Source organism: Phaeobacter sp. JH20_08, from assembly GCF_048056635.1.
Lineage (GTDB): Bacteria > Pseudomonadota > Alphaproteobacteria > Rhodobacterales > Rhodobacteraceae > Phaeobacter > Phaeobacter bryozoorum.
Window position 1 is genome coordinate 1 of sequence record NZ_JAYMVV010000014.1, and the last position, 56521, is coordinate 56521.

The window sequence follows — 56521 nt, forward strand, 5'->3', positions numbered from 1 at the left end:
CTCCAAGTCCATGCGGAGCTGATTCAATTCGCGATCCCGCTCGGTCAGCTGCCGCTCGAGGGCACGCTGAGCCTCGGCGGATGCTTCCTGTAAGGTGGCAATTTGTGCCGTCAGGTCCGCAATCGCCTGCTCCGCCCCGCTATCCGCGACCTCGGCTGGCCGTGCGCGTAGGTCCTCGAGTTCCGCTCTCAATGTCGCAAGGCTTTCCATCAGCGCGAGTTCCGACTCGCTCGGACCTGTGTCCGCAGGCGGGGCTTGGCTAGGCTCCGGGGCAGAAATCGGCGCCAGATCTCCGAATCCGGGGCCGCTGCTCTGGAACTCTTCCGGCGCGGCGGTCGCCATTGGTGCTTCTGCCGACGGCTGTAGGGCAGCCCACGCCAGACCACCTGCTGCCGCGATGCCGACGACTCCAAGGATCGCGGCAAGTGGTGCAGGCCGCTTGTTTGCCTTCGCTTTGCCTGTCGAACCTTCGAGAGCCGCGAGGCGCGCGGCGAGGTCTTCCGTACCTTCGGTCATGATGTGGCCTGCCCTGCGTCCTGGACGCAAACCACATCTTCGCCAAGGCGAAGGACCCATTGTCGGTTGACGCCAGACACGCGGATGACGCCGTCACTCAAGGCCTGGCTGTTCACCGCGCGTTCCCTTCCGTTCGAATATCGGAAGATGGCAGGCACCGGCGCGTTCCGTGCAAACCGGAAATACGTGAAGGTACCATCATCCCAGATGGCCGTCGGCGTGAACTCTTCTCGGGCACTGACCGCATAGTTCGCGTTCGGCGCATCGGCCGCAACCGCCCTGGTGGGTTGTACGCGGTTTTCAGGATAGCGGAACTGCACGACATAATGCGGCGTCTCCCGGGCTTCGACGACATGGAAGTAGTAGGAGCGGCGGTTGGTGTAGACGGTGATGTTGGTGGCGACGCCAGATGCTGTCGGCTTGATGGCGAAGGCACGGCCACCCGGGACACCGTCGAATTGAAACCCGACCGTATCGCCGGCGATGATCGAGCGGATGGTTTCACCCTCACCGAATTCGACTGTGGTGACGCGGGTCAGAGTCGTGACGACACGGTAAACCTGGCCTTCAGTCCAGGTCGCGACGCGCACGCGATTGTCATGAGAACCTGGGCGGGGCGTAGTTTCGGCCAAGGCAGTCGTTCCCGCGAACGCGAGAATACTGGCGGCCAGCAGCGCAGAGATTGGAGTGCGGGTCATTCGGAACGGTCCGATCGGATGGCATATTGGGTGACGGTGAATCCGAAAGGGTTTTGCCAGACATCGTCGATCGCGCGGGTCCGCTCTGGCCGGAATTCGAACATCAACGTGGCAGTGAACGATCCATCCTGTACCCCCTGCGGGCTTGTCAGGCGCTTTCTGAGCCGCACCTGGGCGCGGTTATCGCCAATAAGGGTGATCGATGCGATCTCAACGGCCATCTCGGCCGCAGCCCCGTAACGCGTCGGCGGATAGCTCTCCTGCCCCGATGTCCACATCGCGCGCATGTTGGCCTCGGCCGATCCGGAAGACTGTGCGAGGACACGGCGGACACGAAGATCGTTGTCGAGCTGGTTGTAGGTCTCGCGGTCGAGAATGTAGCGGTAGATTTGCGCTTCGATCACGGCAGGCCGTTCGGCGAGCGATACGGTTTCAACCGTGGCATTGGGGAGCGCCATCCCGGTCGCGGGATCGTAGGGCACAACCACGGGAGGCGGCGTCTCGACCATCAGCGCGACAGCCGCGGCCGTCAAACAGCCGAATACGCCAAAGCCTGCCCCGGAAATGCCGATCATCCGCCAAAGCTGTTCCCGGCGCAGGGCACCGTAGACAAGTTCCTCTTCCACGAGCTCGCGCGCAGTCATCACTCCTACCCCACTCACGGCTCAAGATCCGGCAAGGTGAAGTCCATGTAGCGGCGTTCTTCAGCAACGGTGGCGGCGTCAACCACGCCTGCATTGCCAGCGCCTAGGGTTTGGATCGCTTCCAGCTCCCACATCCGGGTCATGGCGATGGCGAGTTCCGCCGTGACGCGTGTGTTATGATCCATTGAGGCTTTGAGATCTTCCATGTCCGGGATCATCTCGACCAGACGTTCCACCCGTTCGAGAGACTGTTCCGCCTCTGCGTGGCTGTTCTGCGCCGCCGCCGACATCACAGCACCTGTGGTTGCCCGCGTGGCCACGCCTTCGGCGCCCGGATTGCCGCTGGTGGCGATCTCGCGGAGTGAATCCTCGTCGAACCCCGCACTTGCCAGCGCCTGTTCCATCTGCGTGCGCATGGGCCCGGCATTGGGCCCGATCAGAGCGCTCCAATCGCCCGCCTGGATGCCTCGGACCAGGCCGGGGATGTCTTCGAAGTTGGCCTCAAGCAAGGTGTCGAGGTCCCCGCCCATGGCAAGTCCAAGGATGCTGCGCGGCCCGGTGAGCGAGGCATACATCTCGTTCAGCTGATCGAGTTGGCTTTGCAGCATGTCCAGTTGCTCCAACGCATTGTCCAGAAGATCCGTCTGGATCCCGAAATCCTGCAGCATCTGTTGAAGCTGGCGGATTTCCTGAGCAATGTTCTGAGTGTCCACCGTGGGCACACCCTGTGCCGCGACAGGTCCGGTGACATTGAGGGCAAGCGCGAGAGCGATGCTACCGGCGAAAAGGGAGCGGGGCAGGCGCAGGTTCAACGCAAATCCTCCTGACTGAAATCCATGAATTGCCGCTCGGCAGCCTGGGCCGCCGCCAAGGCGATCTGCTCGGCGCTGAGTGGCTCGGTTCGGGCGGCCTTGATCCGGGTTCGGATTGCGACCAGTCGGGCAAGTTCTGCCCGGGCATAGGTGTTGAGCGCGATGGCCTCGTAGAGATCCTCGGTCTCACCAATGCGGGTGATGATGTCCTGAACCCGCAGGGCGGCGGCGCGGACCGAGACCAGCGAATAGTCGCCATAGACCCCTGCGCCGTGGGCCGAGAGGCTGAAACTCGCGTTGGCGAGCAGCACAGGGTCGATGGTGCCGAGCGCGTCGATGCCCCCTACGGCCGCGAGGTAGCTGTTGTACTGCTGCGGGATCACCACGACATAATGCTGGGTTTCCGCGAAGGGTGGCACACCGCCATAATCCTGCACATTGCCCGGCCCGGCGTTATAGGCGGCGAGCGCATGGATAATGTTGCCATCGAACATGTTCAGCATTTGTGCGAGGTATCGCGCACCGCCGGTGACCTGCAGATAGGGATCGTCGTAATAGGCCGGGTAGATCCCGAGATCGCCCGCGGTACCGGGCATGATCTGGGTAAGTCCGAAGGCCCCCACGGGTGAGCGTGCCCCAATCTGGAAACGGCTTTCCTGCCAGATCAGCGCCTGTAAGAGACAGCGCCATTGCACGAGCGAAAGACCCGCGCGGCCGACCCCGGACAGACTATGGGTGTCGCGTGCTGCGCGGATGATCAGCTCCTCGATCCCCTCCCGGGCATCGCCGAACATCCGTGCAGCCGCTGGATTGGTGTCCTCGGGCGCATAAAGACTGGCGGACGCGCTTTCGACGTCGTCAACCGCCCCCTGCCCCGCCTCGAGCCCCGCCACGGTTCCGGCCACGTCTCCAGCGCCAAGCGACATGGCATCCATCAGCCCTTCGAGGGAGGCGAGTTGCTGGCGCTCGATTTCGGCCAGTTCCTCCTCGCGGCTTAGCCGGTCCTGCTGTAGTGCCAGGTCCCGATTGGTCTGCTCAAGGATGGCCTGCCGCTCTGCGAAGAGGCGCAGATCGAAGGTCGGCACGCCTTGGGCGACCGCTGGCCCCGCCGTGGGACCTGCCAGTGCAAAGCCGATCATCGAGAGAGGAAGCCAGGTCCGCATTGGCTCAGCCGCCTGCCCCCAAGAGGACGAAATCGCAGGCCGTGTCGCGGCGCGTGACCTCCGCCCCCATGGTCGAGATCGTGGCGGTGGCGGTTCCTGCCTGCGCAGGAGCCTCGCGAAAATTGAAGCAGTTGGCTTGCGGGGGGTTATGCTGTGCACAGGCTGTCAGGGTCAGGCCAAGGCCAAGCAGCACGACGCTGCGACTGATGGTACGGGTCATGTCACTCTCCAGAAATCAGGACGGTCGCGATAATCGGCGCCGACAAGCGCTTCGCCCTTCTCCATTCCGCCAAGGATGGTCACGAGCGGGCCGAGCGCGCTGAGATCGGCATCGATCACGGCGGAACCACGGTCGTCGCGTACAAGCGCGAGCCGCGAGGCCGAGCCGACGCCCAGAAGCACGTCGAGCTCTTTCTCGGTCAGGCCGAGCATCGCGTAGTCAGCGGCGGAAGCACGAATGTTGGGCAAGAGCACCTGCGTCGGCACCGCTTCCACGATGGTCTTGCCGGTGCGCGTGCGCTCGAGCTGGCTGGCATATTGCGTCATCATCACGACGACGGCGTTCTGCTTGCGGGCGGTCACCAGCCAGTTGCTGAGTCGCTCCGCAAAGTAGGCGTTGTCGAGGGCTTTCCATGCTTCGTCAATGACGATGATGGTGGGCTTGCGGTCCTCGATCACCCGCTCGACCCGGCGGAAGAGGTAGGACAGGACCGCCATGCGTTCCCGCTCGCTCTCGGAATCGAGGATGCCGGTGAGGTCAAAGCCCGCGACGTCTCCATCGATGCTGAAACTGTCCTCGGCATTCGCCCCGAAGATCCAGCCGTAGCGGCCCTCGGCGGTCCATTCCTGCATCCGCTCGAAGAGATCGCCCTCGTCATCGGTCGAGACCAGCAGCGAGGCGAAATCCGACCAGTTCCGTAGGCCCGCATGTCCTGCGCTCGCGTTCTGGCGCACGACTTCCTGCAGTCGGTTGGTCTGAACCGGGGTTAGCGGTCGATCGCGCCGCTCCAAGAGGCTCGCGAGCCAATCAGCAAGCCATGCCTGGCCCCGCACGTCGATTTCGGTCTGGAGCGGATTGAGGCCCGTTGGGCGCCCCGCCCGCACGGTCGAATAGCTGCCGCCGAGCGCGCGGACGGCCATCTCCATGCCCGCGCGATAGTCGAATACGAAGACCCGCGCACCTGCCCGCCGTGCCATGGTCATCAGGAAAGCCGCCAGGACGGATTTGCCGGAGCCGGGACGGCCCAGGATCAGCGTGTGGCCTCCTGTGGGTTCGCGATCCGGCGCGCCCTGTTCGTGGAAGTTGAAGCGAAAACCGCTGCGCTCGGGCGTCGGGAAGAGTGTGATCGGCACGCCCCACGGCACTTCCCTACCAGTCTTTCCGAGCGGGGTGCGGTGGAAGGTAGCGAGATCGGCGAAGTTGTGGTTCGTGATCGCAGCCTTGCGGCTGCGCGCCCCAGTGTTCCCGGGATGCTGCGCCATAAAATGCGCCCGCGCCCCGAAGGCTTCGGAGATCAGGTTGATGCCGGAAGTCGCGGAGATGTTGCGGATCTCGGCCGCGATATCGTCGAGCGCGGCTTGGCTGCGCGCATAGACCGCCACCGTCATGTGGTGCTCGCCGAAGATCAGGCGTTTCGATTCCAGATCGTCCTGGGCGAGTTCCAGTTCCTGAGCGAGGCTGACGGCCCCGTCATTGGCGGCTTGCATCAGGCGCAGCTGCCGTTTGATCCGGCCCGCCATGATGTTGGCGTTGATCGGCACAAAGGAGTGGGTGACCACCATGTCGACGGGCAGGTTCAGCTCGTCGAGCATCAGACTGTCAGTTTTGGCGGGATAGTTCTTCACCGCAAAGATCGCGCCGAGCTTGTTGCCGACAGCGCCGTCAGAGAGGGCGATGGTCGTGCCGCGGAAGGTGACGCGGGTATTGGCTACGTCCTCGGCGATCACACCGAGGCGCGACCGGGGGAAGAGCGGGTGCTCCTCGCCTGTGTTGAGTGAACCGAGGAAGCCCAGAAGCTCGCCGGTGCTTGCGGCCAGCAGGCGGGGCTTCAGCTCATCGAAGGACGACAGCAGAAACCCCACAACCTCGTCGAGCTTGCGCAAGCGGCGGGTCGTGTCCGCCGCATGTCGCGAGCGAGACGCCCCCAGACCGAAGGGCAGACGGCTGGTCGCCTCGGGGCGCTTCAGCACGGTCAGGGTCAGCGTCTTGTCGCGCAAGCCCGCGCGGCCGAGATGCGCGTGCCATCGTTTGTCGACGGCGGCAGCAAACCCCTCGCCCGGTATGGGCGGCAGGGTCACATCGACCGCTTTCGAGACCTTGTGCAGGTAGAATGAGAACTCGGTCCCGACCTGCGCCACGATGCCAGCCAGCAACCCTCCGATCCGGTCGAGATGCCCGTCCTCGCTCGTGGTGCTGTTCACCCCCTCGAGCCTGATGCACTGCATCAGTTCGTTGCCGCGTGTCCGGATCGTCCGGTCGGTCACGAGGCTCACGTAGGGCAGCATCGACGAGAGCCGCTTCTCGCCCTTGACCCATGCGGGCAGCGCAGTCAGCGGATCGAGCGCCTCTGCGACGTCATTGGCAAGTCCATCACGGGGCATAGCTGTCGCCTCCGTGCAGCTTGCGGTTCGTGGTCGGCGGGGTTTCCTGCAGGGTGATCACCAGGACGTCGAGGAAGTTCGGATCCCAGTCTGCGGCTTTCCAAAGCGCCGGCCAGGCCAGCCCCGCGAACACGGTCACCACCCAGCTCTGCACCCAGAGGAACAGGAGCGTCGAGCCGAAGAGCCAGACCATGGCGTACATGATCGGCAAGCCCATCAGCTTGGGTGGCCTGAGAAGGCCGATGAACACGCGGGACTGGTCAGCCATGGACGGAGCTCAGGTGGTCCAGATGGCGGCGACGATGGTGGGTGCTGCGGCGATGCCCGCGATTGCAACCACGACCCAGAGCGCCTGACGGAAGTCGAGGATGCCAAAGAGCCAGGAAAGGAACACCCCGATCAGTGCGAGCGTGCCAATCACGATCCCCAAGGGACCGGTGATCGCATCGACAATGCCTTGAAGCAGGGTCTGTACCGGCGAGAGGTCGATGCTCTGTGCAAGCGCTGGACCCGCCAGCACGATAAGGGTCATCGCGCCGAGCGCGGCGATCGCCCGCGTGCGGAGCACGCTTTGACGTTTTCTCGATGTCATGAAAGATCTCCTCTGAGCCGCTCAAACACGGCAGTCACACGGGCCACATGCCCTTGGGTTTCTCGAAAAGGGGGGATGCCGCCGTGGCGTGTGACCGCCTCAGGGCCAGCGTTGTACGCCGCAAGGGCCAGAGAGCCCTCGCCGAACTGGTCGAGCATCATCAGCAAGTAGCGGGCTGATCCGTCGAGGTTCTGCGCAATGTCATGTGGGTCCACGCCGAGGTCGCGGGCGGTATCCGGCATAAGCTGGCCAAGGCCTATGGCACCGACAGGGCTACGTGCAGCCGGATTGTATGCGCTCTCGACTTCGATATTGGCCCGGTAAAGGAGCGCCCAATCAGTGACTGAAAGCCCTGCGCGACGCAGCGCACCATGCCCGGCATACCGCAGAGCCGTGGTCTCGATCGCATGGAGGATTTCTGGGGTGGCGCGGGCGGCGGATCGAGCCGGGATCGCTGTCTCGCTCGTTGCGTCAGGAACGCGAGGTTCTGCGAAGAGAAAAAGGCGCCCGTTTGCCTCTTGAGAAGTGGAAATCAATTGGCCGTCTGGGCCAACCGAAAAGATGAAACCGTCGGCCAGGGCCGGGGGCGCGGAACAAACGCCTGTACCCAAAGCAACGACGAGCGCAGTCGCGCGGTCAGCTGCCTTTGACCGGAGGCGCGGCGTGGCGCTCGCGGCCACCTTCTTCAAGTGGGATGCTAGCGGTCGTACAGCCCATGTCGGCCAGGAAGCTGACAAGACCAACGATGGTTTTGAAGTCGCGGAGTTTGAGGACGCTTCGGCTGGTGACGAGCATTTTGTCATCACGCCCATCAGTGGCGACGGCGCGGATGACCCACGAGCCGTACCAGCTGTTATGGCGCTTCTCCGCTCTCTCCTTGCAGACCACCTCAATGAGGTAGCCCTCGGCGAGCAAGCCGCGCAGTCCGTCTTCGGTGACCACATTCGGTGCTTCTTCTATCATGACCTCCCCTGGGCCCTCCTCATCATGAGTATCGGCCCGCGGGGACACTTCCACACGGGCGATACAAGACAACATAATTGACTGCAAGACGATTTATTTGAGTTGGCGAACCGTCTTTGGCTGCAATAGGTAGCTACCGCACGAAACCATAAATTTGAAGTGGCAAAGGAGTTTTGCCCTGCGCATGTTTTGTGCATTTCGATACGGTGTGCTTGGTCTTGTTGTGCCACTCGCGTCGATTGGCCAAATCGCCATTGCATGTACCGCACCGGAACGGCCATTCCTGCCTGAGCGGTCCGAAGACATTCGAGAATATGCCGATCTGCTCCGCTCTGATTTCGAGGGCTACATCGCCGACATACAAGAATACTTCCGCTGCTTGGACGCCGAGCGCCAACGCGCGTTTCACGAGGCACAGGAGGTTAGCCGGGACTATGGAAGGCTGGTCGAGATATTGGAATGACTCTTCAAAGTCTCCATGTTGGAGACTTTGAAAGCAGACACTATATGCATTTAATGTCTGCATAAGCATACATTAAAGCGCCAAAGCCTTCTCCAGATCGTCGTGCTCGAAAGCACTTTCCAGATAGTCGAGCTCGCGTGCCGGAGCCCCGACCTGATGCGCAATTTCGCGCCACGTCGCTGTCGCTTTTGCCACTTCAGCGACGATTTCCCGGGCGTGTTGAGTGCGGAGGCCGAATTCAGGTGCCACAGCCAACACAAGGTCAATGTCACAGGTCCCGTCGTCGAAATCGATCCGTGTCTGCAGGACACGCGGTTTTTCCAACTGAGACGTCGGGTTGATGTCGAACGCCGGCGACAGCCGCCATCCAGCTGGCCCATCCCAAAGAAACCCGTGATTGCGCATATGGTCGTCCGTATTCGACACCAGAACAGTGAAGACAAGGCGGCGATAGAGTTCTTCACGATCCCTGGCAGCCTGGCTGCCAGTCCTGGTGATCGCGTCTACGATCTCGAGATAGCTGCCAGATACGCCATCCCGGTTCTGGGTCATGGTCATGGCTGACATATACGGGATGCGTTCGCCTGCTGCGCGTCGGTCAAACCGGGCGCTCAGATAGACCGGCCGATCGCCGATTTTTGCCAGAGAGTGGTCAGCCATAGTCAGGCCGGCCCGATCTGCCAATCGCGCGGCGACTTCCTCCCAGCGTTCCTTGCTGTAATCGTCGTCAGCCTTGGGAAACTTGGCGATCGAGAGCTTGCCCTGCACATCATAGACCGAGCATTTTGGGCGTGCACCGCCAAGCGATGCCCCGGGCGCAAAAATGAGATCGAGGTCCTCGTCTCGTTCCTCGCCAGCTTCGAAACGCCCGACTGCGTCGAGAAGACGCTGGAGCGCGATGTACCCTGGAACGCCATCTTGGATGGGTGCTGCATAGTCGGCATCGCCACGCCATCGCAGCCGCAAGGCTCCGATGCGGCTGACATCGGAGACACCCATAAGATAATCCGTCTCGAACAAGGTTCGAACCGGACGTTCCTCCCGCACAGAGCGGCGCCGTTCCCGACGCTGCATCAAGGCACGACCCCAGTTGTCTGGGGCACTGTCGCCAAGGGCTGGAAACATCTCTCCGTTGCCTGAAGGCACAAACGGTCCGGGCGAGAGAGGCACGCCCTGATCAATAGCAAACCGCTCTGGCCGGTTCAGCCAGTCGTCCGAGTATTCGAAAACGACGGTTTCGCGCGCCCGGGATGGCACACAACGCATGGTGCCGACAGGCACCATCGCTCCATCGAGCTCAATGTCGATTTCGACGACCCGTTCTGCCATGGCCTAGCTGCTCTCCTTGGAGCCAGGCTTCTTGCGCGCAAGAACCGCGCGTTTCGGCAAGCGCTCAAGAGCTGCATGTGCACCTTGGGGATCGTTCCTGGCATCAGCGAGATCTTCAAATCCATCCATCAGGTTCAATGCTTGCAGCACAGCCGCATAGATGCCGATGGACACGCCAGCATCACCTTTTTCGATCTTGTGGTAGGTTGATCGCGCAATACCCGCCCGCTCGGCGACAACAGACGCCGGCAAGCCGCGGCGCAAACGTGCGTCACGGATATCGGATCCGAGCTTGCGGATCGCCCGCTTGGCTGCGGGGGGCGGAAGGTATGACGCAGGCAATGCTTCTATCCTCGGTCTTGTTATTACCTTTATGTATGTATAAGAAGACATAAGGCAAGTGCTTTGACCTCAAGCTGTCATTGCTGCATTCCGTCTGATGCGCAAATGCTCACTCACCTTTTTCGGGAAATAGCCCAGGCATCCACCGACCTGCATACTTGGCCGGGAACGCCAGCTTGAGCGGCGCGCGGGTCGAGGTCGATGACAAAGCCCCCGCTTCAAGTAGCGCAGATGTCACCCGCCGCGCGGTGCGATCACTCGTGCCAAGGATGGACTCGACCTCTCCACGTTCAATCTGTCCCTGATAGAGGACGGCTTTCAGCACGGTATCGGATTTTGGAGGCAACCCCCCGGCGCGGATTTCTTCTTCAGCCCAGATCAGGATACGGTCACGCAGCCGATCAGGCCGCATAAGACTTTCCATGAACTCTACCTGGTCAATGCAGGTGCGCAGGAAGAAGCCGGCGAAGGAAGCAAGCGCGGCTTCGCTGAGCGTCCCACGCCCGTCGCGATCTCCACGGCGAGGACCGTCGCAGGAGGCCAGGTGCTCCTTGTAGGCGGCCTCTTCACGTGCAAGCCCGCGCGCCACAGACCAGAGGCCGCGTGTATCGAGCGTTCTGCGCAGCATGGCGTAAGACATGAGGCGGGCAACACGCCCGTTACCGTCGAGGAAAGGGTGCACCCAGAGAAGCCGGTGATGCGCGCAAGCCGCAGCTAGGATTGGTTCGATCCTGCCTTGGAGGTTGTAAGCCTTGTGCATACGTTCGAGAAATCGCGGTACCGCTCCAGGGCTGATGGCAACGTGCCGCCCAACTTCAACGTAGCGCGTCCGCAGCTCGCCAGGCACAACGGGTATTTTTTCGCCCGTCTTCGGGTTTTCGACGAAGAGAAGCTCAGGCGGCAGCAGTTCGCAGAAGCGGCGATGCAGCTCGATAATGGACGCGGGCGCGGTTGGCTGTTCCACCATACCGTCCTCGTCGATCCATTTCTGGACCGCCACATGTGCTTTGGCTTCGAGCTGAAGGTTCCGCTTCTTGGGGTCGGCGCTGTAGTTGCCCTGCATCGCGCGTTCGATGTCGATGGGATGGGTGTCGTGCCCTTCGATGAGGTTACTGTAGTAGCAGTTCATCGCCCGCACGAGATCTGACAACGCCTCCGAGACGGAAGAAGGCAACCCGCTCCGGAACGCGGCAGACTTCTCTGCCAGCTCGAGCGCGAGATCGTTTAGACGTGCGCGCGCGGGAGCGCCTTCAGAAACCATGAGTGGCTCGAAAAGTCCTACCGTTTCTCCATCATCCGGGGTCGTCACTTGTCCTACTTTCTGGCCGCTTTGGTGGCCATGAATCATCTCTCCTAAAACCAAAAGCTATCATGAGGTTGCCGACTCATAAAGTGGCATCCCGTCCGCCAATTTGGCCGGTTCTTTGGCCGCAACTTCTCTGCGGCCCGCTGCCAGGCTCGAGAATATGATGAGCGACAAAGGCAAGACTTGCGCGCAACCATCAATCAAATCTCCTTGCTATCATTAATGTTGTTTCGTATCGATGCACCATTATAGATGGAGTCGGCATCATGAAGCACGTGATCCACAGCGTGGCAACAGCCACGGCACTAAGCATATCCGGACTAATGGCCTCGTCAGGTCCGGCTCAGGCCTATCAGGTCGACTGTGCGATCCTCCTCTGCCTTGCGGGCGGCTGGCCTGCCTCCGCGCCCTGCGCGTATGCCAGAGCGGTCTTCATTCGGCGGATCACGCCATGGCCGATCGAGCCGCCCTTACAAATCTGGCGGTGTCCGATGGGTGTGTCGCTCAACGATCCCAGTCCGATGTCGCCTATGGAACGCCTTTATGACATCACGTTCCGCGATCCGCCCGAACCGCAGGAATCGACTCCGATCCCCCTTGTTCACGTCCAAGCAGATGAGCAAGCCGACATCGACATCTCAGGCGACGCCTTTGATTTCGTGCGTAGCATTCGCGTTTATCACATCCAGTACCGCCAGCATGAAAACCGAGATGGCGACTGCAATCGCAGCGACTCGACGCGATTGGGGTCCTACGGCGTGCAGGGCGACTACCGATGGACAAGATCCACCGTGGGCCAGGTGCCAGCCGCATCCGGCCTGAGCATCCCGAATGGATGTGGCAGCTACTTCTACCGTTCTGTCTTCGTCGACTGGCGCGATCACGCCGGGAACTATGGCTCTGAAGAGGTTCGCTACTGACAAAATCTACGCGCGGTTTTGCTGTGCGCGTCCTCACAACCCCGCACGGAAGGCTTTGCAAAACCCCCAAAAAGGAGACGACGCCAGACCGTGAAGCCTGACGCCGTGCTAGAAAACTCCGTGAACAAGAGTTTCCTAGCGCACCGCTAAAACACCTGCAACCAGCAAAGTTGTTTTGCTGGCAAGAATGTTGTTGTCTCACGACATGGCGTCGGATCTCCAAGGAGACCTCGACCATGGAACCTACGACCGGCCTGATCCTGAGACGGATCACGCAGACAAATCTCTCTGTTGCTACGCACAAGCTTGCTAACCTCATCCTCGATGCCATCGCCTGGAAGGATGGCTACAACGGTTTGTCGCGCGGAACGGCAGCCTTCACCCTCTCTGCCCTAGCGGAGAAGATGGGTGTCTCAAGACAATATCTTTCGGTTCTTTTGAGCGAACTTGAGACGTCGGAGTTGCAGCTCGAGCGGGCGAAGCCGAATGGCAAGTTCGCGCCCTGGATCTTTCGGTTTTCCGCATTCGACGAAGAGAGTGAAACCCATGATCTCGTGTCAGGTGAAGGCGACACATCACTATCTAGAGATAATAATAACAAAACTATCTTCTCAGGGCTGATCGATATCACCGCGAGTTCGAACGTTTTCCAGACCAGTTGGGCAGAGCTCATCAAAGCGGCGAAGGCCACGTTGCCCTGCTGGAACATCGACACCCAGGTCATCTGGGATCGCTTCCTCGCCTTCAACCGATCCCGAGGCAACGGCAGGGTGCCGGCCGACTTCCTGCTTGGCTTCATGCGCCGGTGGCGAAATTCGTCGGGAACTCCATCTCGTCCCGCAGTCAAGCCGCCCGCGAGACCAATAACGGACCCCAAAGAGCGCGAATTGCTGAGACAGATGCAAGCCGCACCTACTGCGAACCGCCAGTTCCATGCGTCCGACCTGTGTCGCTTGATCGGACACGCTGCCTACGAAGCGCGGGTACTCGATGTGATCCGCAGGTTTGGGTGCCAGAGGTTTTCAGCAACCTTGGCGGTGCACGGACGAGCGGTGCTGGCAGGCTAGATTCAGCGGTGACTTGAATGAGATTGGGGCTGCGACTTCAAAACAGACAGAGATCTGAAGAGATTAGACGGGTTCTCGGATAGCACTCCCGCATGCCGCTTCAAATCGGAAACGTCACGCAACCATGGCAATACACAACGCTGGGTGCAGCACCAGGCCGCGACCGCCTAAACTCAAACAGAAACCGAACCAGCGCCTCCGCTACAAGACAGCCCGAGAAGTCCGAAAAATCCTGACGACGGACAGAGCCTGACGACCGAAATCGGTGGACCGTATTCTACACGATCGAAGCCATCTGTCCAAATTTGACGTATGGCCGTGACATCTCTGTTGAAACGACGGAGATGAACAATGACGCACGAACAACACCTCGCCCTTGATCTGATCGTCCGATTGGCCAACCGTTTCGGTCCCGCCAGCCGTATCGCAAAGGAACTGCCCGGCTGGCTGGAGTGCCTGACCGAAGTCGAATGTCCCGAACGGCCCCGTAGCCGACCAAGCTCGCAATGGTGGAACAAGATCAGGACCATCGCGCACGACCTTGCGCCGAGCGCCGGGGGCGGTGAGGGCGAGATCGTTCAGCGCAATGCAACCCGTCTTGGCGAGCATTTCGGGCTATCCCCTGCCGAAACATCCATGCTGACCTTCGTCGCGTTCTACAAGTTGTTCGATGGCTTCGAGCATGTCGTCGATGGCGCGCTGGAAACCAGAGAAGTCACGGTGCGGCTGCTGTTGTCGTGGTTCTGCGCGGCGCCCGAGCCTGAAATCCGCACAGCCATGCGGGCATCCGGTCGCCTCACTTGCTCGGGATTGGTGCAGCGCAACAGCGGCGGGCGTCACCGCCGGATGCCGTTCGATCTGTCTGATCGCCTGACCCTCGCGCTACTTGCCGAAGTGGATAGCATTTCCGACCTGATCGCCCTGATGTTCCCGCGTGCGGCTGCGCCGCAGGCTCAATGGCAAGACTTCGAAGGTCTAAGCCGGGTGTCGCGTTGCCTTTAAATCTGAGACACGATGCTTTCGGCAACAAATTTTGCCCTTAATTGCGAGATTCGGCTGTCATGGGGCCTTTGCTTCTCGCGCGCCTCTGCGCGATATGATCAACCGCAGCAAGCAAACGTGGCTGCTTCTCGAAGGCGCGAAGTAGAGCAACTTTTGCATAGTCGTCGATGCCGGAACTGACGATGGCTGCTTTAGCCAAGGGGCGAGATCGAGCGGCGGCGATTGCGGCGAGACAGAATAGCCTCACTTCCGACTTGGGGTTTTGGAGAGCGAACGCCGGATCCCCGCGGAAGGTCTTTAGTGACATGGCAAAGGCGACTGCGCGCATTGCGCGCCGAAGTTGCTTGGGGCTGCGTGATCGCGCGGCGCACTCAAGCATCCCTGCCCCGCGTCGCGCTCGGTAGATCAGTTTGTCGGGTATTTGTTCGTCACCGGTTTTGCCAAGGGTTTGCACAAGTCTCGTCCCGCAAACCTGACAGTCAAATGCCCAGGCCCGCCTCCAATGCCTGAGTGAAAGGCCCTCCCTATAGCATCGCAGGCAATGCTGGAATGGCATCTGGGCCGTCAGCGAGGCTTCTCGTGGCGTCATTGCCGGAAAGGTCAAAGACCGCACAACATCTGGGTCGACACGCGCGGCGTTTGCGATTTTCTCCGCCGCAGCCGCTTCGACGTTGAAATCCAAGGCGGTGCCATGCGCGGTATCGATTTTGATATGAGCCAGCAGTTCCGCGTCATCACAGTAGTTGGCCGCAGCCAGCCGAGACAACCAACCTGACAACAACTCGTCTGGCAGCGGTGCGACAGTCTTCGGCAGCCGGCGCGGCTTCACACTCCGGACTTCTCGAGCCGCCGATGGGCGTTCGCATGGCGCGACCAAACCGGCGTCCATTTTGCGATTGCGTCATCGGTGATGCATTCATCACCTGTGACAATGGCGTCGATGGAAAGATCCTTGATCAGGGCGAAGATGCGCGAGGTCACCCCACCGGTCAGCGCAAGAATCTGCTTGAGCGACTTGACCTTCAGATTGGATTTCTTTTCGAGGGGCATTGCCGCGATGAGTGTCTGGATCATGTCCGAGAACTCGGCATCGTCGCGCCAGTTTGGCAGGTGATGTTCGTCCAGCCGCCTGGCAAGCTGGATATCACCACGGATGGCATCAACGGCCTCGCTGACCCCCAGGCAGACCAGCGACACTTCGAGTTCATTGCTGAGATACCGCAGAACATTGAGAAAGCGGCGCTGTTCGCGGTGTGTCCCGGCCAAGAGGTTGTGAACCTCGTCGATCATGATCATCCGCAGGCCAAGGTCGCGCAAGAGCGCGATGACGCGAACTTCGAGGGAAGCCACATTTTGAGCGCGGGCGCTCAGCGCCGTCGCCGGGGCGCCGACGGCGGCCAAGATGTGCAGGTAGAACCGCCGTTCGTCTGGTGCGGGCGGCGCTTGCAACAGCAGCAGGGGCGTGCGGGTGATGCCTGACGCCGGATCGTATTCTGGTGCGTATTTGCGCGACAGGTTTCGGGCGATCATCGTTTTGCCGATCCCGGAGGCACCATGCACAAGAAGCCCAGGCATACGGGTTTGCCGTGGCGCTTCGATCATACCATGCAAGCGGTCCAACACCTGTTCGGCCCGCGGAAAGCCGATCCAGATATCCGATTGAATGAGGGCGATCCGACCGTCTGCCTCAGTTATCCCTGCCCTCAATTCACCATCTCTCCACCTTGAACAATGGGCGCGATGTATCACCCGTATCGATCGGGCGCAGCCCTTCGATTGTCGCGATAGCCGAGGCGGGGCCCTCCAATGGCCCTTTTCTTTCACGGGTTCTACGTTCGGCCTTCGTCAGGCCCCGGCTTTCAGCTTCGATCTGGCGTTGCTGGCGGATCAGCTCAGCCAGAACCAGCTCATTTGACCCGGACTTGCCAAGGGCCCGAGCCTTCCTCATGGCTTCGCGGTATTCCCAGAGGGACACTGGCGGAATTTCCAGGTTTCTGTACCGCGCTTCAACATACCGGCCATCGTCTAGTTCGACCCAGATCATTGAGATATCACGAGGATCGTAGCGAACGACCACCTTTCCATCCCCGCGCCCGATGTGGCCTGCAAGGGCATCGGACCAGTACCTTATCTGGAACAGATGGATGCCGTCACGCCTGATCTTGCGCAGTTCGCCCGGCAGGAAACTTACCTGAAAGGCTTCGATATCAAATGGGATGTCGCCCGTCATTTGCTCTGAGAGCGCCTCCCATTTGGCGACGGGCGTGCAGCCAAGACTTGAATGTATTCTGTTGTTGTAACGGCAGATTTCCAGAGCAAACCAACGATCGAATTCGCTCAAGGTCATCGTGGCCCTGCCTTCGGCATCATAGTCGCCCTTGGTCGCGACCGACGATTGCGTTGTGCCCGGCAGGAGGTGAACGGCCCCCATCATCGTCCCGATCAAACGTTCGATGTGACCTCCGAAGTGAGGACTTCCCAAAGGCCGATAGACCAGATCGATCCCCCATTCCGCACATGAGGACCGAAAGGCCCGCGAACGGAAATCGCGGCCATTGTCGACATGGAGGCTGAGCGGTTTGCCCTGTGCGGGCCAAGGAATATTGCACGCCAATTCCGTCAGAAGTTCCGCCTTGGGGGCAACCGCCTGTGTCAGGCAAAGCGCCACTGACAGTCGCGAAGGGGCCTCGAGAGAAGTGTAGTATCCAGTTACCATCCGCGTTGCGATGTCGATCGCCAGCGTGACCCAAGGCCGCCCAATTGGTTGGCGTTCAAAGCTGTCGACAAGAATGATGTCCGCCGGCGTATGATCAATTTGGACGATCTCCAGTGGCACACTGGCCTTGTTCTCACCTGTGACCGGCGTAAATTTCTGGCGGGCCGCCTTTGCGCCCTCGCGTGCCTTCGCAACTTCGCGGGCATCCATCGCATCCAGACGACGCTGAACCGTCCGTCGTGTCGGCGGCTGCAAGCCCTGTTGCCAGCACGCGCTGCGGATTTCTGTCACGACGCGCGAGAGGCTCGGACGCTCCCGGCGCAAGAAATAGCGGCGAAGGTGCTCTTCGATCACCGCTTCGACCTTGCTGGATATCAAGGCCGTACCGGCTGGACGACCCCGTTTCCGCGGAGCAAGGGCACTGGTGCGTCCACCATCTTCGACCAGCCGCTTTATCCAACGCCAGACCGTCGCCCTGCTGACACCAAGCTCCCAAACGGCGTCATTGATGCCACGTTCCAGACTGCCAGTACCTTTCAGATATGCCTGAACAAGCGGACGCAGCACAACGGCCCTGCGCGCCTCTTCAGCACCAACGGCAACGGAGCCCTCGCCATCATCATCCATAGATATTTGCCGCTCAAGTCTGTGAACCCTGTCTCAGCTTTAAGGGCAAAAATATCGGAATTAAAGGCAAAATCTCATATTTAAGGGCAAAGCATAGCCGTTGATTTCGTTGGATTTCTAATCTCACAATTAATTAAGGGCTACGCGACAATCAGCGACAAAATGCGATTGCAAAATTTCGCCAATGAGTGTAACTCGGGTTGACCTGTCTACTGACCTTCCAAGGCATCTGATGCGAGCCTAAGAAACGCTGACCGTATCAAAGGCAGAAAAGCCCGTTCGTCCTCCAGATCGGCATCGTGAGATCTATCAGGAATTTCAAACAGAACTTAACCGCCAGCAGGAATCCACCAGTCAAACCCTCGTGGCGTTGTGACATACTCCGGCCAGCGGAAATTGAGCGGCGGCTCATAATCGCAAAGCGGTGGAATCCAGTTTGACCCGCCAATCCCACCGCCGGTGCGTTCGGTGAATTCTGCCATTGCAGTAGCACGGGCGTCTTCATCCTCGAGCAGGCGCAGTGCGGAAGCCGCAGATATTTTGGCAGCTGTCTCAACCATCGGATCAATTGTTGCGGGCATCCCGCCAAGCGCGTTCATTGCCCAGGCGGGTATCGCAGAACCAGATGGTGCGCGCAGAGCCGGGCGGGCCACGTAGAACCGGGCGGTCGGCGTATGCCAGCACATATCGGTGTAGTCGTCCGAGGTTGAATGCAGTTGTTCGGGGGGGAGCGACCTGCGCAGGATTGCTTCGGCCTCATGCGGGTCCTGCAGCCGTGTCAGTGCATCAATGAAGGGGTCCGGGGTGGGGGGAAACCCCAAGTTTCGCTGTACTTCGCGCCCCAATTCAAGGCCGTTTTCCGGCCACACTGGCGGGCCAACCTCCTGCATGACATCCCAAACCAGATTTGCCATCGCGTGATTGGCTAGGCCGGGGCGGGATTTGGCGACCCAATGCCGCTCATAGCGGCAACCGGTCATCTCAGCAGCGGCGCGGGCATTGCGGTCAAGTCCAGCGATCACCTGCTCGGCCATCGCGATTTTGGGCACGCGCATCATGTAATTGATGTCGGCCAAAGCGGCAGGCAGGTTGTCGGCGGTGGCCTGCCCGGCAGTCAGGATCGCTTCGGAAATCGACCAGCCGCCCGAATGAGGCAGCATTGAATCGCGCAAGGCTTTGGAACTGGTGTACATCAGGTTCAGCGCGTCATTGGCCCCGGGCGCCCGGACTGCATTGTGCGCCTGCGGAATGGGCGCGCCATCGCGCATGCCCCAATTTTCCGGCTGATCGCAGATGAAACGGTAGATGACCGAATAGGCGGCACCGCAATGGGTATCCCAGCGCACCGTATTGCACATGGGCAGCATATAGAACGGGTGAAAGGACAGCATGCCCGCTAGCCCGTCATAATAGCCCTTGGCCGCGTGAATGGGTTTGGAGCCGCGCACTTTCTCAGCCGGCTCTCCGGTAAAGCGCAGTCCACCCTTGATCCCGTGTTTCTCCATCGCGGCCTTGGTCGCCAACAGCCCGCCAAGCGCGCCAATTCCCAGCCCGGAATGCGGATCCGTATGGCCGCCTGCATGGACATTCAGCCCCTCGCGCGGTGCCTGATAGGGGACCGCCGCCTGGCAGTTGCCAGGAATACCGTCATATTCGGCGTACATCCCAACCACCGGCCCCGCACCATTGTGCCACTCGGCACAAAAGGCCGTCGGCATGCCGCCGGATCCTTCCTCCACCGTAAACCCTTCGGCCCGCAAACGTTCAACATACCAGACCGCCGAGCGGTACTCGCGCCAAGCGGTTTCACCATGGTCAAATATGGTGGCGCACCAGTCCGACAATTCGGGCATGCGCTGATCCACATAGGCCTGCGAGGTTTGTTGAGCGGCGGAAAAAGGCATGATGTCACAGGATCAGGATTTGAGATCGATGATTACCGGCGGAACTGGCCCGCCGGAAGAACATGTTTAATGCGTGTGCCGGATCAGAACAGCAGGCTTGGCAGCCATAGGGCGATCTGCGGAAACGCCACGACCAGCGCCAAACCCAGAATCTGCAGGATCACAAACGGAATAGCCGACCAGTAGATGTCACCGATGGTGATCTCTTTGGGCGCAACAGAGCGCATGTAGAACAGATTGTAGCCAAAGGGCGGCGTCAGATAGGCCGACTGCATCGACAGCACGAACAGAACCGCAAACCATGTTGTGTCATACCCCAGATCCTTCACGATCGGGACAAACAGGGGAATGGTGATGAACAGGATCGCGAAATCATCCAGGAACATGCCCAGAATGAAATAGGTGGCAAGCATGGTGATAATCACCCAGATCGGCGCCAGATCGTTGTCTTCGACCAGCTCGGTTACGATCTGCCCGGCACCCAAGCCGACATAGATCTTGGAAAAGAAGACCGCAGCCAGGGCAATCCACATCAGCATGCCCATTATCTTGGTGGTGGACAGCATGACATACTTCAGCATGTCCAGGCTGAGACGTCGCTGAAGCGCCGCAATCACCAGCGAGCCGAACGCACCGATGGCAGAGGCCTCAGACGGTGAGGTCACACCGCCGATGATACAGCCCAGAACGGTGGCAATCAAAAGACCCGGGGCGATGAGAAACCGCAGCGATGCGAGCTTTTCCATCGTGGTGTAGGTCTCGGTTGCCGGCGGGCCCATGCGCGGGTTAATCCGGCAGCGTATCAGGATGTAGGCAATATAGATCGTTGCCAGCATCAGTCCCGGCACGAGACCGGCGGCAAACAGCTTGCCCACGGAATCGCGCGACAGGAAGGCATAGATGATCATCAAAACCGAGGGCGGGATCAGAAAGCCAAGCGCGCCGCCTGCCATGATCGTGCCCGTCACCATCCGCTTGTCATAGCCGTGTTTCAGCATCGACGGCAGCGCGATAATGCCAAGCGACACGGTTGCGGCACCGGACACACCCGCCATGGCCGCAATCAGCGCACAGATGATCACTGTGCCAATGCCCAAGCCGCCGGGCCAGCGGCCCATTAGCTTGTGCATCATCGCAAACAGGTCATCAGTGATGCCGGACCGCTGCAGCACAAGCCCCATGAAGATGAACATCGGCAGCGCTACCAGCAGGAAATTGTCCATCGAGCTGAAGGTAGAGGTGATCAGCAGGTCCAGCCCGCCGTCACCATAAACCATGTAAGCCATGACCGCCCCGCAGGACAGCAATGCAAATGACAATGGTGATCCAATCGCCATCAGCACCAGCATCGATGTGAACATGATCAGCGTAATTACAAGCGGGTCGAGGTCAAGCATTGCCGTTTCCAGTTGGTTTTGATGCTGTTTGCGGTTGGTCCGGCAGTGCTTCGGCCGCCAGCACCGGATCGGCGGGTTCGTCCTCGGCGCGGCGAGGATCTTCGTATTCAACACCCAGCGCAGTCAGCATTGCACGCACCAGTTCCGCCAAAACCTGCAACAGTAGCAGGCCCACGGCGACCGGGATCACTGTTTTGATCGGGTAAAGCGGCGGCTGCCAAATGCTTTTGTTGGAAAACTCGCGCACTGCCCAGCTGTCGGCTGCAAAGGCGATGGCCAGTTTCAGAAAGACAGCAAGCACCACCAGCGCAAAGGAAAACGTGACGACATCCAGCGCAGCCCTGACACGTTCGGGCAAGGCGCCCCAGATCACTTCGCTGCGCACATGGCCCTGATGGCGCAGGGTATAGACCCCGGCCAGAATGCAGAAACCGCCATACAGCATGGTGCTGGTTTCATGAGCCCAGATGGTCGGGCTATTGAAGAAATACCTGGCAACGATTTCAAACATCAGCACGGCGATCATCGCCAAGGTCAGCCAGGAAATGGCCCGCCCGAGAAACTCGGACAGGCCGTCCTGAATGACAAGATATCTTGTCACAATCTCCATCAAAGCCGGCCTTTGGCCTTGGCGTTGGCCGCAATCAGGTCGATCAGCTTCTGGTTCCGCTCGGACCGGCCGGCTTCTTCTTCCCAGACGCTTTGAGCGGCTTCGGTCAGTGCCTTGGTGTCATCTGCCGGCAGGGTGCTGAACTCAAAGATATCATCCGGGAAGGATTTGTTGCCGTCGTTCAGCCAGGCTTCGACCTTGGCGGCGAAATTGGTGACTTCCTCTTCCACGATGGTCCGTTGTTCGTCGCTCAGCTTGCCCCAGGTGTCCGGGTTGGCCAGATAGGTTTCGGTCCAGCCCGGTGTCAGCATGTTAAGGCGCGTGTAGTATTTTGCGCTCTCGTTCAGTTTCAGTTGGTGGTAATCCACCGCACTGCCATAGATCACCCCGTCAATGACGCCGGTCGACAGGCCGACATACAGTTCCTGACCAGGCAGGGACACGGTGGGGATTTCGAACTGCTGCAAAACCTTGGCAACATTCGACGTCGCGCGGATCTTGAAGGTCTTCAGGTCGTCCAGGCTGCTGACCGGTTCTTTGGTCAGGAGATCATAATCCGAGCCATAGGACTTGCCCAAGAACACTGCGCCGGCTTCGGCATAGGCTTCGGTAAGCAAGGCCTGTGCTTCGGGAGTGCCCAGAACTTCCTTGGCTTCTTCGATGGTGGTCCAGGCGCCCGGCAGGCCGGTTTCGATGTTGCCGATGTCCACCTGGCCAGACCAGTAGCTGCCAACGCCATGAGCGATATCAATGGTGCCTTTGGCCACCGCGTCCACCAGCTGGTCGGACGGAACCAGCTCGCCGCCGCGAAAATACTGAATGCGCACGCTGCCATCGGTGCGGTCTTTTACGGCATTCCGGAATTCCTTGGCGATATCGTCGATTTCGGTGCCGAAGTAGGTATGGAACCGCAGGCGTAGAGTGTCGGCCGAAGCGGCTGTTCCAAGACAAGCAGCCGCGACTGCGCCTGCAATAGCACCGAATGCCGTCCGGCGGGAGATAAGTTTGAAGTTCATGATATCCTCCTTATCGTAACTTCGTCTGTAGGATCGTGAGTACAGGGCTGCGGGGATGCGGGCCTTTGATGCCGCGGCCAGCACGTTCAACCGAGGGGCTGGCTAACCTCCAGTTCCTGTTTGATTTGTTCGGCGGTGATAGCCTTGGCATAGCCGATGCCGACGATGGCTGTTCGCGGCGCGCCACCCCAAGTGCCTGATTTTGCAAACTCGGTTCGGGCGCCGACTTTGTTGAAAACGATGCGTTCTTCCGGAAACTCCGAGCAGAAAATAATGCCTTTGGCGCGGTACAGCGCTCCGGACATACGTCTCAAGCTGGCTTGCAACAACTTGTAGGACACAGGCTCTGCACTGGACCAATGAGCTGACACAAACTGATTGGGCAATACGGCTTCGGGCACGGCGGCCTCCATGGCACTGGCGCTGCGGCGCTGGTCCAGTAAGACCTCGACCGGAACCTTGCCGTCGATTGCTTCAAGAACCGGAAGATCGGCAAACAGCCAGCGATCGTAGACCTTGCGCCGCTCCTCTTCGGCTGCCAGGTCCGTCTTGGTAGCGACAATCAGGTCGGCGGCCTCAATCTGGCTGCGTACCAGCTGATGCGCCTCGTCGGACAGGATGTCGACATTAGCCACATCGATTAGTGTGACCACGCTATCCAGCCGTGCAAAGCGGCTGAGCTGCGGATAACCGAAGACCGAAGCAATGCGGCCGGGCTGTGCGACGCCGCTGGTCTCGATCAGCAGGTATTCCGGCGGGGCCTCCGCGGTGAACATAGCGTGCAGCTGGGCGACCATATCGCTTTGAATTGAGCAGCACACGCAGCCGTTTGACAGCTCCATCACCTCGCGCTCGCGCTTGATAATCAGATCGGTGTCGATATTCACCGCGCCGAAATCATTCACCAGAACGGTGATGTTGCGTGCTTGGTCGGACTGCAGCAACTGATTGATCAGCGTGGTTTTGCCTGCCCCCAGAAAGCCCGAAATAATCGTTACAGGAATACGGCTGTCCATCAGATCACCACCGGGTAGAAATCGGGAACGTCCGAGGTGATCTTGCATTCATGCAGACTGTCTTTGGTCCAGCCATCCGGATCATGCACAACCGCGCCATCAAGCATGGTCATCTGCACCTTGGTCCTGTGAAGCTGCCCCTTGGGGCTGATCTCCAGCAGGTTCTGATCCAGCACGATCATATCGGCTGTCTTGCCTGCAGTTATGGACCCCGCCTGATCCTCCATGCCCATGGAATAGGCGCCGTTGATCGTGAGCATACGGATGGCTTCGGCCACAGAGACAGGATCGCCAAGCTGGCCTTCCATCTCGCCCCATGGGTTCTGCCTGGTTACCAGAGCTTCGAAGCCGATCCATGGATCAATGCTGCTGACCGGCCAGTCTGTGCCCATCACGGCAACACCGCCATGATCCAGAACGCCGCGCACATTGTAGGCTTTTTGCAGCTTGTCGCCATAGGCTGATCGGGCGCCAATGGTGAAATTGGACGGGTACCAGCCGACCGGAGAGAATTCAGCGATCACATCCAGTTCCTTGAACCGCTGCAGGTTGCCTTCGTGCAGGATGGTGCTGTGGGCGCATTGATGGCGCATGCCAGGCCCGTTTCGGCGGCGGCATTCCTCAACCGCGTCAAGGAAGATGTCCGAGGCGCCGTCGCCGGTGCAATGGGCCACCACGCGGATGCGCTTGCGGTCCATCTCGGCCACCATGTCATAGATATGCTCAGGCGTCAGGTTGAGCGAGCCGCGCCAGTCCTTCTCGTTGGGCCAGGGCGACAGGAAATAAGATGTCCTGGGTTCTGCTGTACCGTCGAAGTGGAATTTGACAGCATTGGCATTAAGCCGCTTTGACCGGTAGTAATGGCGCTCGCCGGACAATAGTTCCCAGCGGCGCGCCACTGGGAATATGTCATCCTGCCAGCTGATCGCCGCCTCCACCCGCACGGGAAGCTCACCGCTCAGGTCGATTGCGCGCAGAGCGTCCAGACGGTTTTCGCAGACATGCACATATTTCGTGGCCACCACGCCACGCGCGGATTGGAACCGTGCCCCTTCGCTGTAGGCGCGAACAAGGGCGTGCTGCGGCGGAGGCGGCATCGCTGCCATAATCATAGCATAAGCGCCGTCGACCAGAATGCCGTCCGGTTCACCTGTCAGCGGGTCCCGGACGATATAGCCGTTGTTCGGATCCTGTGTCCCGGCGGTTACGCCGGCCAGTTCCAATGCCTTGGAATTGGCCATGCAACTGCCCCACATCCGATCCATGATGGCAACCGGCCGGTCGGGAATGAAGCTGTCGAGCCATTCTTTGCCAGGTGCGATGCCTGCTTTGCGGAAATTGTAGTGCACAAAATGCTTGCCGAAAATCCAGCCGCCGTTGGCGTCAGTGGCGGGATGATCCGCGGCATAGGCCAGAATAGCGTCCCGGACATGGTCCGGTCCGGGGGTTTCGAGGCCGACATCCAGGTAGTCCGAGTATTTTGGTCCCAAGGCCAGGTCGGGGTGCGTGTGCATGTCGTAAAGACCGGGCATGGCAAAGGCCCCGTCCAGATCCTTGACAAACGTGTCGGCACCGATCAGCGGCTCGATGTCCTCATTAGAGCCGACCGCCAGGAATTTCCCGTCCTTGACGGCGACGGCTTCGGCCCAGGGCTGAGCGTTATCGACGGTGTAGATCCGGCCATTGGTGAACACCATATCCGCCCCCAGGTCACGCTTGGGGCTGTTGGTCGAGATATGTTGCGTGAAGTTTGTCATCGGGTGAGTTCTTCGGCTTTCGTTCAGGACCAGTGGGTCGGGCGGCGTTCGCCCTTACGGCGCGCGCGTGCCTCGGCCAGCAGGCAAAGCATTTCAAACGCTGTGCCTGCGGCCAGACAGGCGGACATGCCGGTCGGGTCATAGGGCGGGCTCAGCTCTACCAGGTCGGCACCCACGACATTCACGTCATACAGCCCGCGGATAATGTCGCGCACCTGTTCACCCGTCAGTCCAAAGGGCTCAGGCAGGGTGGTGCCGGGCATGACAGAACAGTCAAAGGCGTCAGTGTCGATCGACAGATATACCCGGTCGCTGCCCACCACGCGGCGGGCTTCTTCCAGTGCGTATTCGACGCCCCGTGACTGCAGCTCCTCGGCCAGCATTACCCGCATGCCCGCTTGTTCGCCGAATTCAGCCCGCGGCACTCCCCGTCCGCGCAGCCCGATCTGTATGGTCTTCTCCGGATCAATGAAGCCTTCTACGGTGGCCACCTGGAACAGCGTGGCGTCCGACACCCGGACCCCTTGGAAATTCGTTGCGGTGTCTGCATGTGCATCGATATGCACCAGCGCCACAGGGTCTTCGCCATTGTTGCTGAGTGCGCGCAGGATACCGTAGGTGCAGGTGTGCTCTCCTCCGATGCTGAGCGGGGTGACGTCGTTTTTCACCAACTCGTCGTAAAGCGCAGTGATGTCTTCCAGGCAGGCGTCCAGACTGTAGGGATTGGTCGAGAACTCCAAATCGCCCCAATCCGCGATCCGGCACAGGTCATAGGGGCATGTGCGGGTGAAATGGTTCACCATGTTGCGATCCAGTGACCAATAACGCACGGCCTCAGGCCCCTTGCGGGTGCCGGGCCGGGGATTGGGTACTCCCAGGTCCAGCGGCAGGCCGATCATCGCCAGATCCAACGCATCAAGATCTTTGGTATGAGGCGCGCGGAACATGCCCAGCGTGTTAAAGTTGTTTGAAACCATCTCGACGCCTTCGTCCACAGCGCGTCGAAGGAAGGGACCGAAATCCGGATCTTTAAGGTCAAACAGATCGCGGTTTGCCAAAGCGGCATAACGGTCCAAGCGGTCTTGAGGCAGTCGCGGCATGTAGTCTCCCGTTCGCAGTCCCGGCAGGGAATTGGGTGTGATTATTGTGTGAGAGATTTTCTGTCGTCAAATGAAAGAAACTTGGGTAAATTCGCAAAAAAAACTCAAGTCACAGACGCATCTGCTGACCTTCCACTTGTGAAATGGATATGGAAATGAGCCAGCCCTCTGCTGACAAGCCATGGAAACGTTATCCGTCGATGACTGCGCTTCGAATGCTGGATGCTATTGCCAAACTGGGGAACATGCAGGCGGCTTCGGGTGCTCTGAATGTCACGCCCAGTGCAGTATCACATCAATTGCGCCATCTGGAGGAAATGCTGGGCATCAAACTGGTCCACCGTGCCGGACGGCGGACTGAGCTGACCTCGGCCGGAAACCGGTATCTGCACGAGGTACGCAAAGCGCTTGAACTGATTGAATCTGCGGCCCACCCGCCGGATGCAGAGCCCCGCGGCCATCTGCACATCAACTGCCCCTCGGGTTTTGGAAACTACTGGCTGGCGCGAAAGATCGGGGAGTTTTCGGCGCTTTACCCCAATGTCACTCTCCAGATTTCAAGTGGTACGGGGCAGGCTGGGGCCTTGGCCAAGGAAGTGGATTTGGCGATCCACTATGGGGACGGCGCCTGGCCCGGGCTGGCGGTCCGGCATCTGTCGACCCCCCGCACCTTTCCGGTATGCAGCCCGAAGCTGCTGGAGCGTGTCGGCAGGCTGCGCAGCCCGAACGACCTGAAAGATCTGCCATTACTTCATCATACCGATACCAGCGACTGGGTGCTGTGGCTGGCGTCCGCGACGCGCAAAACAATCGAAGTGGACCGCGGCACTACATTTACCGATATGACCCATGTGATTTCTGCGACGATTGCTGGAAATGGCGTAGCCATCAGCGATTCACTGCTGGCCGAACAGGCCTTGGAGGAAGGCAAGCTAATCCGGTTGTTTGAAACAGAAGTGCTTGCCCGGCAGTCCTATTACCTCGTGGCCGAAAAGGAGCGTCTGGAGCGTGGAATTGCCCGCATTGCGGTTGAATGGCTGTCGCGTGAATTCCACGAATATGCACCTTTGGCGCAGGGTTGACTTTGAAACACCCTTAAAACGTCGGCGGCGTACAGGCGCTGACGATTACGCAAGGCTCGGGACCGACCTGCCGGAAACGGTGCGGACGGCGGCTATCGAAAAGATAGGCGTCACCGGGACCCAGAATCTTCCGCTCAGACCCGACGCTGATCTCTATCCGCCCGGAAATCACAACGCCGCCCTCTTCGCCGTCATGCTCATAAAGCTTGGCACCGGTATCTGCGTTCAGACCGTAAGTTTCATAAAGGATCTGCAGCGACCTGCCGAGCAGATTGCTGCCCACCTGTTTCAACGACAGTTTTCCCTTACCGATCTCCAGCAACTCCTCGGCAGCGAAAAAAGCCTTGCGTTCCGGTTCGGGTTCAAAGGCAAAAAACTCTGAAAGACCAATGGGTATTCCGTCCAGCACACGCTTCAGCGCGCCCACCGAAGGGTTCATCTTACCCGACTCGATCAGGGAGATGGTCGAGTTCTGGACGCCTGCTTTCTTGGCCAAAGCACGCTGAGACAACCCCGCCCTTTCACGCATAAAGCGCAGCCTGGTGCCAAGGTCGATTCCGTCATCGGCCAGTGTATTCTGGGTGTTTGCATCGTTCATGATCATGAACACCCTACAGAAGGGGCAATATTTTTCAATCGATTACAAGATCAGACAAACAGACTTTTTAGGGGATATGAAATCATGCAGGTTTTTGCGGACACGAAAATGCTTGCACAGTGAACAGCACAGGATGACGAAAATGAAAAACGCGGAAATCGCAGAGCGCCGCAATGAAGCCATTGCACGCGGTGTCGGCATGATGACGCAAATCTATGTCGAGCGTGCTGAAAACGCCGAAGTCTGGGACGTCGAAGGCAATCGCTATATCGATTTTGCTGCGGGTATTGCAGTGGTGAACACCGGCCACCGCCACCCCAAAGTTATGGCCGCCGTGGAGAAACAGCTGAACAGCTTTACCCATACCTGCCATCAGGTCATGCCCTACGAAAACTACATTCATCTGGCAGAGCGCCTGAATTCCGCGGTGCCGGGCAGTTTTGACAAGAAGACGATCTTTGTCACGACCGGTGCCGAAGCGATCGAAAACGCGGTCAAAGTGGCCCGGGCCGCAACTGAGCGCCAGGCTGTGATTGCCTTTGGCGGCGGTTTTCATGGCCGGACCTTCATGGGCATGTCGCTGACTGGCAAGGTTCAGCCTTACAAGGCCGGTTTCGGCACGATGATGCCTGACGTGTTTCACGTCCCCTTCCCGGTTGATCTGCATGGCGTCACTGTCGAGGACGCCAAATCGGCCCTGACCCAGCTGTTCAAAGCAGATCTGGATCCGGGCCGCGTTGCTGCAATCATCCTGGAACCTGTTCAGGGTGAAGGCGGGTTCTATCAAGCCCCCGCGGAATTGATGCGCGCCCTGCGGGCCCTGTGTGACGAGCATGGCATTGTAATGATCGCAGATGAGGTGCAGACCGGATTTGCCCGCACCGGCAAACTGTTCGCGATGGCGCATTACGACGTGGCTGCCGACCTGACGACCATGGCCAAAGGGCTGGCGGGAGGTCTGCCTTTGGCGGCAGTGACAGGCCGCGCCGATCTAATGGATGCGGCCCATCCCGGCGGCCTGGGAGGCACCTACGGGGGCAATCCCCTGGGTATCGCCGCTGCAAATGCCGTGCTGGATGTCATCGAGGAAGAAGAACTGAACGCCCGCGCAAACGAGTTGGGATCCCGCTTGAAGCAGCGACTTGAAGCAATTCGTGCCGATGTTCCGGAAATCGCCGATATTCGCGGCCCGGGTTTCATGATCGCAGCCGAATTCTACACCCCAGACGGGTCGGCCCCCGACGCCGGTTTTGCCAACCGCGTGCGCCTTGAGGGCCTGAAGCGCAATCTGGTCCTGCTGACATGCGGCACTTTTGGCAATGTAGTGCGTTTCCTTGCACCGATCACAATTCAAGAAGACGTATTCGCCGAGGCACTCGATCTTCTGGAAGCCTCCATCAAAGCCGCAAAGGGTGCGTAACGATGCTTGACAAAAAAACCGCAAAGCTTGACCTTTCCGACCCCTCCCTGCTGGAAGACCGCGCCTATATCAACGGCCAATGGCGCGATAGCAGCACCCGGTTTAAGGTTACCAACCCCGCCGAAGGCACAGTCATTGCAGTAGTTGCTGACTGCTCCATCAGCGATGTCCAGCAGGCCATAGAAGCGGCCCACATGGCGCAGAAGGACTGGGCTGCCTGGACCGGCAAGGAGCGCGCCGCAGTTCTGCGCAAGTGGTTTGATCTGATGATGGCTGCGCAGGATGATCTGGGCAGGATCCTTTGTGCGGAAATGGGTAAACCTCTTGCTGAGGCAAAAGGCGAAATCGCTTATGGCGCCTCGTTCATCGAATGGTTCGCCGAAGAGGCCAAACGTATATACGGCGACACCATTCCGGGCCATCAGCGCGACAAACGGATCATGGTTCTGAAACAACCGGTGGGCGTTGTAGGGGCTATAACTCCGTGGAACTTTCCCAACGCCATGATCGCGCGAAAAGCGGCGCCTGCGCTTGCTGCCGGGTGCGCCTTTGTGGTGCGCCCCGCCGAGCTGACTCCTCTGTCGGCCATCGCAATGGCGGTATTGGCTGAGCGCGCAGGCATACCTGCCGGTGTGTTCAATGTCGTGCCGAATACCAACGCCTCAGCCATCGGACAGGAAATGTGTGCCAATCCAAAGGTGGCAAAAATCACCTTTACAGGCTCGACCCGCGTAGGCCGGATCCTTATGCGTCAAGGTGCGGATACCATTAAGAAGATGTCGCTGGAGCTGGGGGGCAACGCTCCCTTCATCGTCTTTGACGACGCTGATCTGGACGCTGCGGTCGAAGGCGCGATGATTGCCAAGTTCCGCAACAACGGCCAGACCTGCGTCTGCGCCAACCGCATTTATGTTCAAGCCGGGATCTATGACGCTTTCAGCGACAAGCTGGCCAGGGCCATCGGGAACTTGAAGCCCGGCAATGGCATGGACGAGGAGGTGACCACTGGCCCTCTGATCAGCGAAGCCGCTGTCGCCAAAGTTCAAGAACACCTGACAGACGCATTGGACAAGGGCGCACGCGTGATGGCCGGCGGCAACCGGCTCAATGGCACATTTTTCGAACCTACCCTGCTGGCCGATGTGCCCGCTAGCGCCAAGGTTTCACACGAGGAAACCTTTGGCCCGATCGCTCCACTAATCCGGTTCGAGACCGAAGACGAAGTGATCGCTCTGGCCAACGACACAGAATTCGGCCTTGCCGGGTATTTCTATGCCAATGATCTTTCCCGCGTCTGGCGTGTGGCAGAGGCTCTGGAAACTGGCATGGTTGGCATAAACACGGGGCTTATTTCCACCGAAGTTGCTCCGTTCGGGGGCGTCAAGCAATCCGGTCTAGGCCGTGAAGGCTCCAAGTACGGTATGGATGACTATCTGGAGCTGAAATATCTTTGCATGGGAGGAATTTCCTAACCCGCTCCGCGAGAACACCCGGCCCTGATTTCGGGCCGGGTAATAGGGGTTAATTGGGTCATTTCAGTTCGGCGCTGGTAAAGTCTGTTGAACAGCGGCTTCGGGGAAATGAGCTGCGAAGCAGCAATGAGCTTGCTGCAAAGGTGAGGGGGTGTTGCACCAGCGAATGATGAAAGCCCCATATCAGTTAGGTCCCGCATCTTTCGTGTCCAAGCGCTATGCCGCGCAGGCGTAGTTTGGATCAGCCGTTCGAATCCGGCAAGCAATGACTGCTTCCGCGACATGGGCCGCAACGCAGCAAGAAGCCCGCCGCATGTGCAAAGCGATGCTGCGTCAGCGAAGAAGAAAAGTCCAATTTCGGGTTTGTCCTGTGTGGATGGCGTCTGCTTTGCAAGGAAAAAATGCTCTGATTGCGCGGTTGGTCAGTATGGACCTGTCACGTTTTTGTGCCGCCCCAGGTGCTCGTTTAGGCCACTTTCCGTTCGAAGGCGACCGGGCTTTTCCAGCCCAGTGCTGAGTGCCGCCGACGCGGATTATAGAAACCGTTGATGTATTGGAAGATTGCCAATTCGGCTTCCCGACGCGTCTGCCATGAACGTCGCCAGATTAGTTCAGCCTTGATCGTTTTGAAGAACGTCTCGACGGCGGAGTTATCATAGCAATTGCCCTTACCGCTCATCCACTGCCCGGCAGTGCATGTTTACATGCATGAGAGGGACACCTTGAACCCATGCTGACGCAGGAGCTTTTGGTAGTCGTGCGAACAGTATTGCGACCCGCGATCAGTGTGATGAATGCAGCCTTTGGGCGGCTGCCTCAACGCAACGGCCATCTTCAACGCCCGGATCGCCAAGTCCCGCTTCATGCGATTGCTGACGGCCCAGCCGATCACTCGCCGAGAATGAAGATCAAGGATCACGGCCAGATATAGCCAACCTTCACGGGTCCAGACATAGCTGATGTCGCCCGCCCATTTTTGGTTTAGTTGATCAGCAGTGAAGTCCCGGTTCAGCAGGTTCGGCGCAATATTGAAAGCGTGATTGCTATCCGTTGTGACCTTGTATTTCTTCGACCGCTCAACGCGGATGCCATTCTCGCGCATCAATCTGCCAACCCGGCGATGACCGACGTTCAGACCCATCTCTTTCAATTCTTCGGTCATGCGTGGACGGCCATAGCTGCCCAGGCTGAGACGGGATTGTTCCTTGATGTGCGTTAGCACGACCATGTCAGTCCTTTGCCTTTGGCTGGCAGGTCGATTGCGATAAGCACGCAGACCTCGGCCACTGACATCCAGCACGTCACACATCCTCTTGGTGCAAAAGGCATCACGGTGTTCTTCGATGAACCGAAACCTCATGGCTTTTGGCCCGCGAAGAACTGCGTTGCCTTTTTTAGGATCTCCCTCTCCTCCTTGAGAATGCGGTTCTCCCGTCGAAGCCGTTCGTTCTCGCGTGCAAGGTCGAGGTCTTTGTCCGACACCACATCCGTGTCGCGATGCGCCGTCACCCATTTGTTCAAGGTCGATAGGCCCACACCTAAATCCGAAGCCACCTGCTTGCGTGTCAGGCCGCTCGTCAGCGCGATCCGCACCGCATCAGCGCGAAATTCGTCCGTCCGTTTCAGTCCCATAGTTCGTCTCCTTTGCTGCAATAAATGCTATCAAAGGAGCGGCATCAAACCGCGACAGGTCCAGATCGTTCACAGCGCCGCGAAGCGCGCGCGATGAGCCTGAGGACGATGGAGGCCGGGCGCGGGCAACCAGAGCCCGAGACGCTCGAGCGGGAAGCGGCTGTGCCGAAGGAATGGGAGGCAGCGCTCGATCGGCAGGAAGATTTCATCGAGGAGTTATTGGGTGGATGACGCTGGTGGAGCCGTAGAACTGATAGAGCGGACCTTTACGATCAGCGCGGCGAAGGTCGTGAGAGAGCCCACAGCAGAAGTCTTCAAAATATGCTGCGGGTGCACTCAGCACGAAAATCGCTGCAATCGCTCGGTCTGGTGCGCCGCGCGGCGGCAGAGGTCGCTGCCATTCGTTCATCGCGCAGCGACAAGTTCAACATCAATTAACGACTCGCGGACTAAGCTGCCTTTCGACGCGCATGCATAACCCAAGCAAAGTCAAATGGCCATTCTGTGCGTTGGACAGCAAGCGGTCGTTGGCCGCAGGACGTAAAGCAGTGAGCCCAAATGATTGCTCGCCAAATCTAAGAATAGGGATTTTTGAATTCCTCGCTTGGCATCGTGGACCATGTGATTTGATACTTGATACCAAGTTGTCCAATTAGGTAGTTTTTGCGAAGTCATCATCAGTTGATCGAGCGTGCAGCGTCACAGATTGAAAGCTGTGGCGAACGCCTCGGGCAGGGATGTTTTGAGGGACGATAGGTTTCTTTGCAAAGTGGACGCCTTGGCCGTGCCAATCAACACCGAAGCAGTCAGATCATAATGTTTGGCAAACAACAGTGCTGAGGTCGCCAAGGGCAGGCCCAGCCCCTCTGATGTGGTTTGCAAACCAGACACCTGCGCAAGGATTTCGGAACTGGCCGGCGCATAGTCGTAAGTTGCACCCTCCACTGCTCCCGTTGCCAAAATTCCGGAATTGAAGACACCTCCCAGTACAAGACTGGTTTCTGCCTCACGGCTTTTCTGTGTCAACTGTTCCTCGGCGGAGCGATCCAACAAGGTCAAACGACCCGCCAATAGGATCACGTCGAGTGGCCCGTGCTGCATCACCTCCAAGCAAACTTCATTTTCATTCACCCCAAGTCCAAAGGCGCGAATGCGCCCTTTTTCTTTCAGTTGCACAAGACGTTCGTAGCCGCTGTCCAGAAAGGCTTCTAAATGTGTGTCGTTGCGTACGCCGTGGGTGTAGCGGCCTAAGTCGTGCACAAAGGCAATATCGATCATCGTGGTGCCCAAACGTTCCAAGCTTGTTTCCAGTGAGGCTTCGATGCCGTCGCCGGAATAGTCATAACGGACGTCATTGGGCAGCGGATCGATGAAGCCATCGGCCTCAGTCATTGTGTGTCCGGGTGATAGCACGCGCCCAACTTTGGTGGAGAGAGTGTAACTGCCGCGCGGCTTGTGTCTCAGGAAATTTCCCAAACGCTGTTCTGACAGGCCCCGACCATAGTGCGGCGCAGTGTCAAAATAACGGATGCCTTCTTGCCATGCGGCGGCGATCACATCCTGCGCTTGGACATCGGATACCGCGTGATAAAGATTACCAATGCTGGCGCAGCCAAAGGAGACTTCGGTCACGGTTACGTCGGTTTTGCCGATGCGGTTGGTCTTCATGAGGAACCTATTGGTTTGATTTCGGAACAGCGTGTGCAGCTTAGACCGCGGGATTGGACCACACCCGGAAAAATCCGGGTGTGGCAGGCGTTTATTCCGCCGCCATGGATGATTGAAAGCGATAGGTCACAATCGAATCTGGCTTCATTTCAATCGAAAACCCTGGATTGGTTGGAGCGCGATAAGCCCCATTTTCGACCACACAGGGGTCCACAAAATGCTCGTGCAGATGGTCAACAAACTCGATGCGCTTGCTGTCCTTCTCTCCGGTGATCGCAATATAATCGATCATTGAGAGATGTTGCACATATTCGCATAAACCCACGCCGCCAGCATGTGGCCAAACCGGCAAGCCGAACTTAGCGGCCATCAGTTGTACGGCTAGCACCTCGTTAAGCCCGCCCAAGCGGCAGCTGTCGATCTGAACAAAATCAATGGCCTCATGGGCAATAAACTGTTTGAACAGGATGCGGTTCTGGCACATTTCACCGGTTGCCACTTTGATCGGCGCGACCCCGTCGCGTATCTTGCGGTGGCCAAGCACGTCATCCGGGCTTGTGGGTTCTTCGATGAATAGCGGATTGGCGAATGCCAGTTCTTTGACCCAATCGATGGCCTGATCTACTTCCCAAACCTGATTGGCGTCGATCATGATGTTGATGTCATCGCCCAGCTCTTCGCGGGCAATGGTCAGACGACGGATGTCATCCTGAAGATCATGCCCCACTTTGAACTTGGTATGGGTAAAACCAGCCTGCCGTGCCTCTCGGCACAGGCGGCGGAGTTTTTCATCTGAATAGCCCAGCCAACCAGCCGATGTGGTATAACACGGGTAGCCTTCTGCTCTAAGCTTAGCGATGCGGTCCGCTTTGCCCGGTTCGGCTTTCCGCAGAATCTCCAGAGCTTCATCACGCGTAAGCACATCGCTGAGGTAACGGAAGTCGACCAAAGAAACGATTTCTTCCGGAGACATGTCGCCTACCAATTGCCACACAGGTTTGCCCGCTTCCTTTGCAAGCAAATCCCACACGGCATTAACCACTGCGCCAGTGGCAAGGTGGATCGCTCCCTTGTCAGGCCCGATCCAGCGTAATTGGCTGTCACCCGTCACGTGACGCCAGAACCGACCCATGTCTTCACGGATCCAGTCCAGTTCAACGCCAACCAGCAAATGCTCCATCGCCTGAATCGCGGCGACGCAGATGTCGTTGCCACGCCCAATGGTGAAGGTCAGCCCGTGACCTTCATGGGCACCATCCGTTTCCAAGACCACATAGGCGGCAGAATAATCGGGATCTGGGTTCATCGCGTCAGAACCGTCCAGCCCTTCCGATGTGGGGAAGCGCAAATCATGCGTGCGGATTGCAGTAACCTGAACCATTAACCCGCCACCACGTTTTGTATTTGCACGCCCAGACCTTCGATCCCCAGTTCGATTGTATCTCCGGGTTTGAGATAGGTTTCCGGGCTCTGCCCCATGCCCACACCCGGCGGCGTGCCGGTCGAGATCACGTCACCTGGCTGCAGGCTCATGAATTGTGAAAGATGGGAAATGACGGTTGCCACGTCAAAATGCATCGTCTTGGTGGAGCCATCCTGATAGCGGTGCCCGTTGACTTTCAGATACATTGCAAGGTTCTGCGGATCGGCAACGTCATCGCGTGTGACCAACCATGGCCCAATGGGCCCAAAAGTATCGCAGGACTTGCCTTTCACCCACTGACCAGAGCGGTGCAGCTGGAAGTCACGCTCCGACAGGTCGTTGACCACACAATAGCCGGCTACATGATCCAGCGCCTCTTCTTTGCTTACGTATTTGGTATCTTTGCCGATCACGACACCAAGCTCGACTTCCCAGTCTGACTTGACAGACGTACGCGGGATCTCAACGTCGTCGTAGGGACCGCTGATGGCGGATGTCGCCTTGAAAAAAATCACCGGTTCATCCGGTAAAGCCATGCCGGACTCCGCTGCGTGATCCGCGTAATTCAGACCGATGCAGATAAACTTGCCGACCTGACCGACACAGGCGCCGAGGCGTGGGTTGCCCTCAACCAAAGGCAGGCTCGTAGGATCGAGGTCACTTAGCTTGGTAATGCTCTCATCCTTCAGGGCGTCGCCTGCAACATCGCTGATCACTCCGGACAAATCTCGGATATTGCCATCTTGGTCCAGCAAACCCGGTTTTTCTGCGCCTCGCTCACCATATCGCAACAGTTTCATTTCTTGTTCTCCTAAAATTCTTATACGGACCAGCCGCCATCGATGGCGAAGGTCTGACCAGTGGTGAAGGCACTGTCATCGGATGCGAGATAAAGCGCCAAGGCGGCGATTTCCTCAGCGGTGCCGATGCGGCCCATGGGTTGGCGAGCGATGAAATCCTTCAGCGCCTGTTCATAGTTTCCGGTGGCGCGTAACCGACCGTGCATGGATGGACTGTCCACCGTTCCGGGGCAGATCGCGTTGCAGCGGAGGCCTTTGGTGACGTAGTCGGCAGCAACGGATTTCGTCAGGCCAATCACCGCACCCTTGGAGGCGCAATACGCGAACCGATTGGGCACACCTTTGATCGAAGAGGCGACCGATGACATGTTGATGATCGAGCCACCGCCATTTTCCAGCATCGCAGGCAGGGTCAGCTGGATGAGGCGGTACATCGCTTTCACATTCAGTTCGAAACTGAAGTCCCAGTCTTTCTCGTCACAATCCAGAATGGTGCCGTTGGCAACAAACCCCGCGCAATTGAACAACGCGTCCAATGCAGGCAGGTCGTTGGCGGCTTGCTTGACCGCGTCGCCGTCTGTCACGTCGAGCTTTAACGCGGTTACGCCGTCTATGGTCGCCAGTTCCGCCAAAGCATCGTCATTGATGTCACTTGCAATCACCTCTGCGCCCTCAGCGGCGAACAGCTCTGCAGTGGCTTGGCCAATGCCTTGGCCAGCAGCAGTGATCAATGTGGTTTTACCGGCCAAGCGGCCTTGTTTCATAGTCATCATCTCAATCCGTGTGAAAAACTTCTTCCATCATCGCCCATTGCTCTCCGTCTTTGCGGGTTGCGAGTGGCGACTGGCAGGGGTCGGTATGGGACCACCAATCCTGTGTGCGTGGGTCTTTGGCCATTTCCGCCATGTCGGCATCAAAGTCCGAGCCATGGTATTCCCAATAGCCAAACAGCAGGTTTTCCGGCTCACGCAGGAAAATTGTGTAGTTGCGAATGTTGCTGGTTTTGATCTGCGCCAGAACATCCGGCCAAACAGCGGCATGCAGCCGTTTGTAGGTCTCAATCATCTCTGGTTTGACGCCAATCACCATGCCCATACGTTGCATCATGCGCCCTCCTTGATTGTTTTTGGCTGTGCCATGCTATCAAGTCGCGCCCAGTCCCAATTGATGCCAAGGCCCGGATCATGGCTGACATGCGCCATGCCATTTTCAATCCGCAATCCCTCATGGGTGATCCTGTCCAGCTGAGGGATGTATTCCAGCCATTTCGCATTGGGCACCGCACAGACCAGTGGCAGATGCAGTTCCATCAAGAAATGTGGGCAGACCATGACGTTAAAGGCTTCGGCCAGATGCGCCACTTTCAGCCATGGGGTAATCCCGCCAATGCGGGCCACATCCACCTGAACAATGGAAGCTGCACCGAGCTGCAAATAGTCTTTGAATTGACTGAGAGAGTACATGCTCTCACCAACCGCAATGGGCACCGATGTTCGGTTGGCCAACTCGCGATGGGCGGCCACATCGTCGGCCTTCAGTGGCTCCTCGAACCAGCCGATGCCATAGTCCTCCAGCATCCGAGCCCGGCGAATAGCCTCTGAGAGGGTAAACCCCTGATTGCCGTCGGTCAGTATTTCATACCCCGGACCAACGGCGTCTCGTACCGCAGCAAGCCGCGCAGCATCTTCGGAGATATGCGGACGGCCGATTTTGATTTTGGAACCTTTGAATCCGCGCGCCTGCATGGCATGCGCATCCTCCACCAAAGCCTCCGAACTCAGGTGTAGCCAGCCTCCTTCCGTGGAATAAAGCGGGATGCTGTCCCGACTGCCGCCAGCCGCCTTCCACAATGGCAGGCCTTGCTTTCGACACCGAAGATCCCACAACGCAGTATCTATTGCCGCGAGTGCCAGAGAAGTGATCGCGCCAACAGATGTTGCGTGCGTTGCATAGAGCAGGTCACGCCAAATACCGTCGATCCGATCCGCATCCTGACCAATCAAACGGGGCAAAAGCGTATGCTCGAGCAGTGCCATCACCGATGGGCCACCAGTCCCGATGGTGTAGCTGTAGCCGGTACCGCTGGCGCCATCGCTGTCATAGATCGTCAGGATCGGTGTTTCCTGCGAGGCAAACGATTGGATTGCATCCACCCGTTCCACCTTGGGGGCAAGGTCCACCATGCGCAGCTCGATATGTGTGATGACTGCCATGGCTTACCCCCGCACAGCTTTGCCTGTTTCCGCGTCAAACACGTGGCATTTATCGAGCATCAGGCGGAAGCCTAGCTGATCACCCGGCGCGACAGGTCGCGGGTTGAACATTTTGGCCTGCACCTCAACGCCCGCCATATTGGCAAAGAGAAGAGTTTCGGTGCCCAGTGGTTCCGTCAGCGTGACCGACATATCGAGCTCATGAACTGCACCTTCCTCTTCGACCGCATGACCGACCGGCATCAGGTTGTCAGCGCGGAAGCCAAATTTGACACTTTGGCCGTTCTCGAGTGGGCCAGCCGTGGCTGGAATTGGCACCGAAACTCCACCGTTCAGAATAATTTGACCTTTCTGCACGACGCCATCGACAAGGTTCATTGGAGGCGAGCCAATGAAGGTCGCGACGAAGGTATCCACTGGCGTGTTGAACAGATCCAGCGGGGTACCCACCTGCACGATGTGACCGTCACGCATCAGCACGATGCGATCAGCCAATGTCATGGCCTCCACCTGATCGTGGGTCACATAGATAATGGTGCTCTTGACCTTCTGGTGCAGCTTCTTGATCTCTACCCGCATTTGCGTGCGCAGCTTGGCATCCAAATTGGACAGCGGCTCATCAAACAAGAACACATCCGGGTGGCGCACAATGGCGCGGCCCATGGCAACCCGTTGACGTTGCCCGCCCGAGAGCGCTGCGGGTTTGCGGTCCATCAACTCGTTCAGACCAAGAATTGAGGCCGCTTCGTCGACAGCTTTGGCAATTTCCTGTTCTGGCCGTTTGGCAATCGTCAGACTAAAGCCAAGGTTCTCGCGCACGGTCATATGCGGATAGAGCGCGTAATTCTGAAACACCATGGAGATGTTGCGTTCGCGGGGGGGCAGATCGTTCACCACCCGTCCGCCGATGGCAACCTCGCCGCCGGAGATGTCTTCGAGCCCGGCAATCATGCGTAGGGTTGTGGACTTGCCGCAGCCGGACGGGCCGACAAGCACAACAAACTCGCCATCGTGAATGTCCAGATCGATGCCGTGCACGGCCTGATGCTGGCCGTATTTCTTGACGACTTGGGAAAGGGTTACTTCGGTCATTTCCGTTATCCTTTGACGCCGCCGAAAGTCAGGCCGGCGATCAAGTGTTTCTGAACTATGAAGGTGAGGATCAGGGCAGGGACGATCATCAGGACCGCCAAGGCGCACATGCCGCCCCAGTTGATGGTGAATTCCGCAGTGAAATCCAAAAGACCAACGGGCATGGTTTTGGAGCCCACCGAGCGGGTCAGTTGGGAGGCCAGGGCAAATTCATTCCACGAGGTGAGGAAAGCAAAGATTGCCGCGGATGCCACACCTGAGCGCGCCACCGGAAATTCCACTTTCCAAAATGCCTGCCAGCGGGTGCAGCCGTCGATTTCCGCCGCCTCATGCAATTCCTTGGGGATCTGGCGGAAGAATCCGTCTGTGAGCCAGATGGTGAAGGGGACGTTCATGGCCACATAGGCCAGGATCAGCCCAAAATGTGTGTCGATGATGCCCACTTTGGCGAAGACGATGAACAAGGGCAGCGAGAGTGCCACGCCGGGGACAGCGCGAAACAGCATCAGGCCGACAAAGTAGCCGTGAGGCTCCCCCAAAGAAGTGGTCCGCCCCTATGATTAGGAAACGGAGGACCATAGATGGCGACCAAGAGGCCCAAGCCTGAAGAGATTGTCGTGAAGTTACGGCAGGTTGAAGTCTTGATGGGGCAAGGCATGCCCCGCATAGATGCGATCCGTCAGATCGGCGTTACGGAACAGACCTACTATCGCTGGAAAAAGAAGTACGGCGGAATGGGCACGGAACAGCTTAAAGAACTAAAGCGGCTGCAGAAGGAAAACGAGCGGCTTCGCCGGGCGGTTTCGGACCTGACACTGGACAAATTGATCCTGTCCGAGGCCGCAAAGGGAAACTTCTGAGTGAGTAGCCCCACTTGGGTGGTCCAAATTGAAAGTTAGTGCATGGTTGGCCTTTGGTCCATCAGGACGATGGCCTCTGGCGCAGGTGGGCGGTAGCCCAGAGCACTGTGGGGCCGTTTAGTGTTGTAGTGTTTTCTCCAGCTTTCGATAATGATCTGGGCCTCGCGTAGCGAATAGAAGATTTCACCGTTCAGCAATTCATCCCGCATCCGCCCATTGAAGCTCTCGCAGTATCCGTTCTCCCAGGGTGATCCAGGCTCAATGTATGCGGTCTTGGCCCCGACGGCTTTGATCCAGCCTCTGACGGCCTCAGCAATGAACTCAGGGCCATTGTCCGACCGAATGTATGCTGGCACGCCACGTAGGATAAACAGATCCGTCAGTGCATCGATGACCTCGTTTGCATTCAGCTTCCGCTTCACTCGGATCGCAAGGCATTCCCGGCTATACTCGTCCAGAATGTTCAATGTTCTGAAAGCCCTGCCATCATCCGTTCGATGATGCACAAAGTCGTACGACCAGACATGGTTGCGATATGCGGGACGCAGCCGGACACAGGATCCGTCGTTGAGCCAGAGCCGTCCCCTCCTGGGCTGCTTCATTGGAACCTTCAGCCCCTCCCGCCGCCATAGACGTTCGACACGTTTGTCATTCACCTGCCAGCCAGCGTCCCGCAGAAGGGCTGCAACCCGGCGGTAGCCGTATCGGCCGTATTGACGTGTCAGCTCGATCATGTCGGCGACCAGGCGTTCCTCGTCAGCACGCCCCTGAGGCAGTCGCCGCTGTGTGGACCGGTGCTGGCCCAGAACGCGGCAAACGCGACGCTCGGAAACCGTCATCTGGCTGCGCACATGATCAATGCAGGCCCGGCGGCGGGAGGGGCTCAGAAGTTTCCCTTTGCGGCCTCGGACAGGATCAATTTGTCCAGTGTCAGGTCCGAAACCGCCCGGCGAAGCCGCTCGTTTTCCTTCTGCAGCCGCTTTAGTTCTTTAAGCTGTTCCGTGCCCATTCCGCCGTACTTCTTTTTCCAGCGATAGTAGGTCTGTTCCGTAACGCCGATCTGACGGATCGCATCTATGCGGGGCATGCCTTGCCCCATCAAGACTTCAACCTGCCGTAACTTCACGACAATCTCTTCAGGCTTGGGCCTCTTGGTCGCCATCTATGGTCCTCCGTTTCCTAATCATAGGGGCGGACCACTTCTTTGGGGGAGCCTCAATCCATTGTGCAATGCGCCGCGAAGGGTCACAGCCCGGACATTTTTGAGACCTCGGTGCAAAAAGCGTATCCACGTCTAAATGTAGCCAAAAAGCTTGAGTTTATGCGCCCCCCACCAAACACGCTGTCAACATGAGTAAAGTTAGCGCAACATTGATTTCGATGACTTGAGGCCCAAGTAGCCCAGAGAAGTTTCTGCAGTTGCAAGATACTGCAAGTGCATCCACGACAACTTTGGGCTCAGAGCCGCCGAGTGCGCATGCAGAGCCAACGCAGTTGAACGGCCTCTGACAGCTGCCATTGCCAAGGACGATACAATCTCATTGCCCGCATGGTGCTGGTGACTGGGTTGGAGGGAGGATCGGAGGGCAAAACATGCCAAGAGTCCAACTTCCTGCAACAACCCCGAAACGCAGAGCCTGGAACAAGGGGCGGATCATCGGTCAAAAACGGCCTTTGCTGCCAAAACAGGTCTGGGCGATCCGGGCGCGGCTCGAATTAGCGGGTTATCTACGCGATCTGGCGCTATTCAACGTCGCAATCGACAGCAAGCTGCGTGGCTGTGATCTGGTTAGGTTGGCCGTGTCCGACCTCGTCAAGGATGACCGCGTCCGGGAACGCGTATCGGTCATCCAAAGCAAGACCAAGCGCCCTGTCCAATTTGAACTAACGGAAAACACGCGTGAAACCGTCTTGGCCTGGGTCAAAGCACCTGAGATGTTCGCGTGTCGGTTCATGTTCCCAAGCAGGTTCCACGACCGCCCACACATCTCAACCCGCCAGTATGGAAGGCTTGTGCGCGACTGGGTAACGGCAATTGGCCTTGAACCGAGTGGGTATGGAACCCATTCACTTCGGCGAACAAAAGCAGCTGAGATTTATCGAAAGACCGGCAACCTCCGCGCGGTCCAATTGCTGCTCGGCCATACCAAGGTCGATAGCACTGTTCGTTATCTTGGAGCCGAACTTGAAGATGCCCTAAGCATCGCTGAGCGTATCGATATCTGAACTACCTTGGCGAACGGGCCCTGCCGTTCGCCATTCCAAAGCGGGTGTCTGTCCCCTTTGCGGCGTTGTTCGGTACTGAGCCCATAGCAGAAGTGTTGAAACTTGCTGCACGCGCTCGCAGCGCTGGAAATGCGGCATGTGCATGGTTTTCTTTGCTACCATGCAGCGGAGAATTCTGTCGTTCAGACGAAACGCCGCGAAAACGAGTTGGTTCGCTCACAGGTCGCGGGCGATCCGCAATCAGCGCGCGCCCAGCATTGCGATGGACGTGCTGATGCATTTGCTTGCAAGAACTTGCGTCGGGTCAATGACGCGTGTTGAACGGGTCAGTTCTTCGCTGAGTTTTATCAAGGGGAGTTCCGTGCATCCAAGAATGATCGCTTCGGCGGACTGCGCCCTGAGCGATTGCACCACCGCAGTGATGTGTTCTGCACATAGGCCAAAGGTATGGCCTGCCTTGACCCCAAATGGGCCATAAATCGCGTCCATCACCCGGTCCTGTTCGCCCTTGTCGGGGACAACAGCCAGGATGCCTGCGGCCTTGAGCGCATCCTGGTACAGTCCACTGGCGATGGTGCCCGATGTGGCCAGAATACCAACGGTTCGCACCGCTGGGGAAATCTTCGCAATATGATCAACCGTTTCCGTGAGCATGTTCACGATTGGAATATCCAGATGCCTTTGCAATCGGTCAACATAGGCATGGGCAGTATTGCAGGGAATTGCGATGATATCTGCGCCACCGCGCTCCAGTTTTTTGGCCGTTGCATAAAGCGCGAGCGTCGGGTCGAGGCCGTCTCCGACAAGGTTGTCGGTACGGTCAGGAATCTGTGGGTTCTGCTCAACGATCACCTTGATATGGTCCTGATCTTTCGCAGCCTGGGTTGTGTTCACGATCTTGGTCATGAAGTCAGCGGTCGCGGCCGGGCCAACACCGCCCAACACACCAATCTTGAAGGGTTTCAGCGAGACCTGACCGGTTTCCTGGAGTGCGAAGCGGGCATAGATCTCGTTGATGGGCAGGATCGTGGGCGTGCGATCCGTCGGAATATCCGCCAGAATGAGAGGAATCTCGGTCATCCCGGGTACGATGACTTCGGCACCCTGATCCTCCAGACTTTCGATGGCGGTACGGATCACAGTTGCGATTGCCTCAACCGGCCCACCGGCCTTGAATCCCGCAGGGCCATAGATTGCCTTGATCATGGCATCTTCGGTGCCGGGCGAGGGAAAAATAGCAGTTCTGCTCGGCTCAAGCAGGCGGTCAAACAACCCGTCATTGCGTACAAAGGGCGTTGTCAGAACGCCCACCCGCTTTGCGGCGCCATGGTGCTGATCAAGATACGCCCAGATAGCGTCGGTCATGGAAATCAGCTTCAGACCCAATTCCGCGCGCAGTTCTTCCAGAAAGGTATGGGTGATAAAGCAGGGCAGCATCGCGGCGTCGCACCGGGACTTTTCCATCCGACTGAGCGCGTCAAAGACATAGAACTTGCGGTGCACCGGCGCATAGTCGGGGCTGGCTACGGAAAGGGCTTCAACAAGCGGCTTTTGTTCGAACGAAATTTCCCGGTGATCGCCCTCGGATTTCACCGGGGTCAGGCGCACCAGCTGGTTCAGAATATCGGCACCTGCGCGTGCGCCCAGGCCGCCAACGATTCCGAGTTTCAAACCGGGCCGTGCCATCAGGCGATCTCGTCAAACAGGGCGCTTGCCACGCCTTGAGCGGCACCAGCGTCCCGTAGGGTCAACCCCTCGGCCTGTGCATACTTCGCCAGCTTTGTCGCCGCTTCATACCCGATGAGCGGCACCAATGTGGTGGCCAGGACCAGACTGCCGTTCAATAGTTCAGCGCAGCGGGCCCGGTCCGCCTCGATACCTTTGACACAGCGCTCAGTGAGAACGTGCATGCCGTTGGTCAGTGTCGTCATGGTTTCCATGATCTTGTAAAAGATCACGGGCTCCATGGCGTTGAGCTGCAATTGGCCCGCTTCAGCGGCCATGGTGACCACCAGATCGTTGCCAATCGCCTGAAAGCAGATCTGATTGACAACTTCGGGGATCACCGGATTGACCTTGCCCGGCATGATCGACGACCCAGCCTGCACGGCGGGCAGGATGATCTCTCCAATTCCGGCCCTAGGCCCGCTTCCAAGCAGGCGCAGGTCATTGCTGATCTTGGACAGTTTGATCGCGACGCGTTTCAGCGCGCTGGAGAACATCACAAAGGCCCCAAGGTCGGACGACGCCTCGATCAAATCGGACGCGGGGATCAGATCGCGCCCTGAAATCTCGCTCAGATGCGCAACCGCGCGTTCCGCATAGCCTTCAGGCGCGTTGATCCGCGTGCCGATCGCGGTGCCGCCAAGATTGACCTCTGTCAGCAAGTTCGCCAAGTCCGCGATCCGGTCGATGTCTTCGGCAATGGTTGTGGCAAAACCGCGAAACTCGTCCCCAAGCGACATGGGGACCGCATCCTGCAATTGGGTTCGGCCAACCTTGACTACATCGCTGAATTCTCCAGCCTTGGCGCGGAAAGCTTGCACCAGTTCCGTCATGGCCGTGATGAGGGGTTCGGTTTTCGCCAGCGTGGCGAGCCGAATTGCGGTGGGATAGACGTCATTGGTGGATTGCGAGCGGTTGACGTCATCGTTTGGATGAAGTGCCGCGTAGTCGCCAAAGGGCCGCCCCATGCGCGCCAGTGCAATATTGGCGATGACCTCGTTGGCATTCATGTTGGTCGAGGTTCCCGCCCCGCCCTGCATCAGATCGACGGCAAAGTGTTCGTGATGCTGACCGTCGATTATCTCGCCACATAACTCAGCAATCGCTTGCGCCTTTTCAGATGGCAGAACACCCAACTCTGCATTGGTATATGCGCAGGCCGCCTTGACCTGCGCGAGGGCGACGACGACTTCCGGATAATGGTTGATAACGACCCCTGTGATGGGAAAATTCTCGATGGCGCGTTGGGTCTGGCTGCCCCAGGCCGCGCCCGCAGGGATTTGGACCGTGCCAAGACTATCGGTCTCGGTCCGGGGCAGGTCTGCCATTTTGGTCATTGAAGGCCTCTACAAAATTTGGCTGAGGAAAAGCTTGGTGCGTTCGTCCTGAGCATTGTCAAAGAAGGTTTCGGGCGATCCATGTTCCACAATCACACCGCGATCTGTGAAATAGATGTGGTCAGCCACTTCTCGCGCGAAACCCATTTCGTGAGTCACAAGAATGCAGGTCATGCCTTCGGCGGCGAGTTCCTTTATGGTCACGAGCACCTCTTTGACCGTTTCGGGGTCAAGGGCTGCGGTCACCTCATCAAAGAGCATCACATCCGGCTGCATGGCGAGAGAGCGCGCGATGGCGACGCGTTGCTGCTGTCCACCGGACAATTCACCGGGATAGGCGTTTTCCTTGCCCTCAAGGCGCACTTTCTTCAACAGGGCGCGGGCGCGTTCTTCGACCTCTGCCTTGTTTTCCTTCATCACCAGAACCGGGGCCATCATGATGTTTTCCAGCGCGGTCTTGTGCGGGAACAGGTTGTATTGCTGAAAGACCATCCCGATCTTCTTGCGCAGTTCCAGCTTGTCGAGGTCGGGGCGGTGCACTTCCATCCCTTCGACCTTGATCGACCCTTCCTGAATATCGTTCAACGCATTGATGCAGCGGATCAAGGTGGATTTACCCGATCCGGACGGGCCAATGATGCAGATCACTTCGCCTTTCATGATGTCCATGTCGATGCCCTTGAGCACCTCCAGCGCGCCAAAGGATTTGCGGACATTGCGGATGGAAACGATGGGTTGTTCGGTGGTCCATGTATCGGTTGCGGTCATTTTGATGTCCTCACAGCTTGACGGCGAATTTGCGTTCCAGCCGCAGCGTCAGCCGCGCAATCGGATAGCAATAGGCAAAGAATAAGATCAGCACGAAGCCATAGAACGGCATCAGCAGTTCAGGGCGGTTGTTCTCGGCGACGATGGCCTGGCGGGTCAGGTTCACAACCTCTTCCACCCCTAGGATTGACACTAGTGGTGTGGCCATGGTCAGGATCGCATACCAGTTCATCCAGGGCGGGATCATCCGCTTGAAACATTGCGGCAGTATGATCCGCCACAAGGTCTGCCCTCTGGTAAAGGCCAGGGCCTCGGCCGCTTCCCACTGCGTGTTTGGCACTGATCCAATCGCGCCGCGCACGATTTCAGAGATGTTCGCCATGATCGGCAAGGACAGCCCGATCACGGCCTTGATCCAGCCCGGCACGAAATAGGGCGTTCCAAAGACCGTGATTTCAAAGGGCAGCGCTAGCATCACGATGAATAGGATCACCAACCATGGCGAGTTGCGAAACAGCTGAGTGATGAACCAGCATAGCGTGCGGACCGGGCGCAGCAGCGAGATTTGCCCCAGCCCCAGCAGGACACCGACGAAGGTGCCGATCAAAAGGCAAAGGAACGAGATCAGGATGTTGAAGAAGAAGCCCTTGGTGATCAGGAATGGCGCCCATCGCCACAATGCGCTGAATGGGCGCACGGCCTCGCCCGATTGCGCAGCGGCAATGGTAGGCCAGATCAGTGCCAGCGCAAAGAATGCGAACGGTATCCAAGCCGGAATTGCGCCAAGACAGCGCACTGGTGTCATCACGTCATATTGCATCGCATCGCGATGAGGCATCGGTTTGAGAACGGCGAATGGAGTGGATTGTGTCATCTTGGATATCCTTAGTTGCCATAGCCGGGAATGCGCAGCTTGCGTTCCCAACGGTTCATGCCAAAGACCATGATGCCAACAAGGCCGACATAGACGACAAACAGCAGCAACATTGCGGGGTATTGGGCCGACGGGTAGTCATTCCAGATGGTGACAGCCTGATATAGCAACTCCGGCACCGCGATGGCGAAGGCCTGCGTGGTGGTCTTGATCAGGTTTACGAGATTGTTGTTCAAGGCCGGCAGGCTGACGCGAAAAGCAAGTGGTAAGACCACATAGCGATAGATTTGCAGGCGCGACATGCCAAGAGAGTCGGCGGCTTCGATAGTCGATTCCGGCACGGCTTCGATGCCGGACCGGAAGATTTCAACGTTGAACGCCCCGGCGAAAAACGACAGCGAAATGATCGCCCAGCCCACGTTTGAGATGATCGGAACTTCCAGCCATCCGTCAGGCGAATAAGTTGGGGTCAGTTGCCCAAGGGCAAAGTAGAAAAACAGCAGTTGCACGAAGGGCGGCGTATTGCGGAACAGCTGGATATAGCCTTGCACAACGGCGCGCAGCACTCGCAGCTTGGACCCCTGAAGCCATGCGCCGACGACGCCAATGACGACGCTGAAGATCAGGCAGGCAATCGACAGGAAGATTGTGTATTTGATCCCAAGCCAGATTTTTCCGGCCTGCACTTCCTGATAGAAGAAGATGAAGTTCCAACGCGGATAATCCGCCGCAAGCTGGCGGAAGAATTCTGTAAAGGCGTCAAGCATTTAAGCCACCTGCATGCAGACACCTCACGCCACGGGAGAATATGGCGTGAGGTGCGGGGTTAAGGTCTATTCAGCGAGCCAGTCAGCAAAATGCTCGTTTTGCTCCTTCAGATAGGCGGTTGACTGAATGCCCCATTTTTCCTCGAGCGCAATCAACTCGCCTGACTGATGCCAGTTGTACTGCATGCCCGACATGAAGCGGCCAAAGATGCCGTCACGCTCAGCGATTGGAACAGCGAGCGCCCATGGGTTGTTGTCCTCGGACACCAGCGGCATCTCGAAGTCGTCATATTGACCAGAGGCGAGATCAGCTGCGATGGAACTGTCGTCGTAAACCCAGGCAATGCACTTCTTGTTGCGCAGGGCCTGAAGCGCTTCGGCGTTGCTGCCAAATGCAATGACGTTGGCTCCGTGGCGTTCTTCGACGATCTGGTTGTAGAACGCCCCCTGCTTTCCGCAGACGGGTTTGTCGGCAAGGTCTGACCAAGCGGTCACGCCAAGCGCTTTGGGCGTCATGACGTTGGTACCGGAGGAGTAGTAATTCGGCCTCACAATGCCGACGATTTCCCGACGATCCGCCCGGTCGGACATGGTGGCGATCATCAGATCGATGCGGCCGCCTTCCAGGAACTGCATCCGGTTAGAGGATTCTACCGCGACCAGCTCCAGATCAACCCCCAGAGTGTCGGCAACTTGTTGTGCCATATCGGCTTCCATTCCGATGATGTTGCCATTCTCATCGCGAAAGCCCCAAGGACGTGTATCAGCCTTGACGCCTACAACAATGACGCCGCGCTCCATGATCTTGTTCCAGGTTGCGTTGGATTGTTCCTGCGCGAAGGCAGCGGTGGTGGTCATCAGGGTCGCGGCAAGAGCAAAGCCGCCCAAAAATTTCGTCATTGATACTCTCCATGTTGCTTAGCGGCAAAAGCGGTGCCGGCGTGGTTGCCACGGTTGCAAGTCGTACGATCCGTGATCTGAAGTCATGTTGAGCGGGCGCGCCCTGCAACGCCATGACAAAGAGCGCAACGCAATTGCAAAATTTGCAACATGCTTTCTGCACAAGATGGGTTAGGCTTTGCGCAACATGGTAAAGTAGGTGAAACGATGGAAATCGATTGGCTCGAAGATTTTCTGGCACTCAGTGCAGCGGGCGTTTTTGCAAAGGCGGCAGATGCGAGAAACATCAGCCAGTCTGCTTTTACACGTCGAATCAAGAACCTAGAGTATTGGATCGGTACTCCTCTGTTTGATCGCAGTGTGCATCCTGTTGTGTTGACTCAGGCGGGCAAGGCCTTTCGGCCGGTCGCCCATGAAATGATCAATACGCTTTCGACGGCCCGGGCCGAGGCCAAAGGGTTGGTGCGTCGGGAAGGCGAAGTGCTCGATTTTGTTGCGCTTCATACATTGGCCATCTCTTATTTCCCTGGGTGGATCACTAACATTGGCAAGACCTTGGGGCCGATAAAATCTCGTGTGGTTGCCGAAAACTTCTCTGGTTGTGTTGAGGCGATCCTATCTGGGTCCAGTGATTTCATGCTCTGTTACCATCACCCAACCGTTCCGATGATCGCTGATGACGCCAGATACCCTTCTATGAAAATCGCCGAGGACCTGATGGTGGCCGTCAGCGTCGCCGAGCCTGATGGCTCTGCCCGATTCAGACTGGACAGTGAAGAGCCCTTTCCGCTGCTGTCTTATACCCGCGACAGCTTTTTGGGGAAAATGACAAATCTCATTCTCGAACGAACGGGTCTCAAAGAGAGTTGCGTCTTTCAATATGAGAATTCTGTCTGCGAAGCCCTCAAAGCAGCCAGCCTTGAGGGCATGGGCGTGGCATGGCTACCAATGGCCGCCGCCGAACGTGAACTTAATGAAGGCCGACTGATCAAAATCAGTGATGACAGTAGCGAAAACCCGATTTCAATCCACCTTTATCGATCAATGGAGCGTAGCCGGAGCGACGTCGAGCGGTTCTGGTCATACATGTCCAGCACGCGCTGACAAGCGGCGTGGCAGAGGAGACGCAAATCCATCTTGTCCACTTGGCAAAGATCGTTTCCGGCACGGGGCGAATTGTCAGATTTACGTAAACACCTCGAGCAGGCTTTCAATGGCCGCTCTGGCGACACCGGCTGCAACGCAGCGAAGAGTGTGCCGCGCGCGCAAAACGATGCTGCGTCAGCGAAGACGAAAAACTCTATGTCGGTTGAGTCCCGCATCGTGACCCTCAGGGCAAGGTGCAGCGAATGACCGGACCTGGTCCAACCTGTCGAAAATAGCCGTCAGCTTGGCAAATAGAACTCCGTGATCCCCCGTTTCCCCTCTGCTCGTCCCAGCTGCACGATCACATCGATGGATTTCCGGATATATTCCCGCACCTCGGCGAAGGTCAGCGGCGTTCCCGCCTGCAGTACCATGATCGCCAGCCGGTCGATGGCGAGTTCCGCGGTCTCCGCGTGGATGGTGGAAACCGACCCGCCATGGCCGGTATTGATCGCTTCGAGATAGGTCAGGGCCTCGGCACCTCGCAACTCGCCAACGATGATCCGGTCGGGGCGCATGCGGAGGGAGGCCTGCAGGAGGGCGTTGGCGCTGCGTTGCGAGCCGGAACCGCGGTCGGCCAGGAGGGCGACGGTGTTGGGCTGGCCGGGGAAGAGTTCGAAAGCGTCTTCGATGGTGATCAACCGCTCGTGCTGGCTCACATGCGTCAGAAGGTGGCGGGCGAAGGTGGTCTTTCCGGTCGAGGTGCCGCCACTGATCAGGACGTTGAGGCGAGGAAGGCGGTTGTGGCGACCACGAAAGCAGTCGTTCGCGACAATTGCAGCGAACTGGCGCTCTGAGCCCACAGCGGAAGTGTTAAATTCGTGCTGCGCGCGCTCACAGCAGCAGAATTGCCGCGACTGCATCATTTTCAGCGCCGCTGCACGGCGTGGAAGCCAGTCGTTCGCCCTGCTTTACCCTCCGGAAGACACGAGGTCTTCCGAAGAGAAAATCAGGGAAGGCTTCGCCATTGGCGGAACAGGAGGCGCGAGCAGGGATGTTGGAGACACGAAGAAGGAAAGGTTTTGCCATCTAGACATCAATAAGCCATTGATTTTATGCCCGTTGAAAGCCCACACTCGCACCAGTCTTTCACTTTTTCGACTCTTATTTTTTCCTCTGGGTAGGGAACTGAGATCGGTCTTGCTCACATCACTTGCAGTTTGTTCAACCACCGCGAGCAAGATCTTTGTGAGCGTGGCTGAGCTGCCAATTGATAGCATCAACAGGCAGGATATTTCTGCAACACCTGTTCAATGACCAGTCTTACACGGTAACAAATGAAACAGCGGCCGTAACCTCCGGTCCAAGATGCGTAGCATTCCGGAACGCAAAGCATGAAACAACTCAAACGCCATTTGCCGCCTCTGACTTCTCTGCTTGCGTTTGAAGCTGCTGCCCGCCTTGGCAGCTTTACCGCTGCGGCGGAAGAGTTGAATGTCTCCCGAGAGGCTGTCAGCCGGCAGATCCGGACACTGGAGAGCCATCTTGGAATTTCTCTGTTTGAGAGGGACGCAAACCGGGCGCTCATGGGAGCGGCCGGAGCACATTTCTTTGCAACAGTGTCACCCAATCTTACCGCCATTGCAGTTGCGGCGAAAGAACTGGCAGGAGAGGTCAGCAATGTTCCTGAATTGGATAGCGCGGCACCTTCGGGAGATGAAGAGGATCTGCCGTCGATCCTTGTAGTTGATGACACACCGCAAAATATTCACCACCTGCACGGCCTGCTAAGGGACGCTTACCGGATTATTCCGCAAACCTCCGGCAAAGCAGCCCTGTCTTTTCTCGCGGGGGAGCTGGCAGACCTGGTCCTGCTGGATATCCGGATGCCGGATATGGATGGCTACGAGGTGTGCCGGCAAATCAAATCCACGGCAAGCCTTGCTGATGTACCGGTGATATTCCTGACCAGTCTTGATGATCCGATGGATGAAACCAAAGGCCTGGAAATGGGCGCCTGCGATTTTATCACCCGGCCGATTGTGCCCGCTGTTCTGCGTGCCCGGATCCGCAGCCATATTGAACTCCGCCAGGCAAAAACGGCCTTGGAAAAACTGCTGGCACGGCGGGCAGACCGGCTCGGGAAAGCTGAGCAGTTACTGGCCCGGATGTGTTCAGACATCGGACAGTTTCAGTCCTCGTGAAGAGAGCCCGCTAGCTGTTCTACAATTTGATCAGCCGTTTCGAAGTCCAGCACTTTCAAAGCCGTCTTAAGGCTTTGAAGTTTCGCCTTGGCAGTTTCCGGAAGTTCCCCTGATCCCGTATTCTGTACTTCTTCAATGGCCTGAATGTCACGCTTGCTGATAAGTGCCCTAATCCTCTCCAACCTGTCCGGGGTGAACGGCAATTCATCTGCAGAAAGAGGGCTGCGGGCGTCGAACTGCTCAAGCAGCTGGGACATGGCTTGTTCCACTGTTTTGATAGAAGTGCTGCCCTTTTCAGCGCCCGCCGCAAGTTCCGCCAGCCTGTCGGCCCCCACCGTGCCGGCCGCCCCTTTGATGACATGAAGGAGATTGGCCTTGACCGGGCCTTCCGGCCTGTCAGTCAGGGCCGCCAGACCTGCGGACCATTCACGCAAACCGGCATGAAACCGGCGCAGGGAAGCTTCATAGTGCTGCCGGTTGCCGCCTGCATAAAACAGCCCCTTTTCCTGATCAATTCCTAGCAACTGATTGCTGCCGCAAAGGCCGGCCAGAAGGCTGCGTAACTGCGAGGGGTCGATCGGCTTAGGGATAAACCCGGCAAAGCCGGTAGTTGTGCAGCGCTCGGCTTCTTCCTGGGTGGCGTTGGCCGTTGCGGCGACCACAGGCGCCAAGCTTGCCTGATACCTGCTCCGAAGGTTTTCCAGAGCGCGGTACCCGTCCATCACGGGCATATGCAGATCCATCAGGATCACGTCCGGCATCGTCTCTGCGGCTTGTTCCATTGCCTCGATACCGTTCGTCGCTGTGCGCACCGTGGCACCAAGTGCTTCCACCAGCGAAACAAAGACAGCCAGGTTGACTGGGTTGTCCTCCACGACCAGCACATCCAGGCCTGCAAGAATGTCGTCCTTTGGCGGTTTTGGGTTACCGCCGGTTTGCAATTCCGAAATAACTGCAGCCAGTTCCCTATGGGTGATTGGGAAAGCAAGACGTTTGCTTATCATGCTGCCCGAAGATTGCATAATAAATGTTGCATGGGCCGCTGTGACGGTGACCGTGACCGGCGGTATTGGACCGGTGATGATTGCCGCCGCCCGGTTTGCCATTATCTGAAGCTGCCGGACCGGTCCCTTCGTGCCCTCAACCTTGATCAGATCCGCAGTTTTGCTTTGCCGGGGCGCGGACCGGGCTGGCAGGTGCAGAAGGATCGCAAACTCAGCCCCCCTGCCAGGCTCACTATCTACCAGAAGCTTACCGTGCATCTTGTCCGCAAGCCTTTGGGCAATAGACAGGCCAAGCCCGGTCCCCCCGTATTGGCGGGTGGTTGAACTGTCGGCTTGCCCAAAAGCCTTGAAAATGCCTTCAATCTGGTCCGGGGAGATCCCAATCCCGGTGTCTCTCACGCCCAGGCGCAGAGCGCCCTCATGATATGCAGCAAGCAGGCGGATCTCGCCCTCTTTGGTGAATTTCACCGCGTTGGAGGCAAAGTTGACCATAATCTGCCGCAGACGCAGAGAGTCCGCACAAACCTCTTCCGGCAGATCCGGGGCGTAGTCCCAGGTCAGCCGTACTGGTTTGCCGGCCATCAGCGCTCTTGTCTGTAGCAGCACGTCGTCCAGAAGATCATCAAGACGGAACCAGACCTGCTCCAGCACCAGTTCCCCGGCCTCGATCTTGGAAAGGTCCAAAATGCTGTCGATGTTCTCCGACAGCTGCGCGGCGGCGGCCCTCAGATCAGTCAGGTTGCGCGTACCGATGTTGCCTTGACCTTCCCGCAGAAGAATGCCGGACAATCCGATAATCGCATTGAGCGGTGTACGCAGCTCATGGCTCATGTTGGCAAGAAAGATTGATTTTGCCTGGGAGGCTTCAACTGCTTCGTTGCGCGCGACCAGCAGTTCGCGGGTACGTTCGTCCACAAGCTCCTGAAGATTATCACGGCTGGCCTCAAGTTCAGTCACCGTGCGCCGGAATGCACGGGCCAGACGGGAAATCTCGTCCTGCCTTCTTACATCGAACATTCGTTGGTCGCGCCCCTTCAGCCGGAACGAGTGCCCATCCCGCACCCTGAGGGCAGCCGCCTGTAGCCGCGCAAGTGGGCGAATAACAATCAACTGCACAATCAGAAAAATGACCGCGGTCACTAATAGCGTCTGCAGAATGCTTGAGCCAAGCACGACATAGCTGCGGGCAACCATATCCTTTTCGACAGGACGGAAAGAAAGTTCAAGTGCCAGCCGACCGATCTCACTGCCGTCCCGCGGGTTGGTCAATATGTAGGCAGGTTTCTCCGGTTGGCTAGTGGGCTGAAACAGGATGCTCAGCCACGGCGGCGTAGGCGATGGCTGTCGCGATACGGACAGGTCGATCAAGCCGCTGCTGTCGCGCTGCGCGTCGGTCAGAAGCGGGTCGTCAATACGTGCGCTCAGGATCACCGGATCTTCAAGCAGGCCGTTCAAAATGGCACGGACAGCGGGAACGTCCACCTCCCAATACGCCCCGGCAATCTGTGGCAGTGTCGCCCGAATGATACGGTCGGCATTTAGGCGGGCTGCACCAATTCTGAGGGAATGTTCCGCCAATAGGGTATACAGCCCCAGTAACAGTCCGGACAAAACCCCTAGCAATGCAGCAGCGAGCGCGATTTTACGTGTGATGCCTGCGGGTTTTAGCTTTAGCCTCATCGCGAGAAGTAATAGCGCAGGTATTCAGGTGGGATATGATTGGCCTGCATCCTTTCCAGTTCGATCTGTAGGCGGCGGGCCATATCATCGCCTTTTGGAGAGCGGTGAAAGCCGATATAGCGGGCGTGCTCCGCCAAAGGGGTCGGCAGAAACTTCAACTTGTCCAGCGCATTCAGTTCGCTGGCCACATAATGCAGTGTCTCGTAGCCGCCGACAATCAGATCAGAACGGCCGAGAAGCAGCTTGCGAAGATTAGTGAAATCATCCAGCGAGGCTTCGCGTTGCAGCGGCTGGTAATGGTCAAAGCGCGCCTCGTATGTGAAGCCTGAAACCACACCTACAACCAGGCCGTCCAGGTCCGAAAGCGTATGGACATCCTGGATCGGGGAATCTTTCAAAGTCACAAAAACTGTACGCGTCCGGCGCAGGGGGCCGACCATGTTCCATTTCTGAAAACGCTCAGGCGTCGGCGCCAGCTGAAAGACGGCATCAAGCTGGCCGGTCTCGAAATCCAGCAAGGCGCGCTTCCAAGGCAACGGCCTGTGGTCCAGCCTAACCCCGATCCGTTCTGCAGCCTCATTCAGGATCTGCACGTCAATGCCCGAATACTCGCCTTCGATTGAGTAGTTGAAGGGCGCAAAGCCTTCCATGGATCCGACCACCCAGGTTTCTGCCCGGACAGGGTGCATCATGATGCCAAGTAGGCAGATAGCCGTCACGATCTGCAAGAGCCGGTTCATCAGTCATCCACCGCTGGTTACGCGCCAGTGCCAGAGTATCCGTGCGCGCATAGGTCAGGCAAGCAGGCAGCCTGTCAAAAAAGTTCCGGTGACAGGGGAACTTTTTCGTCTCTCACGCTGAACAGTTCCTGGCTGTAAACCATCCGGCAGACGAGAAAGGGAGAGAAACATGAAACACTTGATTGCCACCACAGCCCTGGCCAGCTTTGTTCTGGCACCGATCGCATCCGCTGCCGCGGAATGCACCAATGACACTTGGAACCGTATTCAGGAGCGCGGCAAGATCGTTGTCGGCGTCAAGGCAGACTACAAGCCCTGGGGTTTCCGGGACACCGACGGGTCGATTGTCGGCATGGAAATCGACATGGCTCAGGATGTTGCTGAGACAC

Annotated in this window: 53 protein-coding genes and 4 pseudogenes (1 of these 57 cut by a window edge); 13 read left to right on the plus strand and 44 right to left on the minus strand. The window is 58.1% G+C overall.

Features of this window, described 5'->3' with window-relative positions:
- From VWY75_RS14455 to VWY75_RS14505, 11 genes and pseudogenes are all read right to left on the minus strand, one after another.
- Positions 1-516, minus strand: a pseudogene (locus VWY75_RS14455) (conjugal transfer protein); the annotation flags it as partial.
- Positions 513-1214, minus strand: coding sequence for a TrbG/VirB9 family P-type conjugative transfer protein (locus VWY75_RS14460; protein ID WP_416537835.1), 702 nt, complete (start codon positions 1212-1214; stop codon positions 513-515). The pseudogene VWY75_RS14455 and the gene VWY75_RS14460, both read right to left, overlap by 4 nt.
- The gene (locus VWY75_RS14465) at positions 1211-1858 is read right to left on the minus strand and encodes a virB8 family protein (RefSeq protein ID WP_416535620.1); all 648 of its coding nucleotides are present in this window, start codon (positions 1856-1858) and stop codon (positions 1211-1213) included. The genes VWY75_RS14460 and VWY75_RS14465 overlap by 4 nt, the downstream gene beginning before the upstream one ends.
- A gap of 14 nt (positions 1859-1872) precedes the next feature.
- Positions 1873-2670, minus strand: coding sequence for a type IV secretion system protein (locus VWY75_RS14470; protein ID WP_416535619.1), 798 nt, complete (start codon positions 2668-2670; stop codon positions 1873-1875).
- Entirely contained in the window at positions 2667-3833 is a 1167-nt protein-coding gene (locus tag VWY75_RS14475) for a lytic transglycosylase domain-containing protein (RefSeq protein WP_416535618.1), read from the minus strand. Before VWY75_RS14475 ends, VWY75_RS14470 begins: the two co-directional genes overlap by 4 nt.
- Positions 3834-3837: 4 nt before the next feature.
- Positions 3838-4053 (minus strand): hypothetical protein, encoded by a 216-nt coding sequence (locus VWY75_RS14480; RefSeq protein WP_416535617.1) that lies wholly within the window; start codon positions 4051-4053, stop codon positions 3838-3840.
- Complete coding sequence (locus VWY75_RS14485; RefSeq protein WP_416535616.1) at positions 4050-6434, minus strand: type IV secretion system protein B4; 2385 nt, start codon at positions 6432-6434, stop codon at positions 4050-4052. The genes VWY75_RS14480 and VWY75_RS14485 overlap by 4 nt, the downstream gene beginning before the upstream one ends.
- Positions 6424-6702: a type IV secretion system protein VirB3 gene (locus tag VWY75_RS14490; RefSeq protein WP_416535615.1), complete on the minus strand. Its 279-nt coding sequence runs from the start codon at positions 6700-6702 to the stop codon at positions 6424-6426. The genes VWY75_RS14485 and VWY75_RS14490 overlap by 11 nt, the downstream gene beginning before the upstream one ends.
- 9 nt (positions 6703-6711) lie before the next feature.
- Positions 6712-7026, minus strand: a complete 315-nt coding sequence (locus tag VWY75_RS14495; protein WP_071676062.1) for a TrbC/VirB2 family protein — start codon at positions 7024-7026, stop codon at positions 6712-6714.
- The gene (locus tag VWY75_RS14500; RefSeq protein WP_029375161.1) at positions 7023-7706 is read right to left on the minus strand and encodes a lytic transglycosylase domain-containing protein; all 684 of its coding nucleotides are present in this window, start codon (positions 7704-7706) and stop codon (positions 7023-7025) included. Before VWY75_RS14500 ends, VWY75_RS14495 begins: the two co-directional genes overlap by 4 nt.
- Positions 7663-7989 (minus strand): hypothetical protein, encoded by a 327-nt coding sequence (locus VWY75_RS14505; protein ID WP_010138156.1) that lies wholly within the window; start codon positions 7987-7989, stop codon positions 7663-7665. The genes VWY75_RS14500 and VWY75_RS14505 overlap by 44 nt, the downstream gene beginning before the upstream one ends.
- A gap of 184 nt (positions 7990-8173) precedes the next feature.
- Here VWY75_RS14505 and VWY75_RS14510 point away from each other — a divergent pair, with 184 nt between their 5' ends.
- Positions 8174-8452, plus strand: a complete 279-nt coding sequence (locus VWY75_RS14510; protein ID WP_416537836.1) for a hypothetical protein — start codon at positions 8174-8176, stop codon at positions 8450-8452.
- Between the two features lie 72 nt (positions 8453-8524).
- Here the strand turns inward: VWY75_RS14510 and VWY75_RS14515 are convergent, their stop codons facing one another.
- Genes VWY75_RS14515 through VWY75_RS14525 form a run of 3 tightly spaced genes read right to left on the minus strand, consistent with a single transcriptional unit; the run spans position 8525 to position 11384 of the window.
- Positions 8525-9781, minus strand: a complete 1257-nt coding sequence (locus VWY75_RS14515; protein WP_416603398.1) for a type II toxin-antitoxin system HipA family toxin — start codon at positions 9779-9781, stop codon at positions 8525-8527.
- 3 nt (positions 9782-9784) lie between these two features.
- Positions 9785-10174: a helix-turn-helix domain-containing protein gene (locus VWY75_RS14520; RefSeq protein WP_416537838.1), complete on the minus strand. Its 390-nt coding sequence runs from the start codon at positions 10172-10174 to the stop codon at positions 9785-9787.
- Positions 10175-10232: 58 nt separating this feature from the next.
- Positions 10233-11384, minus strand: a complete 1152-nt coding sequence (locus VWY75_RS14525; RefSeq protein WP_416537839.1) for a Fic family protein — start codon at positions 11382-11384, stop codon at positions 10233-10235.
- A 311-nt stretch (positions 11385-11695) separates the two neighbouring features.
- Here VWY75_RS14525 and VWY75_RS14530 point away from each other — a divergent pair, with 311 nt between their 5' ends.
- From VWY75_RS14530 to VWY75_RS14540, 3 genes are all read left to right on the plus strand, one after another.
- Positions 11696-12349: a hypothetical protein gene (locus VWY75_RS14530; protein ID WP_416537840.1), complete on the plus strand. Its 654-nt coding sequence runs from the start codon at positions 11696-11698 to the stop codon at positions 12347-12349.
- A gap of 236 nt (positions 12350-12585) precedes the next feature.
- A complete protein-coding gene (locus VWY75_RS14535) occupies positions 12586-13416 on the plus strand; it encodes a hypothetical protein (protein ID WP_416537841.1) in 831 nt (276 codons plus the stop codon).
- Between the two features lie 351 nt (positions 13417-13767).
- Positions 13768-14418: a hypothetical protein gene (locus VWY75_RS14540; protein WP_416537842.1), complete on the plus strand. Its 651-nt coding sequence runs from the start codon at positions 13768-13770 to the stop codon at positions 14416-14418.
- Positions 14419-14455: 37 nt separating this feature from the next.
- Here the strand turns inward: VWY75_RS14540 and VWY75_RS14545 are convergent, their stop codons facing one another.
- From VWY75_RS14545 to VWY75_RS14590, 10 genes are all read right to left on the minus strand, one after another.
- The gene (locus tag VWY75_RS14545; protein ID WP_416537843.1) at positions 14456-15247 is read right to left on the minus strand and encodes a TniQ family protein; all 792 of its coding nucleotides are present in this window, start codon (positions 15245-15247) and stop codon (positions 14456-14458) included.
- Positions 15244-16167: a TniB family NTP-binding protein gene (locus VWY75_RS14550; RefSeq protein WP_416535683.1), complete on the minus strand. Its 924-nt coding sequence runs from the start codon at positions 16165-16167 to the stop codon at positions 15244-15246. The genes VWY75_RS14545 and VWY75_RS14550 overlap by 4 nt, the downstream gene beginning before the upstream one ends.
- Positions 16127-17761: a Mu transposase C-terminal domain-containing protein gene (locus tag VWY75_RS14555; RefSeq protein WP_416537844.1), complete on the minus strand. Its 1635-nt coding sequence runs from the start codon at positions 17759-17761 to the stop codon at positions 16127-16129. The genes VWY75_RS14550 and VWY75_RS14555 overlap by 41 nt, the downstream gene beginning before the upstream one ends.
- Before the next feature lie 329 nt (positions 17762-18090).
- On the minus strand, positions 18091-19614 hold the full coding sequence (locus VWY75_RS14560; protein WP_416541651.1) for an amidohydrolase: 1524 nt from the start codon (positions 19612-19614) through the stop codon (positions 18091-18093).
- Between the two features lie 134 nt (positions 19615-19748).
- On the minus strand, positions 19749-21062 hold the full coding sequence (locus tag VWY75_RS14565; RefSeq protein ID WP_416537846.1) for a TRAP transporter large permease: 1314 nt from the start codon (positions 21060-21062) through the stop codon (positions 19749-19751).
- Positions 21055-21672 carry a TRAP transporter small permease subunit gene (locus tag VWY75_RS14570; RefSeq protein WP_416537847.1) on the minus strand — a complete coding sequence of 206 codons (618 nt, stop codon included), beginning with the start codon at positions 21670-21672 and terminating at the stop codon, positions 21055-21057. The genes VWY75_RS14565 and VWY75_RS14570 overlap by 8 nt, the downstream gene beginning before the upstream one ends.
- Positions 21672-22688: a TRAP transporter substrate-binding protein DctP gene (gene dctP, locus VWY75_RS14575; RefSeq protein ID WP_416537848.1), complete on the minus strand. Its 1017-nt coding sequence runs from the start codon at positions 22686-22688 to the stop codon at positions 21672-21674. The genes VWY75_RS14570 and dctP overlap by 1 nt, the downstream gene beginning before the upstream one ends.
- Before the next feature lie 86 nt (positions 22689-22774).
- Positions 22775-23704 carry a CobW family GTP-binding protein gene (locus VWY75_RS14580; protein WP_416537849.1) on the minus strand — a complete coding sequence of 310 codons (930 nt, stop codon included), beginning with the start codon at positions 23702-23704 and terminating at the stop codon, positions 22775-22777.
- A complete protein-coding gene (locus VWY75_RS14585) occupies positions 23704-25461 on the minus strand; it encodes an amidohydrolase (RefSeq protein WP_416537850.1) in 1758 nt (585 codons plus the stop codon). The genes VWY75_RS14580 and VWY75_RS14585 overlap by 1 nt, the downstream gene beginning before the upstream one ends.
- 23 nt (positions 25462-25484) lie before the next feature.
- On the minus strand, positions 25485-26561 hold the full coding sequence (locus VWY75_RS14590) for an arginase family protein (protein ID WP_416537851.1): 1077 nt from the start codon (positions 26559-26561) through the stop codon (positions 25485-25487).
- Positions 26562-26716: 155 nt separating this feature from the next.
- Here VWY75_RS14590 and VWY75_RS14595 point away from each other — a divergent pair, with 155 nt between their 5' ends.
- The gene (locus VWY75_RS14595) at positions 26717-27643 is read left to right on the plus strand and encodes a LysR substrate-binding domain-containing protein (RefSeq protein ID WP_416537852.1); all 927 of its coding nucleotides are present in this window, start codon (positions 26717-26719) and stop codon (positions 27641-27643) included.
- 13 nt (positions 27644-27656) lie between these two features.
- Here the strand turns inward: VWY75_RS14595 and VWY75_RS14600 are convergent, their stop codons facing one another.
- Positions 27657-28241 (minus strand): cupin domain-containing protein, encoded by a 585-nt coding sequence (locus VWY75_RS14600; protein ID WP_416537859.1) that lies wholly within the window; start codon positions 28239-28241, stop codon positions 27657-27659.
- A 142-nt stretch (positions 28242-28383) separates the two neighbouring features.
- On the opposite strand from VWY75_RS14600, the gene VWY75_RS14605 reads away from it, so the two are divergent.
- Both VWY75_RS14605 and VWY75_RS14610 read left to right on the plus strand, forming a co-directional pair.
- Positions 28384-29661, plus strand: a complete 1278-nt coding sequence (locus VWY75_RS14605) for a 4-aminobutyrate--2-oxoglutarate transaminase (RefSeq protein WP_416537853.1) — start codon at positions 28384-28386, stop codon at positions 29659-29661.
- A gap of 2 nt (positions 29662-29663) precedes the next feature.
- Entirely contained in the window at positions 29664-31133 is a 1470-nt protein-coding gene (locus tag VWY75_RS14610) for an NAD-dependent succinate-semialdehyde dehydrogenase (protein WP_416537854.1), read from the plus strand.
- Between the two features lie 466 nt (positions 31134-31599).
- Here VWY75_RS14610 and VWY75_RS14615 read toward each other — a convergent pair.
- Positions 31600-32765 (minus strand): annotated as a pseudogene (locus tag VWY75_RS14615) (IS3 family transposase).
- A 93-nt stretch (positions 32766-32858) separates the two neighbouring features.
- On the opposite strand from VWY75_RS14615, the gene VWY75_RS14620 reads away from it, so the two are divergent.
- The gene (locus VWY75_RS14620; RefSeq protein ID WP_416541652.1) at positions 32859-32996 is read left to right on the plus strand and encodes a hypothetical protein; all 138 of its coding nucleotides are present in this window, start codon (positions 32859-32861) and stop codon (positions 32994-32996) included.
- A 468-nt stretch (positions 32997-33464) separates the two neighbouring features.
- Here VWY75_RS14620 and VWY75_RS14625 read toward each other — a convergent pair whose 3' ends face one another.
- From VWY75_RS14625 to VWY75_RS14660, 8 genes are all read right to left on the minus strand, one after another.
- Positions 33465-34433 carry an aldo/keto reductase gene (locus tag VWY75_RS14625; protein WP_416535646.1) on the minus strand — a complete coding sequence of 323 codons (969 nt, stop codon included), beginning with the start codon at positions 34431-34433 and terminating at the stop codon, positions 33465-33467.
- A 91-nt stretch (positions 34434-34524) separates the two neighbouring features.
- Positions 34525-35814, minus strand: coding sequence for an L-fuconate dehydratase (locus VWY75_RS14630; protein WP_416537856.1), 1290 nt, complete (start codon positions 35812-35814; stop codon positions 34525-34527).
- Positions 35814-36656 carry a fumarylacetoacetate hydrolase family protein gene (locus VWY75_RS14635; RefSeq protein ID WP_416535648.1) on the minus strand — a complete coding sequence of 281 codons (843 nt, stop codon included), beginning with the start codon at positions 36654-36656 and terminating at the stop codon, positions 35814-35816. The genes VWY75_RS14630 and VWY75_RS14635 overlap by 1 nt, the downstream gene beginning before the upstream one ends.
- 20 nt (positions 36657-36676) lie before the next feature.
- On the minus strand, positions 36677-37429 hold the full coding sequence (locus VWY75_RS14640; protein WP_416535649.1) for an SDR family oxidoreductase: 753 nt from the start codon (positions 37427-37429) through the stop codon (positions 36677-36679).
- 1 nt (position 37430) lies between these two features.
- Positions 37431-37763, minus strand: a complete 333-nt coding sequence (locus VWY75_RS14645; protein ID WP_416535650.1) for an L-rhamnose mutarotase — start codon at positions 37761-37763, stop codon at positions 37431-37433.
- Positions 37760-38869, minus strand: coding sequence for a mandelate racemase/muconate lactonizing enzyme family protein (locus tag VWY75_RS14650; protein ID WP_416535651.1), 1110 nt, complete (start codon positions 38867-38869; stop codon positions 37760-37762). The genes VWY75_RS14645 and VWY75_RS14650 overlap by 4 nt, the downstream gene beginning before the upstream one ends.
- 3 nt (positions 38870-38872) lie before the next feature.
- Entirely contained in the window at positions 38873-39961 is a 1089-nt protein-coding gene (locus VWY75_RS14655) for an ABC transporter ATP-binding protein (RefSeq protein ID WP_416535652.1), read from the minus strand.
- 5 nt (positions 39962-39966) lie between these two features.
- Positions 39967-40467, minus strand: coding sequence for a carbohydrate ABC transporter permease (locus VWY75_RS14660; protein WP_416537857.1), 501 nt, complete (start codon positions 40465-40467; stop codon positions 39967-39969).
- Positions 40468-40542: 75 nt separating this feature from the next.
- Here VWY75_RS14660 and VWY75_RS14665 point away from each other — a divergent pair.
- Positions 40543-40812: pseudogene (locus tag VWY75_RS14665) on the plus strand (transposase); the annotation flags it as partial.
- A 44-nt stretch (positions 40813-40856) separates the two neighbouring features.
- Here VWY75_RS14665 and VWY75_RS14670 read toward each other — a convergent pair.
- Positions 40857-41983 (minus strand): IS3 family transposase gene (locus VWY75_RS14670; RefSeq protein ID WP_156875473.1). Its coding sequence is split into 2 segments (ribosomal slippage): positions 40857-41719 and positions 41719-41983, totalling 1128 coding nucleotides; the frame shifts between segments, so codons are not numbered across the junction.
- Positions 41984-42414: 431 nt separating this feature from the next.
- Here VWY75_RS14670 and VWY75_RS14675 point away from each other — a divergent pair.
- Positions 42415-43047, plus strand: coding sequence for a tyrosine-type recombinase/integrase (locus VWY75_RS14675; protein WP_416538257.1), 633 nt, complete (start codon positions 42415-42417; stop codon positions 43045-43047).
- A gap of 240 nt (positions 43048-43287) precedes the next feature.
- Here VWY75_RS14675 and VWY75_RS14680 read toward each other — a convergent pair whose 3' ends face one another.
- The 6 genes from VWY75_RS14680 to VWY75_RS14705 form a co-directional block, all read right to left on the minus strand.
- A complete protein-coding gene (locus tag VWY75_RS14680; protein ID WP_416538256.1) occupies positions 43288-44733 on the minus strand; it encodes an aspartate/glutamate racemase family protein in 1446 nt (481 codons plus the stop codon).
- Positions 44733-46109 carry an aspartate ammonia-lyase gene (locus VWY75_RS14685; protein ID WP_416535660.1) on the minus strand — a complete coding sequence of 459 codons (1377 nt, stop codon included), beginning with the start codon at positions 46107-46109 and terminating at the stop codon, positions 44733-44735. The genes VWY75_RS14680 and VWY75_RS14685 overlap by 1 nt, the downstream gene beginning before the upstream one ends.
- Positions 46110-46118: 9 nt before the next feature.
- Entirely contained in the window at positions 46119-46877 is a 759-nt protein-coding gene (locus VWY75_RS14690; RefSeq protein ID WP_416535661.1) for an amino acid ABC transporter ATP-binding protein, read from the minus strand.
- 10 nt (positions 46878-46887) lie between these two features.
- The gene (locus VWY75_RS14695; RefSeq protein WP_416538255.1) at positions 46888-47751 is read right to left on the minus strand and encodes an amino acid ABC transporter permease; all 864 of its coding nucleotides are present in this window, start codon (positions 47749-47751) and stop codon (positions 46888-46890) included.
- An 11-nt stretch (positions 47752-47762) separates the two neighbouring features.
- On the minus strand, positions 47763-48518 hold the full coding sequence (locus VWY75_RS14700) for an amino acid ABC transporter permease (RefSeq protein WP_416535663.1): 756 nt from the start codon (positions 48516-48518) through the stop codon (positions 47763-47765).
- A gap of 66 nt (positions 48519-48584) precedes the next feature.
- Positions 48585-49406 carry a transporter substrate-binding domain-containing protein gene (locus VWY75_RS14705; RefSeq protein WP_416541668.1) on the minus strand — a complete coding sequence of 274 codons (822 nt, stop codon included), beginning with the start codon at positions 49404-49406 and terminating at the stop codon, positions 48585-48587.
- Between the two features lie 162 nt (positions 49407-49568).
- Here VWY75_RS14705 and VWY75_RS14710 point away from each other — a divergent pair, with 162 nt between their 5' ends.
- On the plus strand, positions 49569-50522 hold the full coding sequence (locus VWY75_RS14710) for a LysR family transcriptional regulator (protein WP_416535665.1): 954 nt from the start codon (positions 49569-49571) through the stop codon (positions 50520-50522).
- A 281-nt stretch (positions 50523-50803) separates the two neighbouring features.
- On the opposite strand, the pseudogene VWY75_RS14715 reads toward VWY75_RS14710, so the two are convergent.
- A pseudogene (locus VWY75_RS14715) lies at positions 50804-51295 on the minus strand (CpaF/VirB11 family protein); the annotation flags it as partial.
- 603 nt (positions 51296-51898) lie between these two features.
- On the opposite strand from VWY75_RS14715, the gene VWY75_RS14720 reads away from it, so the two are divergent.
- A complete protein-coding gene (locus tag VWY75_RS14720; RefSeq protein ID WP_416535667.1) occupies positions 51899-52708 on the plus strand; it encodes a response regulator in 810 nt (269 codons plus the stop codon).
- Here the strand turns inward: VWY75_RS14720 and VWY75_RS14725 are convergent.
- Positions 52696-55392: an ATP-binding protein gene (locus tag VWY75_RS14725; RefSeq protein WP_416538253.1), complete on the minus strand. Its 2697-nt coding sequence runs from the start codon at positions 55390-55392 to the stop codon at positions 52696-52698. The genes VWY75_RS14720 and VWY75_RS14725 overlap by 13 nt on opposite strands.
- A complete protein-coding gene (locus tag VWY75_RS14730; protein ID WP_416535669.1) occupies positions 55389-56132 on the minus strand; it encodes a substrate-binding periplasmic protein in 744 nt (247 codons plus the stop codon). Before VWY75_RS14730 ends, VWY75_RS14725 begins: the two co-directional genes overlap by 4 nt.
- 169 nt (positions 56133-56301) lie before the next feature.
- Here VWY75_RS14730 and VWY75_RS14735 point away from each other — a divergent pair, with 169 nt between their 5' ends.
- Positions 56302-56521 carry the 5' portion of a transporter substrate-binding domain-containing protein gene (locus tag VWY75_RS14735; protein ID WP_416535670.1) on the plus strand. 614 nt of this gene lie beyond the right edge of the window, so the window shows 220 of its 834 coding nt (coding positions 1-220); the start codon lies at positions 56302-56304; the stop codon falls past the right edge of the window.

Bases quoted from the DNA above. Each gene is read 5' to 3' on its own strand.
- VWY75_RS14460 (WP_416537835.1), bottom strand. From the start codon at position 1,214: ATGACCCGCACTCCAATCTCTGCGCTGCTGGCCGCCAGTATTCTCGCG.
- VWY75_RS14465 (WP_416535620.1), bottom strand. From the start codon at position 1,858: ATGACTGCGCGCGAGCTCGTGGAAGAGGAACTTGTCTACGGTGCCCTG.
- VWY75_RS14475 (WP_416535618.1), bottom strand. From the start codon at position 3,833: ATGCGGACCTGGCTTCCTCTCTCGATGATCGGCTTTGCACTGGCAGGT.
- VWY75_RS14480 (WP_416535617.1), bottom strand. From the start codon at position 4,053: ATGACCCGTACCATCAGTCGCAGCGTCGTGCTGCTTGGCCTTGGCCTG.
- VWY75_RS14485 (WP_416535616.1), bottom strand. From the start codon at position 6,434: ATGCCCCGTGATGGACTTGCCAATGACGTCGCAGAGGCGCTCGATCCG.
- VWY75_RS14490 (WP_416535615.1), bottom strand. From the start codon at position 6,702: ATGGCTGACCAGTCCCGCGTGTTCATCGGCCTTCTCAGGCCACCCAAG.
- VWY75_RS14495 (WP_071676062.1), bottom strand. From the start codon at position 7,026: ATGACATCGAGAAAACGTCAAAGCGTGCTCCGCACGCGGGCGATCGCC.
- VWY75_RS14505 (WP_010138156.1), bottom strand. From the start codon at position 7,989: ATGATAGAAGAAGCACCGAATGTGGTCACCGAAGACGGACTGCGCGGC.
- VWY75_RS14510 (WP_416537836.1), top strand. From the start codon at position 8,174: ATGTTTTGTGCATTTCGATACGGTGTGCTTGGTCTTGTTGTGCCACTC.
- VWY75_RS14515 (WP_416603398.1), bottom strand. From the start codon at position 9,781: ATGGCAGAACGGGTCGTCGAAATCGACATTGAGCTCGATGGAGCGATG.
- VWY75_RS14520 (WP_416537838.1), bottom strand. From the start codon at position 10,174: ATGTCTTCTTATACATACATAAAGGTAATAACAAGACCGAGGATAGAA.
- VWY75_RS14525 (WP_416537839.1), bottom strand. From the start codon at position 11,384: ATGGTTTCTGAAGGCGCTCCCGCGCGCGCACGTCTAAACGATCTCGCG.
- VWY75_RS14530 (WP_416537840.1), top strand. From the start codon at position 11,696: ATGAAGCACGTGATCCACAGCGTGGCAACAGCCACGGCACTAAGCATA.
- VWY75_RS14535 (WP_416537841.1), top strand. From the start codon at position 12,586: ATGGAACCTACGACCGGCCTGATCCTGAGACGGATCACGCAGACAAAT.
- VWY75_RS14540 (WP_416537842.1), top strand. From the start codon at position 13,768: ATGACGCACGAACAACACCTCGCCCTTGATCTGATCGTCCGATTGGCC.
- VWY75_RS14555 (WP_416537844.1), bottom strand. From the start codon at position 17,761: ATGGATGATGATGGCGAGGGCTCCGTTGCCGTTGGTGCTGAAGAGGCG.
- VWY75_RS14560 (WP_416541651.1), bottom strand. From the start codon at position 19,614: ATGCCCGAATTGTCGGACTGGTGCGCCACCATATTTGACCATGGTGAA.
- VWY75_RS14565 (WP_416537846.1), bottom strand. From the start codon at position 21,062: ATGCTTGACCTCGACCCGCTTGTAATTACGCTGATCATGTTCACATCG.
- VWY75_RS14570 (WP_416537847.1), bottom strand. From the start codon at position 21,672: ATGGAGATTGTGACAAGATATCTTGTCATTCAGGACGGCCTGTCCGAG.
- dctP (WP_416537848.1), bottom strand. From the start codon at position 22,688: ATGAACTTCAAACTTATCTCCCGCCGGACGGCATTCGGTGCTATTGCA.
- VWY75_RS14580 (WP_416537849.1), bottom strand. From the start codon at position 23,704: ATGGACAGCCGTATTCCTGTAACGATTATTTCGGGCTTTCTGGGGGCA.
- VWY75_RS14585 (WP_416537850.1), bottom strand. From the start codon at position 25,461: ATGACAAACTTCACGCAACATATCTCGACCAACAGCCCCAAGCGTGAC.
- VWY75_RS14590 (WP_416537851.1), bottom strand. From the start codon at position 26,561: ATGCCGCGACTGCCTCAAGACCGCTTGGACCGTTATGCCGCTTTGGCA.
- VWY75_RS14595 (WP_416537852.1), top strand. From the start codon at position 26,717: ATGAGCCAGCCCTCTGCTGACAAGCCATGGAAACGTTATCCGTCGATG.
- VWY75_RS14600 (WP_416537859.1), bottom strand. From the start codon at position 28,241: ATGAACGATGCAAACACCCAGAATACACTGGCCGATGACGGAATCGAC.
- VWY75_RS14605 (WP_416537853.1), top strand. From the start codon at position 28,384: ATGAAAAACGCGGAAATCGCAGAGCGCCGCAATGAAGCCATTGCACGC.
- VWY75_RS14610 (WP_416537854.1), top strand. From the start codon at position 29,664: ATGCTTGACAAAAAAACCGCAAAGCTTGACCTTTCCGACCCCTCCCTG.
- VWY75_RS14620 (WP_416541652.1), top strand. From the start codon at position 32,859: ATGAGCCTGAGGACGATGGAGGCCGGGCGCGGGCAACCAGAGCCCGAG.
- VWY75_RS14625 (WP_416535646.1), bottom strand. From the start codon at position 34,433: ATGAAGACCAACCGCATCGGCAAAACCGACGTAACCGTGACCGAAGTC.
- VWY75_RS14630 (WP_416537856.1), bottom strand. From the start codon at position 35,814: ATGGTTCAGGTTACTGCAATCCGCACGCATGATTTGCGCTTCCCCACA.
- VWY75_RS14635 (WP_416535648.1), bottom strand. From the start codon at position 36,656: ATGAAACTGTTGCGATATGGTGAGCGAGGCGCAGAAAAACCGGGTTTG.
- VWY75_RS14640 (WP_416535649.1), bottom strand. From the start codon at position 37,429: ATGATGACTATGAAACAAGGCCGCTTGGCCGGTAAAACCACATTGATC.
- VWY75_RS14645 (WP_416535650.1), bottom strand. From the start codon at position 37,763: ATGATGCAACGTATGGGCATGGTGATTGGCGTCAAACCAGAGATGATT.
- VWY75_RS14650 (WP_416535651.1), bottom strand. From the start codon at position 38,869: ATGGCAGTCATCACACATATCGAGCTGCGCATGGTGGACCTTGCCCCC.
- VWY75_RS14655 (WP_416535652.1), bottom strand. From the start codon at position 39,961: ATGACCGAAGTAACCCTTTCCCAAGTCGTCAAGAAATACGGCCAGCAT.
- VWY75_RS14660 (WP_416537857.1), bottom strand. From the start codon at position 40,467: ATGCTGTTTCGCGCTGTCCCCGGCGTGGCACTCTCGCTGCCCTTGTTC.
- VWY75_RS14675 (WP_416538257.1), top strand. From the start codon at position 42,415: ATGCCAAGAGTCCAACTTCCTGCAACAACCCCGAAACGCAGAGCCTGG.
- VWY75_RS14680 (WP_416538256.1), bottom strand. From the start codon at position 44,733: ATGGCACGGCCCGGTTTGAAACTCGGAATCGTTGGCGGCCTGGGCGCA.
- VWY75_RS14685 (WP_416535660.1), bottom strand. From the start codon at position 46,109: ATGACCAAAATGGCAGACCTGCCCCGGACCGAGACCGATAGTCTTGGC.
- VWY75_RS14690 (WP_416535661.1), bottom strand. From the start codon at position 46,877: ATGACCGCAACCGATACATGGACCACCGAACAACCCATCGTTTCCATC.
- VWY75_RS14695 (WP_416538255.1), bottom strand. From the start codon at position 47,751: ATGACACAATCCACTCCATTCGCCGTTCTCAAACCGATGCCTCATCGC.
- VWY75_RS14700 (WP_416535663.1), bottom strand. From the start codon at position 48,518: ATGCTTGACGCCTTTACAGAATTCTTCCGCCAGCTTGCGGCGGATTAT.
- VWY75_RS14710 (WP_416535665.1), top strand. From the start codon at position 49,569: ATGCTTTCTGCACAAGATGGGTTAGGCTTTGCGCAACATGGTAAAGTA.
- VWY75_RS14720 (WP_416535667.1), top strand. From the start codon at position 51,899: ATGAAACAACTCAAACGCCATTTGCCGCCTCTGACTTCTCTGCTTGCG.
- VWY75_RS14725 (WP_416538253.1), bottom strand. From the start codon at position 55,392: ATGAGGCTAAAGCTAAAACCCGCAGGCATCACACGTAAAATCGCGCTC.
- VWY75_RS14730 (WP_416535669.1), bottom strand. From the start codon at position 56,132: ATGAACCGGCTCTTGCAGATCGTGACGGCTATCTGCCTACTTGGCATC.